The organism is Streptomyces sp. NPDC058864 (genome assembly GCF_042742985.1).
GTDB lineage: Bacteria > Actinomycetota > Actinomycetes > Streptomycetales > Streptomycetaceae > Actinacidiphila.
On the sequence record NZ_JBHYMQ010000005.1, the window covers coordinates 1 to 42,887 of the forward strand.

Below are 42,887 nucleotides of genomic sequence, written 5' to 3' on the forward strand. Positions count from 1 at the left end.
GCGGCCGGACCGCGGGCAACGGCCGTGCGGCGGGCGGCGGAAGAGCCGCGGGTGGCGGCCGGGCGGCCGGCGGCACCAGGGCCGAGGGCGGCGGCCGGGCGGCCGCACGCACCAGCCGGCGTCGCCCCAAGGCCCGCAAGTCGGCCAAGAAGCGGGCCCTGATCTGGACCGCGGGCACACTCGGCGTGGTCGTCATCGCGGCGTGCGTGGGCGTCTACGCGCTGTACCAGCAGCTCAACGGCAACATCAACGCGATCGACCCGGGCATCGGCTCCAAGAACGCCACCTCCACCGGGCCGGTCAACATCCTCGTCATCGGCACCGACAGCCGGCAGGGCCTCAAGGGCAAGTACGGCGACGGGGCCAACATCGGCCACGCCGACACCACGATCCTCTTCCACGTCTCCAAGGACCGCTCCAACGCGACGGCGCTGAGCATCCCGCGCGACATCATCACCGACATCCCGGACTGCCCGACGAAGCAGGCCGACGGCTCCACGAAGATCATCCCGGGTGAGAGCGACGTCCGCTTCAACACCAGCCTCGGCCAGTACGGCCGCGATCCGGGCTGCACGATGCGCACCGTCAAGGCGCTGACCGGCATCACCCCCGACCACTTCATGATGGCCAACTTCGACGCGGTGAAGGACCTGTCGACGGCGGTCGGCGGCGTCGAGGTGTGCCTGGCCAAGGACATCGACGACCCGGACTCGCACCTGAAGCTGGACAAGGGACGGCACACCGTCGCGGGCGAGCAGGCGCTGGCCTTCGTCCGCACCCGGCACAGCGTCGGCTTCGGCGGCGACCTGAGCCGCATCGAGCTGCAGCAGCAGTTCCTCAGCTCGATGGTGCGGAAGATGAAGTCGGGCGACACGCTGACCAGTCCGACGAAACTGCTCAAGCTGGCGAACACGGCGACGAAGGCGCTCACCGTCGACACCGGCATCGGCAGCGTGACCAAGCTCAGCGAGCTCGCGAAGGACCTGAGCCGGGTCAACACCAAGAACATCACCTTCGCGACGGTGCCGGTGATAGACAACCCGGCCGAGAAGGTGCACACCACGGTGGTGCTGGACAAGACCAGGGCACCGCAGCTGTTCACCATGGTGAAGGACGACATCTCGCTCACCGAGGTGAAGAAGAAGCAGAAGGCGACCGAGGCGGCCAAGCTCAAGGGCCCCAAGGCCGACCCGATCGACGTCCGGGTCGAGGTGCTGAACGGCAGCGGGGTCTTCGGCGCCGCCCAGGACACCGTCAACTGGCTGCAGAACGACGAGGGCGTCAGCCGCTCCACCAACGGCGGCAACGCGCCCGCCGAGGTGACGAAGACGACGCTGGAGTACGCGCCCAACCAGGCCGACCAGGCACGGCGGCTGGCCGAGATGATGGGGCTGCCGGCCTCCGCGCTCAAGCAGGGCACCGAGGACGCCGCGCCGCGCGCCAACATGACGCTCACCCTCGGCAAGGACTTCACGCAGGCCGGCACGCCGATCGCCGCACCGACGAAGGCGCCCGAGGGCATCCAGAAGGTCGGGGCGGACGACCAGAGCGTCTGCGCCAAGTAGCCGCCCGGTACGGGCACCAAGGTCGACAGGGGTATCAGGGGTGGGAACCGGACGATGACGGACAGTCGTGTGCGCGATCTCGGCTGGGACGACAGCCTCTACGACGACCACCCGCGGGACGGGGCGGCGCAGCGGGGCACCGGTCCGGCCCGGGCCCCGCACACGGACCCCGCGGGTGACGACGGCGACGGACGGCACGACGGACCGCGGCCGGCGCGGCGCGGACGCCGGGTCGTCCGGTGGACCGCGGTCACCCTGGCACTGCTCATCCTCGGGACGGCGGGGGCCGGCTACGCGTACTACGAGCACCTGAGCCACAACATCCGCAAGGGGAAGCGGAACAGCGGCGCCAGCGACGTGGCGAAGGCGCCGACGAACGCGCTGAATGTCCTGCTGCTGGGCGCCGACGGCCGCAACTCCGAGGAGAACCTCAAGCTGGGCGGCGCCAGGTACACCAAGGGCGAGGCCCCCCGCGCCGACGTGATCATGCTGCTGCACGTCTCCGCCGACCGCAGCAACATGTCCGTGGTGAGCATCCCGCGCGACACCCGGGTGCCGATCCCGGAGTGCACCGACCCGAAGACGGGCAAGAAGTTCGCCCCCACCACGCACGCGATCATCAACGAGAGCCTGGCGCGCGGCGGCCCCGGCTGCACGCTGGCCACCGTGCAGAACCTCACCAAGGTCTACATCGACCACTGGATGATGATCGACTTCGCCGGCGTGGTGAAGATGGCCGACGCGGTGGGCGGTGTCGAGGTCTGCGTGAAACAGCCCGTGTGGGACCACCCGACCCCGCAGCAGCCGGGCGGCTCCGGGCTGAAGCTGGAAGCGGGCCGGCAGAAGATCACCGGCAAGAAGGCGCTGCAGTGGCTGCGCACCCGGCACGCCTTCGAGAGCGACCTCGGGCGCGCCAAGGCGCAGCACATGTACATGAACTCGATGGTGCGCGAGCTGCGCTCGCAGAACGTCTTCACCGACGGCGGGCGGTTGCGGAACCTGGCCGAGGCCGCCACCAACGCGCTGCAGGTGTCGGAGGAGATAGGCACCCCGAAGAAGCTCTTCGAACTCGGCATGCAGCTCAAGAGCGTCCCGTCGGACCGGATCACGATGCTGACCATGCCGCCGGTCACCGACACCGAGAACGACCAGCACTACATGCCGGACCCGGTGGCCGCACCCAAGGTGTGGTCGCGGCTGGTCCGCGACGTCCCCTTCGACGACAAGGGGAAGAAGGAGGCGGAGAAGAAGCCCGACGGGTCCGCGCCGGCCGCCCGGCCCGCCGCGGACATCCCGGTGACGGTCGTCAACGGCACCGCGGGCGACGCCGCGGGCACTCCGGTGAACGGCCGGGCGCGCGCCCTGGCCGGAGCGCTGACCCGGGCCGGCTTCGGGCAGGCGTCGGCGGACACCACGGCGCAGCCTTCGGCGGCCACCGTCATCGACTACCCGGCCGCCGAGGGCGCGCAGGGCCGCTCGGACGCGCTCGCCGTGGCGAAGGTGTTCAAGCTCCCCGGCAGCGTTGTGAAGGAATCCTCACATGTCGCCTCCGTCACACTCGTCGTGGGCGCCGACTGGCGCGACGGGACGGTCTTCGAGGGTGCCGCCGACGACGACGGAACGCTGCCCAGGAGCGCCGGGGCCCTTAACGGAGCGAATGATTCAGCTTGCATGGACGTGTACAGGCCATATCGCTGGGATCCCGGTTTGGGGTAATGCGCACGATCGCTTTACACAGGCGATAAGTGACCAAAGCCTTGACCCCGTCGCGGTTTATGTATCGTGACCTCCAACCATCCGCGAGCAGGGCTGTTCCGGTTCCACAGGACTTTGACAGTCGCACAGCTGAGAATCACCCACGATCTGCGCGCTGCGGCGCAGCCGGTGACCGTAGTGACCAGCGCGTCATGGGAGGGCCCACATGCGCCACGGCAGCATCCCCGGGGGGCCGAACGCCCCCTTCGATCCTCACGAACCCGGATGGGGCGACTCTCCGTACGGGAACGGTCACGGGCAGGCGTACATCCCGCAGCAGCCCACCTACCCGCACCCGACGGTCCCGCAGCAGCCGCAACGCGGCGGCTACCGCCCCGAGGAGCCGCAGCACGGCGGCTACCCGCCGCAAGAGCCGTACGCGCCCTACCAGCAGCCCGGCCGGGACGCCCCGGGCCACGACACCGGGGGCTACGGCGACGACGGCCACGGGGCCGATTACGGGGCCTACGAGGACTGGGCGGACGACGGGTCCGACGAGGCGTCCACCGGCACCCTGACGGCGACGCAGGGCGACGGCGCGGACGACGACGGCCACGACGAGGGCGGCCGCCGCGGCAACCGCCGCCGCAAGAAGGGCAAGAGGCGCGCCCTGCGCTGGGTGGCGATCGTCACGTCGGTGGCGATACTCGGGACGGCCGGCGCCGCGTACGCGTACTACCAGCACCTCAACGCGAACATCAAGAAGGACGCGCTGAACCTCGGCGACAGCCAGGCCGCCAAGAGCAAGGCGAACGCGGCGGGCCAGACCCCGCTGAACATCCTCCTCCTCGGCTCCGACAGCCGGGCCTCCAAGGCGAACCAGAAGCTCGGCGGGGCCAAGGGCGACGCGGACCGCAAGCCGCTCGCCGACGTCCAGATGCTGCTGCACGTCTCCGCCGACCGCAGCAACATGACCGTGGTCAGCATCCCGCGCGACACCCGGGTCACCATCCCCAAGTGCACGGACCCGGACGACGGGCACGTCTACCCCGAGACCACGACGGACACGATCAACACGAGCCTCCAGCACGGCGGTCCCGGCTGCACCGTGGCCACCTGGGAGAAGCTCACCGACATATCCATCGACCACTTCATGATGATCGACTTCGCCGGCGTGGTCTCCATGGCCGACGCGGTCGGCGGCGTCCCGGTCTGCGTGAAGGGGAACGTCTGGGACCGCAAGTCCGGTCTCAAGCTCACCAAGGGCGACCACACCATCAAGGGCCAGCAGGCCCTCCAGTGGCTCCGTACCCGGCACGGCTTCGAGGACGGCAGCGACATCGGCCGTACCCACGCCCAGCACATGTACATGAACGCGATGGTGCGCCAGCTGAAGTCCGGTGCGAAGCTCAACGACCCGGGCAAGCTGACGGGCCTGGCGGAGGCCGCCACCAAGGCGCTGACCGTCGACACCGGCCTCGGCACGGTCAAGAAGCTCTACAGCCTGGGCAACGACCTCAAGGGCGTCCCCACCGACCGCATCACCATGACGACGATGCCGTGGGGCGCCGACCCGCAGAACCCGGCGGCGCACGTCGTGCCGATCCCCGCGGCGACCAAGCTCTTCACGCTGCTCCGCAACGACCAGCCCGTGGACGGCAAGGCGTCCAAGAAGAAGACCGGCAAGTCCGCCGCCCCCACCGCGAAGGCCTCGCCCAAGGAGGAGATCGCGGTGACGGTCCAGAACGGCACCGGCAGCGCCTCGACGCCCGCGGTCTCCGGCCGGGCGAGCGCCGTCACGGAGAAGCTGAAGACGCTGGGCTTCACCGAGGCCGAGTCCGACTCCACTCCGCAGTCGCAGTCCGGCAGCACGATCACCTACCCGAGCGACGACGACAAGGCGAACGCCCTGGCCGTGGCGAAGGCGCTGAAGCTGCCCACCGGTGTGGTGAAGAAGTCCTCCTCCGCCGAGGGCATCACGCTGGTGATCGGCGCCGACTGGACGGCCGGGTCGACCTACCCGGCGGCCAGCAGCACCGACACCAAGCAGGTGCTGGAGGACGCGAGCGCGCTCAACGCCTCCGACGAGTCGGCGTGCATGAAGGTGAACTCCTTCTACAGCTGGTAGGAGCTCACCCTCGGCATCACGCGTCGGCCGCCGCCCGCACCGCGGGGCGGCGGCTGGCGATGACCCGCCGGGCGAGCGAGCGCGGGCTGGTCAGGAAGCCGAAGCCCCAGGACATGTGCATGGTGGCGAGCGCCACCGGGATCTGCAGCCGCGCGGCGGCGGACAGGCCCTTGCCGGCCGGGAGCGAGCCCAGCGCGATCGCCGCGAGGTACCCGCCGGGCACGACGAAGCCGAGCGGGCTGACCACGGCGCCCGCCACCAGGCCCGCGGCGATGGCCACGACGGCGGCCGGGGCCGCCAGGTAGCGCAGGTTGACCGAGCCCTGGTGGTACCGGGTGACGACGCGGCGCCAGCGCCCGTAGTCCTTGTACTGCTTGGCCAGCGCGCGCACGCTGGGCCGCGGGCGGTACGAGACGCGCAGCTCGGGCGAGAACCAGATCAGGCCGCCGGCCTCGCGGATGCGGTAGTTCAGCTCCCAGTCCTGGGCGCGGATGAACTCCTCGTTGTAGCCGCCCTGCTGCTCCAGCACCTCGCGGCGGAAGACCCCGAGGTAGACGGTGTCGGCGGGGGCGGCGGCGCCTCCGGTGTGGAAGGCCGCGTTGCCGACGCCGATCTTCGAGGTCATGGCGGCGGCGACGGCGCGCTCCCAGTCGTTCTCGCCCTCGGCGTGCATGATGCCGCCGACGTTGGCGGCGCCGGTCTCCTCCAGCAGCCGCACCGCGGTCTTGATGTAGTCGGGCGAGAGCATCCCGTGGCCGTCGACCCGCACCACGACCGGGTGCCGGGAGGCCTTGATGGCGGCGTTCAGGGCGGCGGGGGTGCGGCCGGTGGGGTTGGGCACCGTGTGGACGCGGGGGTCCTCCCGTACCAGCTCCGCCGCGATCTCGTCCGTACGGTCCGAGGAGGGGCCGAGGGCGATCACGACCTCGAGCTCGCCCGCGTAGTCCTGCTCCAGGATGTGGCGGACGGAGTTTCGCAGATGCCGCTCCTCGTCGAGCACCGGCATGATCACGGAGACGGCGGGCAGCACGTGGGGGGTCGCAGCGTTCACAGCCGCACACGTTACCGCGAACGGATGATACGAGCGCGTGCGGCCGGGCGGGGCTCATTCCGTACGACGGTATGACTCCTTAGCGTGACTGCATGACCGTCGCTCGTCGCCGTCAGCAACCCGCCGCAGCCGCCCGCCGGACCCGGAAGCGGGCGCCGGTGCGCCGCGGGCTGCGTGTCCTCGGTGCCGTCTCGCTCGGCATCCTGACCGCCAGTGGGATCGGGCACGCCGTCCTGGGGCACATGGACGACCGCCTGGCGCGGGTGGACGCCTTCGCCGGGATGAAGAACCGGCCCAGCCCCACCAAGGGCACCAACTTCCTCCTCGTCGGCACCGACGTGCGCCGCGGGCTGACCCAGGCGCAGCGCACCGGGCTGCGCCTGGGCGGTGAGCCCTGCGACTGCACCGACACGATGATGCTGGCGCACCTGTCGCGGGACGGCAGGCGGGTCAGCGTGGTCGCGCTGCCGCGCGACTCGTACGCGGAGCTCCCCCGGGCGGGCAAGCTGAAGTGGGCCTGGGGGGTGGGCGGGCCCGCGCTCGCCGTGGGGACGGTCGAGAAGATGACCGGGATCAAGGTCGACCACTACGCCGAGTTCGACTTCGGTTCGTTCATGAGGACCGTCGACCGGATCGGCGGCGTCGACCTCTGCTTCGCCCGTCCGCTGCGCGACCCCGTGACCGGGCTCGACCTGCCCGCCGGCACGGTGCGGGCGGACGGCGGCACGTCACTGCGCTACGTGCGTTCCGGCCACCTCCCCGGCAGCCCCGACCTGCAGCGGATGCAGAACCAGCAGCGGTTCCTGGCCGCCCTGGTCCGCCGGGTCACCGACATCGGCCTGCTGCAGAACCCCGTCAAGCTCGACCAGGTGGCCAAGGCCGCGCTGGGCTCGGTGCGCGCGGACCGGCAGACCAAGCCGGACGACCTGATCGCGCTCGCCACGGGGCTGCGCGGCGGTTTCGGGGCCCGCTCGGTGGAGTTCGCGACGGTGCCGGTGGACGCCACGCCGTTCCGGGTGCAGGGGGTGGGGACGACCCTGCGCTGGGACGTCAAGGGCGCCAAGCGGATCTTCGACGCGCTGCGCGAGGACCGCCCGCTCACCGGCCCGGACGGCGGCCCCCTGGCGACGCCCAGCCCGTCGGCGCCCGAGCCCGAGCAGGTCGACGTGCCGCCCAAGTCGATCCGCGTCCAGGTCAACAACGGGACGACGGTCAACGGGCTGGGGGCCCGAGTGGACAAGGAGCTGCGCCGGCTGGGCTTCCGCACCACCGGTACGCCGGGCAACACCGTCCGGCACGACGCCGAGTACACGGTCATCCACTACGACCCGGGCTGGGACCGCTCCGCGAAGGCCCTGGGAACGGCCCTGCCGTACGCGGAGCTGCGCCGGGTGTCCGGGCTGGGCTCGATGCTGCGGATCACCGTGGGCGCGGACTACGACGGCGTCACGCCGGTACGGGCCGGCGAGCCGGACCCGCCCGCGGCGCCGCCGGTGGAGCTCCCGCCGATGCGCGGCGACCGCATCCTGTGCGGCTGAGGTCCCGGGGCCGGGCGCGTCGGGTCGTCGAGCGCCGGCCGTCGCCGAGCCGTCAGTCGTCGAAGCCCTCGGCGGCGCGCTTCTCGCGCAGCTCCATGATCGCCCGGCGGCGGGCCAGCCGGTGCGTGCGGCGGATCTGCGCCTCCTGCAGCCTGCGCCGGTCCCGCTCGGTCTCGGGCTCGATCTGGGGCACCGCGCGCGGGGTGCCCTCGGCGTCCACGGCCACGAAGACCAGGTAGGCGCTGGCCACCTGGGTCGCGGGGCCGGACTCGTTCCAGCGCTCGGCGAGCACGCGCACGCCGACCTCCATGGAGCTGCGCCCGGTCCAGTTGACCTGGGCCTGCACCTTGAGCAGGTCGCCGACCCGCACCGGTTCGAGGAAGGCCATCTCGTCCATGGCGCCGGTCACCGCGGGGCCCTCGGAGTGGCGGCCCGCGACGGCGCCCGCCGCGTCGTCCACGAGCTTCATCACCACGCCGCCGTGGACGGTGCCCAGCAGGTTGGTGTCGTGGTGGGTCATGATGTGCGCCAGCGTGATCCGCGAGGCGGACGTCGGCTTGAACGGCACGGGGTGCGGGGGTGGCTCCTCGAACATGGCTCCACCCTAAGCACTGCCGTGCCGTGCTCCCCGCCGGGCACACCTTGCCCGTCGGCGGGGCGGGGCGGATGCTGAGAAAGGGGCCGACGTCCCGAGGTCCAAGAGGTGATCCGCCATGGAGAAGACGTGGACGATCAAGCTGTCCCTGGAGGAGGACGGCAACCGCACCGCATGCACCGCCTCGCTCACCGGGGACGGCGCCCCGGGCGTGGTGGGCCACGGCTATTCGCGGCGCAATCCGAGCGACGAGCCCGATATGCGCATAGGGGAGGACGTGGCCGCCTCCAGGGCCTGCTCCAACCTGGCGCACGAACTGCTGGAACAAGCCGCCGGAATGATCGAGACCCACACCAACGCGCCGACGCATCTCACCGGCTGAGAACGCGCGGACACAATCGGTCACCGCATCGCGTCGGTCCTGTGACCTTTGCATCAGCTCTGCTTCAGAAGCGCCACGGAGGCCCTGCCGGGCAGGGCGGCAGGGCACACTGCGGTACATGAACGCATGGTCCGACGGTTGGTCCGACAACAGGAACCAGCGGCCGCAGCAGATCTCCGAGCCGCCGCTGCCCCCCGAGCTGTCCCCGCGCCGTGCGGCGGCTCCCGGCAGTGTGCCGCGCCAGCAGGCGTACGGCAGCGGCGTCCCCGGTCACGGAGGGCCGGGCGGCGGCCACGACGGCTACGGCGGCGGCTCGTACGGCCCGCCGTCCACCGGAGGCCGCACCACCCCTCCCGGCAGCCGCAGGCGGCGGGTCAAGGGCGTCCTGATCGGTCTGGTCGTCGTGGTCGCCGCCTGGTCGATCGGCACCTACTTCTGGGCGGACGGCAAGGTGCGCCGCGAGGTGGACCTGGGCACGGTCATAGACCGCCCGGAGACCGGCGAGGGCACCAACTACCTCATCGTCGGCTCGGACAGCCGCGAGGGCCTGTCCGGCGAGCAGAAGAAGCAGCTGCACACCGGCTCCGCCGAGGGCAAGCGCACCGACTCGATGATGATCCTGCACGTCGGTGACAACGGGAACTCGCTGATCTCGCTGCCGCGTGACTCCTATGTCACGATCCCCGAGTTCAAGGGCTCGGAGTCGGGCAAGACCTTCGCGTCGCGCGGCCAGAACAAGCTCAACGCGGCCTACTCGATAGACGGGCCGACGCTGCTGGTGCGGACGGTCGAGTACAACACGGGCCTGCACATCGACCACTACGCGGAGATCGGCTTCGCCGGCTTCGCGGGCCTCGTCGACGCGGTCGGCGGTGTCGAGCTCGACATCCCCCGCGACATCAATGACAAAAACTCGGGCCTGCACATCAAGAAGGGCAAGCAGACCCTCAACGGCGACGAGGCCCTGGCCTTCGTCCGCCAGCGCTACCAGGAGGCCGAGGGCGACCTGGGCCGCACCAAGAACCAGCAGAAGTTCCTCGCCGCCCTCGCGAGCCAGACGGCCACGCCGGGCACGGTCCTCAACCCGTTCAAGCTCTACCCGACCATGGGCGCGGGCCTGGACACGCTGATCGTCGACAAGGACATGAGCCTGTGGAACCTGGTGTCCATGTTCTGGGCGATGAAGAGCGTCTCCGGCGGTGACGGCCTCTCGATGAACATGCCGACCTCGGGCTCCATCAGCACCAACGTGGGCAGCGCGCTCAAGTGGGACATGCCGAAGGTCAAGCAGCTCGTCTCGGAGCTGAAGAACGACGAGAAGGTCACGGTCACGCCGGACTCCTGACCTCCCCCGCGACGGCCGAGGGGCCGGCGGGGCGCGCACACCGCGCCCCGCCGGCCCCTCCGGCTTTCCCGCCGGCGCCCGGACTCACGGAGTCGAGGAGCCCAGGCGGTCGAGGGAGTGGCTCGCCACGTAGTCGGCCATGGTGTCGTTGCGCATGGCCTCCCACAGCTGCTCGCTGCCGTTGTCGTCGAGCAGCACCACCGACTGGCCCTTGATCATGTCGAGCCCGCCGACCGGGGCGTTCATGAAGACCATGTCGCCCGCGCGCACCCCGCGCATGCCCCACATCAGGTCGCGCAGGTCCCCGTCGGAGAGCCGGTCGTCGACGCTGACCACCCCGGTGACGCGGTCCAGCAGCTCCTTGGCCTTCAGCGGGTTGCTCATCGAGTCCTTGGTCAGCGTCTTGGCGATCACCGCGCGCAGGAAGGCCTGCTGGCGGTGGGTGCGGTCCAGGTCGCCGCGCGGCAGGTTGTAGCGCTCACGGACGTACTTCAGGGCCTCCTCGCCGTTCATGTGCTTCCCCGCCAGGTCGACGCCGCCGATGTCGTCGGTGAGCGTCCTGAAGCCGCTCCAGTCGATGACCGCGAGGTGGTCGACCTTCACGTCGGTGAGCCGCTGGACGGTGTCGATCAGCAGCGGCGGGCCGCCCCAGGAGAACGCGGCGTTCAGCTTGGCCTTGCCGTTGCCCGGGATCGAGACCCAGCTGTCACGGGGCAGCGAGACCACGTAGGCGTGCTTGCGGTCGGCCGGCAGGTGCACCAGCATCATCGTGTCGCTGCGCTGGGCGCCGCGCTTCCACTCCGGGGCCCTGGCGTCCCGGCCCGTGGTCGGCAGGTCGGAGCGGGCGTCCACGCCGACCAGGAGGAACGTTTCACCGCCCTTGGCGGCCTGCGGCTGCTCGCTCTCGGGCACGTTCGTCGGGAAGACGTTGGGGATGCGGTTCACCTTGCCGGTGTAGTGGTCCACCGCCCACCACAGGGTTCCGGCCACCCCCAGCACCCCGACGGCCAGCAGGACCAGCGCGCCCAGCAGCACCCGCCGGGTGCGGCTGCGCCTCCTGCGCGCCGGCTCCGCCGCCTTCGCGGGTGCCGCTTCCCGTTCCGTTTCCGTGACCGCCGTCTGCTCGTGGCCGACCGGATCCGTCGTCGTCATCATCCACCCCCACCATGTGCACCCGCTCCCCACGCGTGCGTCGGGGGCATTGTGGCGCGTGGGACCGTGCCATGGCCATTCCCGGGGCCTTCTTCCGTGCCCGCACCGGGGAACGAGGACGCCGCCCGGGGCTATGCTCAACATCGCAATCAGGCCACGACCTGGGAGGGACCCTCCGCATGGCGCTCAAGCTCACCGTGATCGGCACCGGCTACCTGGGTGCCACGCACGCCGCGGCGATGGCCGAGCTGGGCTTCGAGGTGCTGGGCCTGGACATCGACCCCGCCAAGATCGAGACCCTCTCCGCCGGCCGCGTGCCGATGTACGAGCCGGGCCTCGAGGACCTGCTGCGCCGCCACGTCGCGGGCCTGCCGGACTCCAGCGGGCGGCTGCGCTTCACCACCTCCTGGGAGGAGGTGGCGGCCTTCGGCGACATCCACTTCGTCTGCGTGAACACCCCCCAGAAGCACGGCGAGTACGCCTGCGACATGAGCTACGTCGACAGCGCCTTCGAACTGCTCGCCCCGCACCTGGAGCGGCCCGCGCTGGTCGTCGGCAAGTCGACCGTGCCGGTCGGCAGCGCGGCCCGGCTGGCGGCCCGCCTGACCGAGCTCGCCCCCGCCGGGGACGGCGCGGAGCTGGCGTGGAACCCCGAGTTCCTGCGCGAGGGCTTCGCGGTCGAGGACACCCTGCACCCGGACCGCATCGTCGTCGGCGTCGCCTCCGAGCACGCCGAGAAGCTGCTGCGCGAGGTCTACGCGACCCCCGTCGGCGAGGGCACGCCCTTCGTCGTCGCGGACTACCCGACCGCCGAACTGGTCAAGACGGCGGCCAACGCCTTCCTCGCCACGAAGATCTCCTTCATCAACGCCATGGCCGAGGTCAGCGAGGCGGCCGGCGGGGACGTGGTGAAGCTCGCCGAGGCCATCGGCCACGACGAGCGGATCGGCAAGAAGTTCCTGCGCGCCGGCATCGGCTTCGGCGGCGGCTGCCTCCCCAAGGACATCCGCGCCTTCATGGCCCGCGCGGGGGAGCTCGGCGCGGACCAGGCGCTCACGTTCCTGCGCGAGGTCGACTCCATCAACATGCGCCGCCGCGCCCACATGGTCGAGCTCGCCCGCGAGGCCTGCGGCGGCAGCGGCTTCCTCGGCAAGCGGATCGCGGTGCTCGGCGCGGCCTTCAAGCCCGACTCCGACGACGTGCGGGACTCCCCCGCGCTCAACGTCGCCGGGCAGATCCACCTCCAGGGCGGCCAGGTCACCGTGTACGACCCCAAGGCGATGGACAACGCCCGGCGGCTCTTCCCGACGCTCGGGTACGCCCCGAGCGCGCTGGAGGCGGTCCGGGGGGCGGACGTCGTGCTGCACCTCACGGAGTGGCGGGAGTTCCGGGAGCTCGATCCGGCGGAGCTCGGGGCGGTGGCGCGGGGGCGGCACGTCATCGACGGGCGGAACGCGCTGGAGCCGGCGGTGTGGCGTGAGGCGGGCTGGACGTTCCGGGCCATGGGCCGCCCCCACGCCTAGCCCTCCGGGCCTGCCCGGGGTGTCCCTTGCGGCCGGTGGTTCTCTGCGGGTCGTTTGTGGTTGCGGTTGGGGGTTTTTCCCCGCCGCCCGCCCGTGGCCCCGGTCGGTCAGTGCAGGTCTCGCATCGTGTGCCTGGGTCGGTGGCGCGCCGGCGCACGTCCTCAGCGCTCGCGGATTCGCCGGGTCATTGCGTCACCGGCATCACCGCTCGTCGCTTCCGGGCGCACCCCGCCACACCCCCTCTCGTCGTTGGGGCGACTGACGGCCGGAGGGGGGTGAGGAGGCAATCCGGGGTCACCCCGGACCGCTTCATCACCCCCACCGGGCGTTGGTCGCTCGCGATACGGAGGGGGTGGGGGAGTTGGGGGTACCCCCGGCCGAAGGCTGGGGGAGGGTGGGCGATGAGCCGGTCCGGGATCGCCGCAGGTGCCTTACTCACCCCCCACCGGCGTCAGTCGCCCATACGACAGGAGGGGGTGTGCAGGGGTGCGCCCGGAAGCGACGAGCGGCGGACCCGGGACGGAATGATCCGGCAAATCCGCGAGCGCTGAGGACGTGCGCCGGCGCGCCACCGACCCCCAACGCACACAGCGAGGCGGTCACTGACCCCACCGGGGCAACGGGAGGGCGGCGGGGAAAAGAACCCCAACCGCAACCACAACGCACCCGCACACGGACAACCGGCAGCCGTCGGCAGACGTCAGTGCACGTCGCCCATGAGCCCGATGACCCGCTTGCGGTACAGCACGAACGCCGCACCCGCGGCCAGCGCCACGCCGCCCTGGATCGCGAAGGACGTCTCCGACAGGAAGGCGTCCCCGATGGCCAGCTGCAGGATCGCGGCCACGCAGTCACCCGCCGTGACAGCGAGGAACCACAGGCCCATCATCTGGCTGGCGTACTTGACCGGGGCCAGCTTCGTGGTGACCGACAGGCCCACCGGGGACAGGCACAGCTCGGCGGTGGTCTGGATCAGGTAGACCACGGCCAGCCACAGCGGGGTGACCTTGACGTCGCCGGAGGCGGCGGCCTGGGCGAGCATCATGACCACGAAGGAGACGCCGATGCCGGCGACGCCGAGGGCGAACTTCACGGTCGTGCTGGGGTTCCTGCGGCCCAGCGTCGTCCACAGCGCGGCGAAGACCGGGGCGAGCGCCATCACGAAGAGCGGGTTCAGCGACTGGAACCAGCTCTCGGGGAAGTTGAAGCCCCACAGCGTGGACGCGGTGTGCTCGGAGGCGAAGACCGTCAGGGTCGAACCGGACTGGTCGTAGATCATCCAGAAGACGGCGGCCACGACGAAGAACCAGATGTAGCCGCTGACCTTGGTCTTCTCGTCCGGGGTGAGCTCCTGGTCCTGGCGGATGCGGGTGAAGTAGTACGCCGGCAAGGCCAGCCCCAGCAGGGAGATCGGCCAGAGCACCCAGTTGATCGTGAAGTGGCCGGTGAAGGTGACCACGCCGTAGAAGACCACCGCGGCGGCCAGCCAGATCAGCGCCTTCTTCATCATGCCGGCGCGCTCGGCGGCGTCCAGCGGCGTGGGGACCACGCTGGAGACCGGCGCGAGGTGCTTGGTGCCGATGAGGAACTGGGCCAGGCCCAGCCCCATGCCGACACCGGCCATGGCGAAGCCCAGGTGCCAGTTGACCTGCTGGCCCACGGTGCCGATGGCGAGCGGCGCGAGGAAGGCACCGAGGTTGATGCCGATGTAGAAGATCGTGAAGCCGCCGTCCCGGCGCGGATCGTTGCGGTCCGGGTAGAGCTGGCCGACCATCGTCGAGATGTTCGACTTGAGCAGGCCGGAGCCCACGGCGATGAAGACCAGGCCGACGAAGAACGACGCCTTCACCGGCACGGCCAGCAGGAAGTGGCCGATCATGATGATCGTGCCGCCGATGGCGACCGTACGGCGCGGGCCCCACAGGCGGTCGGCGAACCAGCCGCCCGGCATCGCCAGGAGGTACACCGTGGCGGTGTAGACGCTGTAGATCGCGCCGGCGGTGGCGGCCTTCATGCCGAGGCCGCCGTCCGCGACCGAGGCCGTCAGGTAGAGGACGAGCAGGGCCCTCATGCCGTAGTAGCTGAAACGCTCCCACGTCTCGGTCATGAAGAGGGTGGCCAGGCCGCGGGGGTGGCCGAGGAAGGTGTTGCCGCCGTTCGCAGGGGTGCCCTGCGGTGCGGCGTCCTTCGTCAGGCTGGACGCCATGGAGCTTCCTTGCTGCTCGGGACGCGCTGCGAGAGCGGTGCGCGCCCGGGTGGGGGGTGACCGGCACCGGGGCGCGCGAGGGCGCACCGGGATCCACGACCGGCGCCTTCACAGGCGCGGTCCCGGTCCACAGGTCGTTGACTGGAAATGCTGGTGGGGACCAGCCCCGTCGCAGAAGGGCCCTTCGACGCGTGGCGCGCGGCAAAGGCCACCTGGGCTGTTTCGGGCTTTTGGTTACCTTATGGCAGCGCGAGATGTGCTATATGGGACGACTTGAGATGGACCTCACAACGGTGACGGCCCGCCCGGCGTGCGGTTTCTCCAGGCGGACTACCATCAGCGCATGACCCGCGTACTGCTCGCCGAGGACGACGCATCCATCTCGGAACCGCTCGCACGCGCGCTGCGCCGCGAAGGGTACGAGGTCGAGGTGCGCGAGGACGGACCCGCGGCGCTCGAAGCCGCCCTGCTCGGCTCCTTCGATCTTCTGGTGCTCGACCTGGGGCTGCCCGGAATGGACGGGCTCGAGGTGTGCAGAAGGCTGCGCACCGAAGGCCATGGCTTCCCGGTGCTGGTGCTCACCGCCCGCGCCGACGAAGTGGACACGGTGGTCGGCCTGGACGCCGGCGCCGACGACTACGTGACCAAGCCCTTCCGGCTGGCCGAGCTGCTGGCCCGGGTGCGGGCGCTGCTGCGGCGCGGCACCGCCGAGGCCCAGCAGCCCTCCACCCAGGGCGTGCGGATCGACGTCGAGTCGCACCGCGCGTGGATGGGCGACGAGGAACTGCAGCTCACCGCGAAGGAGTTCGACCTCCTGCGGGTGCTGGTGCGGGACGCCGGCCGGGTGGTCACCCGAGAGCAGCTGATGCGCGAGGTGTGGGACACCACCTGGTGGTCCTCCACGAAGACCCTGGACATGCACATCTCGTGGCTGCGCAAGAAGCTCGGCGACGACGCGGCGGCCCCCCGCTACATCTCCACGGTGCGCGGGGTCGGCTTCCGGTTCGAGAAGAACTAGGAAGAGCGGGCACGCCGGGGGCCCGCGCGGTCTGAGACGCTTCACTCATGCGCCGCCGCCTCATCCAGTCCACGCTCGCCGTGGTGCTCGTCGTCATCGCCGTCTTCGGCGTCTCCCTCGTCCTGGTGGAGGCCCGGACGATCGAGAACAGCGCCAGGGAGAGCGTGGACTCCGAGGCGGTGCGGCTGGTCGGCATCGTCGAGAGCAGGATGATCGGCGAGGAGCGGATCAGCCGTGAGGTGCTGGCCCAGCAGATCGCCCCCGGGCGGTACGCGCTGGTGCAGATCCCCGGGGCGGCGCCGATCAGCATCGGGACCAAGCCCACGGGCCAGGTGATCTCCTCCCGGCAGACCGGCGAGCAGGGCGAGACCGTCACCGTCGAGGAGTCGCGCAGCAGGGTCAGCCGGGAGATCGGCCGGACCCTGCTGATCATCCTCGCGGTGGCGCTGCTGGCGGTGCTGGCCGCCGTCGTCCTCGCGGTGCGCCAGGCGCGCCGGCTCGGCAGCCCGCTGACCGACCTCGCGGAGACGGCCGAGCGGCTGGGCTCCGGCGACCCCAGGCCGCGGCACCGGCGCTACGGGGTGCCGGAGCTGGACCGGGTCGCGGACGTGCTGGACCGCAGCGCCGAGCGGATCGCCCGGATGCTGACCGCCGAGCGGCGCCTGGCGGCGGACGCCTCGCACCAGCTGCGGACCCCGCTGACGGCGCTGTCGATGCGGCTGGAGGAGATCATCGCCACGGCCGAGGACGGGGAGGCCGTCAAGGAGGAGGCGGCCATCGCACTCGGTCAGGTGGAACGGCTCACGGACGTCGTGCAGCGGCTGCTCACCAACGCGCGGGACCCGCGGACCGGCTCGGCGGTCGTCTTCGACATCGACGACGTGATCAAGCAGCAGGTGGAGGAGTGGCGCCCGGCGTACCGCAGCGCGGGCCGGGCCATCACCTCCGCGGGCAAGAACCGGCTCCGCGCGGTCGGCACCCCCGGGGCGGTGGCCCAGGTGCTGGCGACGCTGATCGAGAACGGCCTGATGCACGGCTCCGGCACGGTCGCGATCTCCACCCGGGTCACCGGGACGCAGGTCGTGGTCGAGGTCACGGACGAGGGCCAGGGCGTGCCGCCGGAGCTGGGGGCACGGGTCTTCGAGCGCACGGTCAGCGGACGCAACTCCACCGGCATCGGCCTCGCGGTCGCCCGCGATCTGGCGGAGGCCGACGGCGGCCGCCTGGAGCTGCTGCAGCAGCGGCCACCGGTCTTCGCGCTCTTCCTGGCACGGGAGGACCAGGTCACCCGCGGGAAGGGCGCCCTGAGGCGCTAGAAGGCCCGCTCAGCGGGCGGAGGACTGCGGGGTGCCGGTCCGGGCGCCGGGGGGCTCGTTCCCCTTGGCGACCAGGAACGATTCTGCTTGCTGCACGGTCTCGCGGACGGGCAGCGCCTTGAACACCCAGCTGCGGTAGGACCAGAAGCGGAACAGGGTCGCCACGCCGATGCCGATGAACTTGAAGACGTTGCTCTGCAGCGGGCTGTCCCAGCCGAAGCCGTAGGTCGCCGTGAAGAGCACCCCGTTCTCGATCACCAGGCCCACCGCGCTGAACACCAGGAAGAGGGTCAGCTCGCGGGTACGGCCCGACTTGTCGCGGTCACGGTAGGTGAAGTAGCGGAACCCCACGTAGTTGAAGGCGATCGCGACGACGGTCGCGATGATGCTCGCCCGCACGACCTGGAGGTCCGTGACGTGCCGGACGAGGTTGAAGACCCCGATGTTGACCAGGACCCCGGCCCCGCCGACCGCGCCGAACTTCGCGATCTCGCGGGTCATCGCCGTCAGCCGGTTCCGCAGCCCTGCCCCGGTGGTGGACCCGGTCGCACCGTCCATGTGATCGTTCGGCCCCGTCTGTGTCTGGTCAGTGACCTTCATGCTATCCGGGGCCCCTCCGGGACGGCGGTCGGTGCGTCATTCGTGCCCCGATATCCTGGTGACTGTGACATTCCCCGTAGTCGGCATGATCGGCGGCGGCCAGCTCGCCCGTATGACCCACGAGGCGGGCATTCCGCTCGGCATCAGGTTCAAGCTCCTCAGCGACACGCCCGTGGACTCCGCGGCCTTGGTCGCCGGTGAGGTCGTGGTGGGCGACTACCGCGACCTCGACACGTTGCGCGCGTTCGCCGCGGGCTGCGACGTGATCACCTTCGACCACGAGCACGTGCCCACCGAGCACCTGCGGGCGCTGGAGGCCGACGGCATCGCCGTCCGCCCCGGGCCCGACGCGCTGGTGCACGCCCAGGACAAGGGCGTGATGCGGGCGAGGCTCGACTCCATCGGCGTGCCCTGCCCGCGGCACCGGATCGTCTCCGACCCGGCGGACGTGACGCGCTTCGCCCAGGAGGGCGAGGGGTATCCGGTCGTGCTGAAGACGGTGCGCGGCGGCTACGACGGCAAGGGCGTGTGGGTCGTGCGCGACGAGGCCGGCGCCGCCGAGCCGTTCCGGGCGGGCGTGCCGGTGCTGGCCGAGGAGAAGGTCGACTTCGTACGGGAGCTGGCGGCGAACGTCGTGCGCTCGCCGCACGGGCAGGCGGTCGCCTACCCGGTGGTGGAGTCCATCCAGGTCGACGGCGTGTGCGACACGGTCATCGCCCCCGCGCCGGAGCTGTCGGAGGCCCGTTCGGCGGAGGCCCAGCAGCTCGCGCTGACCGTCGCCAAGGAGCTGGGCGTGGTGGGTCACCTCGCGGTGGAGCTCTTCGAGACCCGGGACGGCCGGATCCTCGTCAACGAGCTGGCCATGCGCCCGCACAACAGCGGCCACTGGACCCAGGACGGCGCCATAACCTCGCAGTTCGCCAACCACCTGCGCGCGGTGCTGGACCTGCCGCTGGGCGATCCCCGCCCGCGCCAGCCGTGGACGGTGATGGCGAACGTGCTCGGCGGTGACTACCCCGACATGTACGCGGCCTACCTGCACTGCATGGCGCGGGACCCGCAGTTGAAGATCCACATGTACGGCAAGGACGTGAAGCCCGGCCGCAAGGTGGGCCATGTCAACACCTACGGCGACGACCTGGCCGAGGTGCGCGAGCGCGCCCGGCACGCCGCCGACTACCTGCGAGGGACGATCCAAGAGTGAGCAATCCCGCTGGGCCGCTGGTCGGCATCGTGATGGGTTCCGACTCCGACTGGCCGGTCATGGAGGCCGCCGCCCAGGCGCTGGACGAGTTCGAGGTGCCGTACGAGGTCGACGTCGTCTCCGCGCACCGCATGCCGCGCGAGATGGTCGCGTACGGCGAGCAGGCCGCCGAGCGCGGCCTCAAGGCGATCATCGCGGGCGCCGGCGGCGCCGCGCACCTGCCCGGGATGCTGGCGTCGGTGACGCCGCTGCCGGTGATCGGGGTGCCCGTGCCGCTGAAGTACCTGGACGGCATGGACTCGCTGCTGTCCATCGTGCAGATGCCCGCCGGTGTCCCGGTCGCCACGGTCTCGGTGGCGGGCGCGCGCAACGCGGGCCTGCTGGCGGTGCGCATGCTCGCCGCGCACGACACCGAACTGCTGGAGCGCATGCGGCACTTCCAGGACGAGCTGAACCAGCAGGCCACCGAGAAGGGCAAGCGTCTGCGTGCCAAGGTGGAGGGGTCGGCCGGCTTCGGTTTCGGAGGGAAGAAGTAGTCCATGGACCTGCTCGCACGCGCACAGGAGCTGCTCACCGCCCACCCCGTGGTGGACGGCCACAACGACCTCCCGTGGCGGTTGCGCGAGCAGGTCCGCTACGACCTCGAACGGCGTGACATCGCCGCCGACCAGTCCGCCCACCTGCACACCGACATCCCCCGGCTGCGGGCGGGCGGCGTCGGGGCGCAGTTCTGGTCGGTGTACGTCCGCAGCGACCTGACCGGGGGCGACGCGGTCGTCGCCGTCCTGGAGCAGATCGACTGCGTGCTGCGCCTGGTCGACCGTCACCCCGACGCCCTGCGCCTCGCGGTGACGGCGGACGACATGGAGGCCGCCCGCGCCGAGGGCCGGATCGCCTCCCTGATGGGCGCGGAGGGCGGCCACAGCATCGCCAACTCCCTGGGAGTGCTGCGGATGCTGTACACGCTGGGCGTGCGCTACATGACGCTCACCCACAACGACACCATCGACTGGGCGGACTCGGCCACGGACGAGGCGCGGCACGGCGGTCTGACCGCCTTCGGCGAGGAGGTCGTCCGCGAGATGAACCGCCTCGGCATGCTGGTCGACCTCTCCCACGTCTCCCCCGGCACGATGCGGGCGGCGCTGCGGGTCAGCGAGGCCCCGGTGCTCTTCTCGCACTCCTCCTCGCGCGCCGTCTGCGACCACGTCCGCAACATCCCGGACGACGTCCTGGAGCAGCTGCCCCGCAACGGGGGCGTCGCGATGGCCACCTTCGTGCCGCAGTTCATCCTGCCGGCGGCCGCCGACTGGATCGTCGGCGCGAACGAGAACATGAAGGCCCACGGCCTGCACCCGCTCGACCAGTCCCCGGAGGCACAGGCCGTCCAGGAGGCCTACGCGGCCGGGCACCCGCGGCCGGTCGCGGACATCGGCACCGTCGCCGACCACCTCGACCACATGCGCGAGGTCGCCGGCGTGGACCACCTCGGCCTCGGCGGCGACTACGACGGCGTCGCCCACCTCCCCGAGGGCCTGGGCGACGTCTCGGGCTACCCTCGGCTGTTCGCCGAACTCCTGCGCCGCGGCTGGTCCGAGGACGACCTCGGGAAGCTGGCCTGGCGCAACGCCGTCCGGGTGCTGCGCGACGCCGGGTCGGTGGCGGCGGGACTCGCGGGCAAGCGCGGCCCCTCCACCGTCTCGATCGAGGACCTGGACGGGTAGGGACCCTCCGGTGGCCGCCCCCGGCCCGGCGTGCGCGAGGTGTCGCCGGGTCAGCGCCGCAGGCGGCTCCACGGGGTGAAGGTGAAGACCGCACCGCCGAGGAGCAGGATCGTGCCGGCGACGAGGGCGAGGGCGTGCAGGGAGGCGCGGTCGGACGCACCGGTGTCGGCGAGTCCGCCGGAGGTGGTGCTCGTGCCGCCGGACGTGCCGGACGACCCGCCCGAGCCGCCGGTGATGCCGCCCTCCTGCCCGGTGACGTCGAGGGTCAGGGAGACCCCGGGGTCCTCGGTGGGGGTGCAGGTCGTGGTGGTGCCGAGGGCCTCGACGGTCAGCACGCCCGGGGTGAGGGTGGCCTGCCCGTCGTGGGCGGGTGTGTAGGTGCCGGTGAGGTCGGGGATCTCGATGGGGTCGCCGGCCTTGATGGGGTCCTTGTTGGTGGGGCCCTCGACGGCGACCTCGCCCTGGTCCGCGCCGCCGACCTTCACCTTCATCGACGGTTTGACGGAGTCGGCCGGTATGTCCGCCGGGCTGTCCATCACGGACTTGCCGAAGTGGACGACGAGGTCGTAGGCGCCGCCCTTCTCCTCGGCGTTGATCTGCACCGGCGAGACCGCGCTCTTGTCGCCGATCGGGGTCTTGCAGGCGTAGGAGACGTCGACCTCCTTGCCGGTGTGGGAGGTTCCGCCGGTGGAGGTGCCGCTGGGCGTGGTGGTCGGAGTCGTGGTGGGCGTGGTGCTGGGGGTCGTGCTCGGGGTGGTCGTGGGGGTGGTCGTCGGGGTGCCGGAGCCGCCGCCGTCCGCGGTCACCTTGATCGTCACGGCGACCGGGACGTCCTCGGTGGGCACGCAGGTGGTGTCCGTGGAGAAGGCGTTGATCGCGTAACCGCCGGGGGCGAGCGTGACGTCGCCGGGTGCCGTGAGCTTCAGGGTTCCCTTCATGTCGGAGAGCTTCATCTCGCTGTTCTTGGGGATCGCCGGGTTCTCGCGCGGTCCCTCGACGGCCAGGGTGCCGCTCTGGGCCCCGGCCACGGTGATCTCGCCGGAGGGCTTGACGCTGTTCTCGGGGAGGTCGATGAGGTCCGGGTTCTTGGAGGCCGCCTGGGTGAACTTCCAGACCACCTCGATCTCGTCGCCCACCGCGGCCGTGGCGGGCGCGGTGACGTCGGCCTTGGTGGTGCCGTTGACCTTGGGCAGGCCGGACGCCGCGGGCGGGGTGCACTCGGTGGCGTACGCGACCTCGGCGGCCGCCGCGGGGAGGGCCGCGGCGAGGACGCCCGCACCGCTGAGCATCAGGGCGAGGCCGACGGCGGTGGCGGCCCGGGATCGTCGGTTGGTCACGTGCGGTTCCTTTCGTGGCGGTGGGCGGTGCCGTCCGCCCGGGAGGGGCCCTCAGCGGTGCGGTGCTGCGGCTGGTGGTCGTGGCTGAACCACGGCAGTACGGGCTCCGGGCCGGGCGGCGGACCGGGGGGCGGCCCGGCAGGTCCCGGGGCGCGCGGGCGGACCCGGTTGACGACAGCCATGCCGAGCCGGAAGAGCGCGACGGGCACGACGACGCAGAGCAGGAGCCAGAAGAGGGTCACGCCCCAGGGGCGGGGAACGTCCCAGGGCTCGGTGACCAGGACCTTGCCCCCGTGCTCCAGGGTGACCGTGTAGTCGCCGTGGGCGCCGGCCGCCAGCTCGACGGGCAGCTCCACCCGGGCCTTCCTGCCCGGCTGGACGGAGCCGCGCCAGGTGCGCTCCTCCCACTGGGGGCCGAAGAGCCCGTGCGAGGTGCCGACCCGGAAGACGGGGTCCTCCACCGGGCCCGGGCCCAGGTTGCCGACGGTGAGCACCAAGCGCCTGCCGGGCGGGGCGCCGAACCAGGTGAGCAGGCCGCCCGAACCGTCGAGCCGGGCGCCGAGCACGGCGAGCCGGCCGTCGCCGGTCCGCTCGGGCAGCGGGGCGGTCGGGTGGCCCGCGACGACGAAGGGCGCGTCCACCACGGCGTGCTCGCCGGTGACGGTGGCGACGTGGACCACGCAGGGGCAGGGCCTCGGCGGCTCCGCGACCGGCATCGTACGGCGGAAGGCGCCGCGGGCGTCAGTGGTGACGGCCCGGCCGTACGCGTTGGCGCAGGAGTTGGTGCCGCCGATCGCGTTCTGGCCGCAGATCAGCAGCGTGAGCAGGGTGTCCGGCCGCCAGCCGGTGCCCCGTACGGTGATGTCGCCGCCGACGCCCGCCTCCCCGGGGCCGACGGTCACGGCCGGGCCCGCGGCCGCCGCGGCGGGGACGGGGGCGCTCGGGAGGAGCAGCGCGAGGAGGCAGAGGGCCGCCGCGGGGATCCGGTGGGTGCGCCGTCGCATGGGCCTCACGCCGTCCTGCCGCCGACGGTCGCCCCGGTGGCGCCGGGGTCGTCGGGGTCGTCGGTTCCGCCGCCCGCGCGGGCCGCGAGGTCGGTGCCGCCGGGCCCGTACGGATCCTCCTGCGCCGCCGGGTCCGTCTCCGCCGCCCGGCGCCGCGCGCGGATCCGCACCAGCAGCGCGACCAGGCCCCCGAGCAGCGCCAGCGCGAGGCCCACGGCCGCCCAGGGCACGGCGAGAAACGAGGCGCCGCCGGTCTCGTCGACGTCGCCGCGCACCGCGGTGACGCGCAGCCGCACCGTGACCCGGTCGAACTGGGGAGCGCCCGCCCAGGGCTCGCTGAGCTCGACGCGCTGGCCGGGCAGCAGTTCCAGGGGCAGGGTGCGTGCCGGGCGGTCCAGCAGGGTGCGGCCGAACAGGCCCCGCGCGGTGACGGCGAGCCGGGGGGTGAGCGAGACGTTCCCCCGGTTCACGAGGGTGTAGCGGATCGTGGCGTGGCTGTCGCCGGTGCCGGGGAACAGCGGGCCGCCGTGGGCGGCGCTGACGTTCTCCACGGTCAGGGCGGCGAGGCCGGGGCCGGCGACGCGCAGGTAGACGCGCGCCCCGACGGCCCTGCGGATGCCGACCCGTACGTCGCCCGGGGCGGTGCCGACGCGGGTGTCGAGGGCGACGATCGCGCCGGGGTGGTCGCCGGGCGAGGCGTCGACGGGGACGGTGACGGTGAAGGGGATGTCGGCGCGGGTGCGGGCGGGGATGGTGATGCTGCTGCGGGCCAGCCGCACCCAGGAGCCGACGTCGGTGTTCTTCTCGTCGGCGCCGCGCACGGCGAAGCCGCCGTCGCGCGGGGTGTTGTAGGCGTCGGCGCCGTAGAGCCGGAAGGTCATCGGCTCGGCGGAGAGGTTGGAGACGGAGACCTTGTCCCGGAGCGTGGTGCCGGGGTCGGCCTCCAGGGTGAAGAAGGGCCGCTCCTGGGCGGTGGGGCTGCGGTCCTTCGCCCCGGCGGCCGGGGCCGGGAAGACCGACCAGCGGCCGTTGTCCGCGGCCAGGGCGGCGGGGGCGGCCGCCGTGCCGAGGCCGAGCAGGGCGAACAGGACGCCGAGCACGGACAGGACGGCCGGGAGCGCGCCGGACGCCTTGGCTCCGGCCCTGACTCCGGCCCTGGCTCTGGTCATGGCGGCGCTCCCTCGCGGTCCGTGGGTGGGCCGGTCGCGGCCGGCCCACCCGAGCTATCTGACTGTGCGTCAGGTAAGCGTGAGGGTCAAGACTCCGGAGTAGCTTCCCGTGGCGGAGAACGCGGGCACGTCCAGCGACAGCCCCGCGTCCACGGCGAACTCACCGCCGGTGAGGGTCGCGTCGGGCGCCGAGGCCAGCGTCGCTCCCGCGCTGCCCACGACGCCGGCGGAGCCCGCCGCACAGGTGCTGGGGCTGCCGGACGCCGCGACGCACACGGGCTGCCAGCTGAGCCGGTCGGCACCGATGAGCGCGCCGCCGGGCCCCTTGAAGTCGGTGACCTTGCCGGTGAGCGACCAGCCCGTGTTCCCGCCGCGGAAGTCCTTGACGGTCACGGTGCGCAGCGCGCCCGTGGAGGGTCCGCCCTCGCCGAAGTCGACGGGGGTCATCTCGACGGTGTCCCCGGCCTGGGTCATCGACAGAGTGCCCGCCTTCACCGAGGTGGTGAGCTTCTGGCTGCCGGGCGGCGGCGGGGTGGTGTCGATGACGGTGTACGGCACCGGCCCGGCGGCGGTCGCCGGGTCGTACCCGCCGCCCTCGAACGCGACGATGCCGGTGGTGTCGAGGTCGCCGACGGTCAGCGTCGCACTGAAGGCACCGGAGCCGTCGGCGGTGACGGAGGTGAACTCACCGGTGGCGGCGGCGCCCTGGACGCCCGCGACGGTCACGGCGGCGCCGGCGGTGAAGCCGGTGCCGGTGACCGTGACGTCCGCCCCTATCGGCCCGGAGGTGGAACCGAGCGCGATGTGGCGGCCGTTGGGCGCGGCGACGGTGATGGTCTCGGCGACGGGGGCGGGCGGGTTGAGCACGGTGCAGGGGGTGTCGGCCGAGATGCCGTAGTCGGAGTGGACGTTGTAGTCGCCCGGGGTCAGGGTGATCTGCCCGGGTGCGGTGACCGTGAAGGTGCCGGTGATGGTGAAGTTCGGGAACTGGGCACCGGCCGGGATGACCGGGTTCTCCTTGGGGCCGACGAGGGTGAGCTCCTGCGTCTGCGCGCCGCCGAGCTTCACCTTGACGGTCGGGGTGATCTGGTCCTCCGGGATGGGGAGGTTGAAGGAACTGGTGTTGGCCATGGGGCCGTCCAGCACATAGGTGACGGTGACCGTGTCGCCGACCTGCGGGGTCGTGTCGCTGACCGAGATGTCGGCGACGGTCGGCCCGTCGAACGGCGGGATGCCGGAGATTCCCGGCGGTATGCAGTGCACCTGGAAGGTGGAGGTCGCCGCGGCGGCGGGCCCGGAAAGGAGGGTCCCGCCGCCCAGCACGAGGCCGAGCGCCCCGAGGACGGCGGCGGACCTCCGTCTCCATAAGGTGCCTTTTCGAGGAATCGCGATCATTTTGCACCTCTTGATCACTTTTCTGGCACAGAGTCCCTTTCTGTACCGACGACGGTCATTGACGTCCGGCGATCAAGAGAAGTCAATGCGAAAGCCTGACCGAATTTGACGGATCGTCAGATTCGGGTATCCGGACGACGGGTCAGCCACAGCACACCGGCCGCACCCAGGAGCAGGACGGTTCCCCCGAGGGTGCCGAGGGCGACGGCACCGTCCTCGGGCCCGGTCTGCGGCAGGGACTGGCCGCCGGAACCACCGGAACCACCCGAACCGCTCGACGCGGAACCGCCCTTGGAGCCGGCCGCCGCGGTGACGTCGAGGGTCAGCGAGGGCCCCGGGCCGTTCCCCGGGGTGCAGGTCGTCGTCGTGCCGAGGGCCTTGATGGTGAGCACCCCCGCGGTGAAGGTGACCTTGCCGCTGCCGCGCGGGACGTAGCTGCCCGACAGGTCGTTGATCTTGATCGGGGTGTTGGCGGGCACGGTCTCGGCGTTCGCGGGGCCCGAGGCCTTGAGCGACCCGCGGTCGGCCCCGCCGAGGGTGATGAGGGCGCTCGGGTTCATGGCGCCCTTCCCCAGGTCGACCGGGCTGGAGGAGACGCCCTTCCGGAACGACATCACGATCCGGTAGCCCGACCCCGACTTGGTGGCGGTGATGTCGATGGGCGAGACGGCGCTCTTGTCGCCGATCGGGGTCTTGCAGTCGTACTTGACGTCCACGACCTTCGCGTACGCGGCCGGGGCGCTGCCGAGGACGGCCGCTGCCGCCGTGACGGCGACGGCGGTCGACACCGCGGCCGCCTTGCGCTTGGGGAGTGACACCAGATGTCTCCCTTCCCCCAGAAGTTACTGACGATCCATCAGATGTGGCGCGACAGTACGCCCGTGAGGGAAAGAGGGGAAGGGATCCGGCTCAGGCGGGGGCTGCGACCTCGGCCCAGACCGTCTTGCCCGGCCGGCCGTCGGCATGGCGCACGACCCCCCAGTCCAGGCAGAGCCTCTGCACTATGAACATCCCGTGCCCGCCCGGCCGTCCGGCCCGGTGCGGGGTGCGCGGGGCGGGGCTGCCGACGCCGCCGTCGGCGACCTCCAGCCGCAGCGCCTTGGCGTTCCGGAACAGCCGCAGCTCCTCGGGGCCGCCCGCGTGCAGGCAGGCGTTGGTCACCAGCTCCGACACCACCAGCAGGACGTCCTCGGCCGCCGCACGGCGGTCCGCGGTGTCGGCCGGCAGCCAGCCCCAGTCGTGGAGGGCCTGGCGGGTGAAGTCACGGGCGCTGGGCACCACACCGGCCACGTCGGCGAGCGACAGCCGGCGCGTCTCGCCGTCCTGGCCGGCCCGACCGCGCGGCGGCACTGCCGCATCGCCCGGGTCCGGGCCGCGGTCGTCGGCCGCAGGGGGCCGGGTGGTGCTCATCAGCGCCTCCACTCACCGATGTCCGCCGGTGTCCGAAGTGATCCCGAGGTCTCTCCTGCCCGGGCCGCTCCGGTGAACACCTCCGGACGCGGACGAAACAGGGCGCGCCACGGCGCCCCGGGTGGGGAGCCGCCGCGGAGGGTCACTCCTTGAGTGCGTCGTCCAGGGTGTCGTGGACGGTGAACACGGCCTCGGCGCCGGTGATGGCGAAGACCTTGGCCACGGCCGGCTTCATCCCGGCCAGATGGACCGCACCGCCCGCGGCCTCGGCCTTCAGCCGGGTGCCGAGCAGGACGTTCAGTCCGGTGGAGTCGCAGAACTCCAGATGCGTGCAGTCGACCACGAGGGTGCCGAAGCCGTCCTCGATCAGGGTGTCGAGCGGCTCGCGCAGCAGGTCGGCGGTGTGGTGGTCGAGCTCGCCCGCGGGCGCCACGACCGCCTTCGTGCCGTACCGCTGCACGGAAACGTGCAGCCGGTCACGCCCGGCCGTGTCGACCATCTCGCGGTCCATGCACACTCCTCCCGGACGAATCGGCGATCCGCACCTCGCACCCTACGCGCTTCCTGACCTGGGTGGTAGTCGCTCCGGGCAGCGGTCCGGAGATCGACGGCCGCCGGGTTGCAATATCCGCGCCGAACGGGGTAGGCGTTGAGTGTGGGCTGAATTTCACGCTCCGCTTGCCCTGCCGCCGCACCGAGGAGGAGAGCATGGGATCCCGGCTCGACGCGCTTGACGCGTCGGCGACCACCGAGGCCAGCGTCCACGAGGAACACGGAACACCGGAGGGCCTGGAGGACCTCCCGGAGATCCCGCCCTTCGACGAAGTGGGTCCGGTCGACGCACGGGCCCTGTCCAAGACGCTCTTCCAGCGGCTGGAGACGCTGGAGGAGGGCACCCATGAGTACAGCTACGTGCGCAACACCCTGGTCGAGCTCAATCTCGCCCTGGTGAAGTTCGCGGCCTCCCGGTTCCGCTCCCGCAGCGAGCCGGTCGAGGACATCATCCAGGTCGGCACGATCGGGCTGATCAAGGCCATCGACCGTTTCGAACTGAGCCGCGGGGTCGAGTTCCCGACCTTCGCGATGCCGACCATCATCGGCGAGATCAAGCGCTTTTTCCGCGACACCTCCTGGTCCGTGCGGGTCCCGCGGCGGCTGCAGGAGCTGCGGCTGGACCTCGCCAAGGCGGGTGACGAGCTCGCGCAGCAACTGGACCGCGCGCCGACCGTCGCCGAGCTGGCCGACCGGCTGCAGATCACCGAGGCCGAGGTCGTCGAGGGCATGAGCGCGAGCAACGCGTACACCGCGAGCTCGCTGGACGCCCAGCCCGAGGAGGACGACTCCGAGGGCGCGCTCGCCGACCGCATCGGCTACGAGGACCACGGTCTGGAGGGGATCGAGTACGTGGAGTCCCTCAAGCCGCTGATCGCCGAGCTCCCGGCGCGCGACCGGGAGATCCTCTCGTTGCGCTTCGTGGGCAACATGACACAGTCCGAGATCGGCGCCGAGCTGGGCATCTCCCAGATGCACGTGTCACGGCTGCTCAGCCGCACCCTCGGGCGTCTGCGGCGCGGGCTGCTCGTGGAGGAGTGACCCCGCTCCCCTTCGGCACGGCGCGGCGCGGCGGGCCCGGTGAGAGTTCTCTCACCGGGCCCGCCGTGTGATCGGGACTGGCCGGGGACGTGGATCCCGGTGGAGTCGCCCAGGGGCCGGTACGGCCGCGCCCGCACGCGTCCGGCGCGGCTCAGATCGCTTCGCGCACCCCGCGCCGCCATACGGCGGACACCAGCGGCACACCGGGCCGGTAGGCGAGGTGGACGTGCGACGGGGCGTCCAGCAGGACCACGTCGGCCCGCGCGCCGGGCGCGAGCCGGCCGACGTCGTCCCGGCGCAGCGCCAGCGCCCCGCCCAGGGTCGCGGCCCGCACCGCCTCGTCGGGGGTCATCCGCATGTCCCGTACGGCGACGGCCACGCAGAAGGGCATGGAACTGGTGAAGGAGGAACCGGGGTTGCAGTCCGTGGACAGCGCGACCGTCGCGCCCGCGTCGATCAGCCGCCGCGCGTCGGGGTAGACCGCGCGGGTGGAGAACTCGGCACCGGGCAGCAGTGTCGCGACCGTGCGGCTGTTCGCGAGCGCGTCGACGTCGGCGTCGGTGAGGTGGGTGCAGTGGTCGGCGGAGGCCGCCTCCAGCTCCACGGCGAGCTGCACGCCCGGGCCGTGGCCGAGCTGGTTGGCGTGCACCCGCGGGACCAGGCCGCGGGCGGCGCCGGCGGTGAGGATCGCGCGCGCCTGGTCGCCGTCGAAGGCGCCGCGCTCGCAGAAGACGTCCACCCAGCGGGCGTACGGGGCGCAGGCGTCGAGCATGGGGCCGGTCACCAGGTCGACGTAGCCGGCCGGGTCGTCCGCGTACTCGGGGGCGACGATGTGCGCGCCGAGGAAGGTGACCTCGTCGGCGTGGTCGCCCGCGATGCGCAGGGCGCGGGCCTCGTCGTGCGGGGTGAGGCCGTAGCCGGACTTGGTCTCGATGGTGGTGGTGCCCTGGCGCAGGGCCTCGGCCACGTAGCGGGCGACGTTGGCGTGCAGCTCCTCGTCGCTCGCCGCGCGGGTGGCGGCGACGGTGGTGCGGATGCCGCCCGCCGTGTACGCCTGCCCGGACATGCGGGCGTTGAACTCGCGGGTGCGGTCGCCGGCGAAGACCAGGTGCGAGTGGGAGTCGACGAAGCCGGGGAGGACGGCCCGTCCGGCCGCGTCGTACGACTCGTCCGCGGCGGGCGCCGCCGCGGACGGGCCGACCCAGGCCACGTGCTCGCCGTCGATGACGACGGCCGCGTCCTCCAGCAGCCCGAGCGGGCCCTCCCCGAGCGCCGGGTCGTTGGTGACCAGGCTGCCGATGTTGGTGATGACGCTGCTGCTCATGACGGGTTTCCTTCGGCGGCGGGGACGGCGGAGATCGCGGCGGTCAGGGCCGCGCCCACGTCGTGGACGAGCTGGTGCGCGCCGTCGCGGACGACGTGGCGGCCGCCGACCACCGTGTGGCGGACGTCGGCGCCGGTGGCCGCGAAGACGGCGGTCTCGGCGCCGAGCCGGGCCGGGGGTCCCGCGGTGCGCGCGCTGTCCAGCGCGATGGTGGTGAAGTCGGCGAGCGCGCCCGCCTCCAGCCGCCCGGCGTCGGCCCAGCCGAGGCAGGCGTGGCCGTCGGTGGTGGCGGCGCGCAGCAGCTGGGCGGCGGCCCAGTGGCCGCGGGTGCGGGTGCGCAGCCGCTCGTCCAGCTCCATGGCCCGCGCCTCCTCGAACAGGTCGATCACGGCGTGGCTGTCGCTGCCGAGGCTGAGCGGGCTGCCCGCCTCCTGCAGCCGCTTCGCCGGGCCGATCCCGTCGGCGAGGTCCCGTTCGGTGGTGGGGCACATGCACACCGTGGTGCCGGAGCCGCCGAGCAGCGCGACGTCCTCGTCGGTGAGGTGCGTGGCGTGCACGGCCGAGGTGCGGGGGCCGAGCACCCCGTGGTCGGCGAGGAGCCGGGTGGGGGTGACGCCGTACGCCGCCTGGCAGGCCTCGTTCTCGGCGGGCTGCTCCGACAGGTGGACGTGCAGCGGCGCCTGGCGGTCCTCGGCCCAGCGCGCCACGGTCGCCAGCTGGGCTGCGGGCACCGCGCGCACCGAGTGGACCGCCGCGCCGATCCGCGCGTGCGGCCGGTCGGCGAGGGCGGACGCTCTCTCGGCCCACGCCTCGGCGTCGCCGTCGCTGAAGCGCAGCTGGTGCGGTTCGGGGGCGGCCCCGAAGCCGGAGGAGAGGTAGACGGTGTCGAGGAGGGTGATGCGGATGCCCGCCTCGGCCGCGGCGGCGATCAGCGCTTCGCCCATGGCGTTGGGCTCGTCGTAGGGGGCGCCGCCGGGCCGGTGGTGGACGTAGTGGAACTCGCCGACGCAGGTGATGCCGGCCAGCGCCATCTCCGCGTACACGGCGCGGGCCAGGTCGAAGTAGGTGTCGGGGGTGAGCGCGGCCGCGACCCGGTACATCACCTCGCGCCAGGTCCAGAAGGTGCCGCTGCCCTGCTGCACCGTGCCGCGCAGGGCCCGGTGGAAGGCGTGGCTGTGGGCGTTGGCCAGGCCAGGCAGGGTGAGCCCGCGCAGCGTGACCGCGCCGACGGGCGGCGCGGCGGCCCCGGTGCGGACGGCGGCGATCCGGCCGTCGGCGGCGGTGTCGAGGACCACGCCGCGCTCGACACGGCCGCCGGTCCACGCGTACTCGGCCCAATAGCTCTGCGGCGTCAGCGACACGCCAGGCCCTCCAGTACGTCGGCGAGTGCGGTCACCCCGGCCAGGCAGTCGTCCTCGGTGGCCGACTCGGCCGGGGAGTGCGAGACCCCGGTGGGGTTCCGTACGAACAGCATGGCGGTCGGGACGGCCTCCGAGAGGATCCCGGCGTCGTGTCCCGCCCCGGTCGGCAGCACGGGCACTTCACCCAGCAGCTTGACGAGTTCGTCGCGCAGGCCGTGCGCGAACTCCACCACCGGGGTGAACGACTCCCGGGTGACCTCCACCCGGACCCCGTCGCGCTCGCCCCGCTCGACCGCCGCGCGCTCGATCTCGCCGACGACCTCGGCCAGGGTGGCCTCGTCGGCGGCCCGCGAGTCCAGCCAGCCACGGACGAGGGACGCGATGGCGTTGACCCCGTTGGGCTCCACGCCGACCTTGCCGAAGGTGGCCAGCGCCCCGGCCAGCCGCGCCTTCTTGCGGGCGGCGAGCACCGTGTTGGCGTAGGTCAGCATCGGGTCGCGGCGGTCCTCCAGGCGGGTGGTGCCCGCGTGGTTGGCCTCGCCGTGGAAGTCGAACCGCCAGCGGCCGTGCGGCCAGATGGCGGAGGCGACACCGACCGCGTGCGGGGTGTCGGCCAGGAAGCGGCCCTGCTCGACGTGGAGCTCGACGAACGCGCCGATGCGGGCGAGGCGTTCGGGGTCCGCGCCGATGGCCTCCGGGTCGTGCCCGGCACGCTCCATGGCCTGCGCCAGGGAGACGCCGTCGCCGTCGCGCAGCGCGTGGGCCTTCTCGGCGGTCAGCTGTCCGGCGGACAGCCGGGAGCCGACGCAGGCCAGCCCGAAGCGCGCGCCCTCCTCGTCGCCGAAGTTGACGATCGCCAGCGGCTTGGCGGGGGCGGCGCCGCGGGCCCGCAGCTCGTCCAGCGCGGCGAAGGACGACACGACGCCCAGCGGCCCGTCGAAGGCTCCGCCGTCGGGCACCGAGTCCAGGTGCGAGCCGGTGACGACGGCGTCCCCGGCCGAGGGATCGCCGAGCCACGCCCACTGGTTGCCGTTGCGGTCCAGCTCGTACGTCAGTCCCCGGCCCTCGGCCTGCGCCCGGAACCAGGCGCGGCAGTCGGCGTCCGCGCCGGTCCAGGCGTAGCGGCGGTAGCCGCCGGAGCCGGAGTCGCGGCCGACGGGCCGCAACTCCGCCCACATCTCCTGGAACGAGGAGGTCACGCCTCCCCGCCTTCCGCGCCCTCGCCGCCCTCGCGCATGGGCACCCGCACACCGCGCTCGGCGGCGACCTCCTCGGCGCGCTCGTACCCGGCGTCGACGTGCCGGATGACACCCATGCCCGGGTCGTTGGTGAGCACGCGGCGGATCTTCTCCCCCGCGAGCTTGGTGCCGTCGGCGACGGTGACCTGGCCGGCGTGGATCGAGCGGCCGATGCCGACGCCGCCGCCGTGGTGGATGGAGACCCATGAGGCGCCGGAGGCGACGTTGACCATCGCGTTGAGCAGCGGCCAGTCGGCGATCGCGTCCGAGCCGTCGAGCATGGCCTCGGTCTCGCGGTACGGGGAGGCGACGGAGCCCGCGTCCAGGTGGTCGCGGCCGATGACGACCGGGGCGGCCAGGGTGCCGTCGGCGACCATCTCGTTGAAGCGCTCGCCGGCCTTGTCGCGCTCGCCGTAGCCGAGCCAGCAGATGCGCGCCGGCAGGCCCTGGAAGTGGACGCGCTCACCGGCCATCTTGATCCAGCGGGCCAGCGACTCGTTCTCCGGGAAGAGCTCCAGGATCGCCTTGTCGGTCTTGGCGATGTCGGCCGGGTCGCCGGACAGCGCCGCCCAGCGGAAGGGGCCCTTGCCCTCGCAGAACAGCGGGCGGATGTAGGCCGGGACGAAGCCGGGGAAGGCGAACGCCCGCTCGTAGCCCGCGAGCTGGGCCTCGCCGCGGATGGAGTTGCCGTAGTCGAAGACCTCGGCGCCGGCGTCCATGAAGCCGACCATCGCCTCGACGTGCTTCGCCATCGCCTCGCGGGCGCGCTGGGTGAACTCGGCGGGCTTCTCGGCGGCGTAGGAGGCCATGTCCTCGAAGTCGACGCCGATCGGCAGGTACGCCAGCGGGTCGTGGGCGGAGGTCTGGTCGGTGACGATGTCGACGGGCGCGCCCATGGCCAGCAGCTGCGGCACCAGCTCGGCGGCGTTGCCGAGGACGCCGATGCTCAGCGGCTTACGCTGGTCGCGGGCCTCGGTGGCGAGGGCGAGGGCGTGCTCCAGGGAGTCGGCGCGCACGTCCAGGTAGCGGTGCTCGATGCGGCGCTCGATGGCACGCGGGTCGACGTCGATGCAGATGACGACGCCGCCGTTCATGGTGACGGCGAGCGGCTGGGCGCCGCCCATGCCGCCGAGACCGGCGGTGAGGGTGATCGTGCCGGCCAGGCTGCCGCCGAACTTCTTCTCCGCGACGGCGGCGAAGGTCTCGTAGGTGCCCTGGAGGATGCCCTGGGTACCGATGTAGATCCACGAACCGGCCGTCATCTGGCCGTACATGGTCAGGCCCAGCGCCTCCAGGCGGCGGAACTCCTCCCACGTGGCCCAGTCGCCGACGAGGTTGGAGTTGGCGATGAGCACCCGCGGCGCCCACTCGTGGGTCTGCATCACGCCGACCGGGCGGCCGGACTGGACGAGCATCGTCTCGTCCTGCTTGAGGCCCTGGAGGGTGCGCACCATGGCGTCGAAGGACCGCCAGTCGCGGGCGGCCTTGCCGGTGCCGCCGTACACGACGAGCTTCTCGGGGTGCTCGGCGACCTCGGGGTCGAGGTTGTTCTGCAGCATGCGCAGTGCGGCTTCCTGCTGCCAGCCCTGCGCGGTGAGCGCGCTGCCGCGCGGTGCGCGTACGGTCCTCGGTCCGGCACCGGTTCCGGTCATGCCCCTGCCTCCTCGCGACTGGATTGAGTCATTCACATCCTGGTCTGCTGAATAGCACTAGTCAACCGGGTCGCCGTGCCTCGCCGCCCCTGTCACGGGGACGTGCCCCGGACACGTTCCCCTCCCGGCCGGCTCGTACCCACCGGGCGGCTCTCCGGATCGGACCCGGGCGGCAGCCCACCCGCGGCCCGCCATCCGGCCCTCCCGGCCCTCCCGGCCCTCCCGGCAGAGCGTCCGCCCCGGCCGGACCGGATACGACGGCGACGGTCCCAAAGACGAACAGAGCGGCGAGGGCAGAGCCCCACCGGAAGTAGCGCGCCCTGAACGGCGTGCGACCGGCCCGCCGGGCCTTGCCACACGGGCCGTTGCCGAACCGGCCGTGGCGGACCGCGGCCCAGGACCGGGATCGGGCCCGGGCGGCAGCCCACCCGCAGGCAGCCTCCGGCACCCCGGTGCGGACGTCACGCGCAACCGGCGGAAGCCCACCCCCCACCGGTCCGGCCTGACACGATGGCCGTATGACCGAGGAAGCTGCGGCACGACGGGAACGGGCACTGCGCGCGGCGGTCGGGCGGGGACTGGTCGGCCCGGACAGGCCCGTGGTGGGGCTGCTCGACCTGGACGGGGTCCGGGCGGCCGCCGCCGACCTGCGGGCGGCCTTCGCGACACCCGGGGTGGAGGTCACGCACACCTTCGCGGTCAAGGCGGCCTCGCTGGTGCCGGTGCTGCGGCTGCTGTCCGAGGAGGGCATCGGCGCGGAGGTCGCCAGCCCCGGCGAGCTCGCCCTGGCCCGGGCCGCGGGCGTGCCCGCCGAAAGGATCGTGCTGGACTCCCCCGCCAAGACCCCGGACGAACTGCGCGAGGCGCTGGCCCTCGGCATCGCCCTCAACGCCGACAACCCGCAGGAACTGGCGCGCCTGGACCGGCTGGTGCCGCCCGGCACCACCGCAGCCCCGCTGGGTCTGCGGGTCAACCCCCAGGTCGGCGCGGGCAGCATCGGGGCGATGAGCACGGCCACCGCCACGTCGAAGTTCGGCGTCGCCCTGCGCGACGAGGGCGCGGTGGACTGGGTGGTCCGCGCCTACCTCGACCGGCCCTGGCTGACCCGGCTGCACACCCACACCGGGTCGCAGGGCGTGCCCCTGGAGCTGATGGCGGCCGGTGTCCGCGCGGCGTACGAGCTCGCCGAGCGGATCAACACGGCGGCCGGGCGCCGGCAGGTCACCACCCTCGACATCGGCGGCGGTCTGCCGGTGAACTTCGCCTCCGACGAGGTCCGGCCGGGCTTCCGCGCCTACGCCGACGCGCTCCGCGCCGCCGTACCCGGGCTCTTCGACGGCCGGTACGCGATGGTCACGGAGTTCGGGCGGTCACTGGTGGCCAAGCAGGGCACGATCCTGGCGCGCGTGGAGTACGCCAAGACCGCCGGGGGCCGCGCGATCGCCGTGACGCACGCCGGCGCCCAGGTCGCCACGCGGACCGTCTTCGCGCCCGGCGCCTGGCCGCTGCGGGTGCTGGCCCTCGACCCGAAGGGGCGCCCCAAGAACGGCCGCCCGGTCGTCCAGGACGTCGCCGGGCCGTGCTGCTTCGCGGGCGACCTCGTCGCGACGGCGCGCGAGCTGCCGCTGCTCGAGGAGGGCGACCTGGTGGCCCTGCCCGACACGGGCGCGTACTACTTCTCGACGCACTTCGCGTACAACTCGCTGCCCCGCCCCGCCGTCCACGGCTACTCCGGGCCCGGCCCGTCCTTCCGCACCCTGCGTCCCGCCCAGACGCTGGAGGACCTCGTCCGGGAGAGCGGCGGCTGACCCGGGCGGCGCCGCCCGGCGGCGGAGGTCACCCGGACGTCACCCGGACGTCACCCGGACGGCTCAGCGGGCCGCCGCTGCACGGCGGCGGGAGGAGCCGCCGGGACCGGCGTCGCCGGCCACCGGCCCGGTGGCCTCGTAGCCGGGGACGGACGGGGCGGCGGGACCGCGTCCGGCGTGCTCGGGCCGGACCCACAGCAGCGTCTCGTGCGCCCGCTCCCAGCGCCCGAGCCACACCGCCTTGGCCCACAGCCCCGCCCCGGCACCGGCGAGCAGCATCCCCGCCGCCGCGGGCGCGGCGGCAGCGGACGCGAGGGCCACCACGAACGCCCCCAGCAGCCACCAGCGCCGGGCCCGGGCCCAGGCGCGCGCGGTGACCCGGCGGTCCTGCAGGAAGACCCCCCGGGGCGCGCGCTCGGCCGCATCCGCGAGTGCCGTGTAGCGCCGCCGGCGCACCAGGAAGGCCACCACCGCGGCGACCACGAAGAGCGCCGCCCCGCCCAGCACCCCGATCCGGCGACCGGTCAGTCCGGGCACGAAGGCGCCGACGCCCGCCGCCACGACCCCGAGCCACCACGTCCACCGCGCCGGCACCCGCACCAGGACCGCCACCCGTGCCAGCACATACGCTCCGCGCACCACCGCTGCCTCCTCCTTCACGGCTCGTTCCGAGAGTGCTGGGGAGGGAGGTTACTCACGGAACATCAAAATTCCGTGAGAACGACAGCGCATGCGGGGTCCCGGAGGCGGTGCTACCACTGAGAGCGGGGGCCTCTGGGGCTGGAGTGGTGCGAATGAACATCGTGGTCGACCTCAACCGTTGCCAGGCCTACGCGCAGTGCGCGTTCCTCGCGCCCGAGGTCTTCGAGCTGCACGGCGAGGAAGCGCTGCTGTACGTCCCGGCCGTCCCGGAGGACCAGCAGGAGCGCGTCCACCGGGCCGCGGTGGCGTGCCCGGTGCAGGCCATCCTCGTGGGCGGGGCGGCGGGTGCCGATGTCCGGTGAGCTGCGCGACGGGCGCATCGTCGTCGTCGGCGCGTCCCTGGCCGGTCTGCGGGCCGCCGAGACGCTGCGCGACGAGGGGTTCGAGGGCTCGCTGACCCTGGTGGGCGACGAGCCCCACCCGCCGTACGACCGGCCGCCGTTGTCCAAGCAGGTGCTGCTGGGCCGGGTGCCCGCGACGGGCACCGGGCTCCCCGCGCGCCGGCCGGTGGACGCGCAGTGGAAGCTGGGCGTCGCCGCCTCGGGGGTCGACGGGATCGGCAAGCGGGTCTTCCTCGCGAACGGCGAGGAACTGCCGTACGACCGCCTGCTGATCGCCACCGGCACCCGCGCCCGCCCCTGGCCGAACCCCGCCGAGGCCGCCCTGGACGGGGTGTTCGCGCTGCGGACCAGCGACGACGCGGCCGGACTCGCCGAACGGCTGGACGCCGGGCCCCGGCGCGTGCTGGTGATCGGCGCCGGGTTCACCGGTTCGGAGATCGCCTCCGCCTGCCGGGAGCGGGACATCCCCGTGACCGTGGTGGAGCGCGGCCCCGCACCGCTGGTGGGCGCGCTCGGCGGCACGCTCGGCGCGGTCGCCGCGGAGATGCACCGCAGGCACGGGGTGGACCTCCGCTGCGGGGTGCAGGTCTCCTCGCTGGAGGGTGACGGCCGGCTGACCGGCGCCCGGCTCTCCGACGGGAGCACCGTCGAGGCCGACGTGGCGGTGGTCGCCCTCGGCGCCGTCCGCAACACCGAGTGGCTGGCCGAGTCGGGCCTGGCCGCGGGCCCGCGCGGCGTGACCTGCGACGCCGGCTGCCGCGCCTTCAACATGTACGGCATCGTCACCGACGACGTGTTCGTCGCCGGTGACGTGGCCCGCTTCCCGCACCCGCTCTTCGGCTACCAGCTGATCGCCCTGGAGCACTGGGGCAACGCGGTCGCGCAGGCCGAGGTGGCGGCGCACAACATGGTCAGCGCGGGGCCGTTCCGGCGGCCGCACCTGGCGGTGCCGACCTTCTGGTCCAGCCAGTTCGGCCACAACATCAAGTCGGTGGGCGTGCCCACCTACTCCGACCAGGTCGTCGTCGCCCAGGGCTCGCTGCGCGAGGCCCGGCTGGTCGTCGTCTACGGCTACAAGGGCCGCATCACGGCGGCGGTGTCGGTGAACCGCGCCAAGTGGCTGGACTACTACCAGAACCTGATCGAGACGGCCGCGCCGTTCCCGCCCGAGCCCGGGGCCGCCGACCGGACCGCCCCGATGATCCCCCTGCCGTCCGACGTGCCCGACCCCGCGGTGCTCTCGCACGGCCCGACGGTCGCCCTCACCGGTCATCTGCCGGACCGGCGCCTGACCCTGGTGCGGTACGGCGGCTGACGCCGCCCACCGCCCCGCGGACGGGGCGCGGGCCGGCCCCCCCGCCCCCCCCCCCCCGGGGCCCCCCCCCCCGCGTCCGTGCCGCTCCCCCCATCGGAGAATCTTTCACGAAGAAAACATCTGCTAAGCTTTTTGATATGTCCGCTTTCCCCCTGCCCGTCCGCGGGGTCTTCCGGCTCCGCTCCGTGAAGGACCTCTGGCGCCACCGGGCCGTCAGCGTCGTCGTCGCCGTGGGCCTGGTCGAGGTGACACTGCTGGCCCTCGGGCGGCTGGACCTGGTGCTGTACGCCGCGGGCGGCGGACTGTGCGCCCTCTACGCGCACGGGCTGCCCTTCGCGGCCCGGGCCCGGACGCTCGCCCTGGTCGTCCTGGGCATGTCGGCCGGTACGGGGCTGGCGCTGACCACCGCCGCGCTGACGGAGTCGGCGCCGGTGCGGGTGGCGGTGGCGGCCCTGCTCGCGGCGGTGCACAAGGTGGTCTGCGACGCGACACGGATCGGGCCGCCCGGGAACGTGATCCTCACCTTCGTGGCGGCGAGCGCCGCCTTCGTCCCGCAGACCCTCGGCCAGGTGCCGGCCCACACCGGGCTGACGCTGCTCGGCGGGGCCGTCGCCTGGCTGGTGTGCATGGCCCCGGCGCTTCTGCGGCCGTACGCCCCGGAGCGCACCGCCGTCGCACGGGCCCTGGAGGCCCGGGCCCGCACGCTGACCGACGGGCACACGGCCGGCAGCCGGCACGAGGCCACCGTGGCCGCGCACACCGCCCGGCACGCGCTGCTCGTGGCCGGGGACACCGCCCACCGGGCAGGCCTGGAGCGGCTGCTGGCGCGGTCCGACGCCGCCGATCCGGCCGACGCGGCCCGGCTCACCGCGTGGGCCCGCGCCCTGCGCCGGACCCGAAGCACCCTGCCCGACCCGGGCCCCGCCGCACGCGCCTTCGGCCCCTCGCCCGTCACCCGGGCCGACCGGGCGGGGCGGCCGCACCGGCCGGCCCTGCGGCACCTCCTCCCGATCGGGCTGCGCGTCCTGCTGGGCGGCGTTCTGGCGGGGTGGGGATCGATGGCACTGGGTGTGGACCGGCCGTACTGGGCCGTGGTGACCGCCGCGGCGGTCTTTGCGGCCAACACCACCCTGTCATGGCACCGTGCGCTGCAGCGGGTGCTCGGCAACCTCCTGGGCGTGCTGCTGTTCACCGTGCTGGTGCCGGTCACGGCCACCGGGGCCGTGGCGCTGATCGTGACCGCGCTGGCCTGCAACTTCGCGGCCGAGGCGACCATCGCGCGCAATTACTGGATCGCCAGCGCCTTCGTGACGCCGATGGCGATGGTCATGACCGAGTTCACGGGCGCGCAGCCCGCCGGCCAACTGGTCGCCGACCGCTGGCTCGACACCCTCGTCGGCGCCGCGGCCGGCCTGCTGGCCTGCTTCGCCGTGCCGAACCGGCGGGTGGGCCACCGGGTGGCCGCCGCGCTGCGGGGCCTGGAGGACGAACTCGCCGCGCCCGCCGCCCGCGGGGCCCGGTTGTCGGCCGCCCTCCTGGAACTGCGCGAGGCCGCCGACACCGCCGCCGGCGAGTGGTGGAGCCGGTCCCTGCCGGAGCGGCGGATCGCCGCCGCGGAGGAACGCGCGCACCTGACGCTGGCAGGTCGGCGCGGCGACGGCCGGTCCGTCACCGTGGCGTGACGACGCGTACGATCATGCGGACGCCGCCGGAGCCGCCGGCGTACGGAGGAAGGACGACTCGCGTGGAGGACGCCGTCGCGACGGTGCTGCGCCAGTGGCAGGACGTCTACCCCGACCTGGACTTCGGGCCTGTCGCGGTGATCGGCAGGCTGAACCGCTGCGCCGCCCTGCTGCAGCAGGTCACCGAGACGCCCCTGGGTCGCGAGGGCCTCACCCGCCCGGAGTACGACATCCTCATCGCGCTGCGTCGCGTCGGCGGCGAGCTGACCCCGGGCCGGCTGGCCCGGGAGACCTTCGCCTCGGGAGCCGCGGTCACCAAGCGGATCAAGCTGCTGGAGGAGCGCGGCCTGGTCGCCCGCCGCCCGGACGGCCGTGACCGCCGGGTCTCCCACCTGCGGCTGACCGAGGAGGGACTGGCGCTCGTCGACCGGGTGCTGCCCGAGCAGCTCGCCTACGAGACGGGGCTGCTGTCCGGGCTCCCGGAGGGCCGCCGCGAGGAACTGGCGGGCATCCTGGGCGAGCTCCTGCTGCTGCTCGAAGGCCGCTTGGGCGCGCTTTCCGGGTGAAGCGGGCGGCCCCCGGACCCATGGCACCGGCACTTCAGCGAGCGCACATCTGCGCGCTCCGTCAAGGACACGCCGAAGCAAGGCCGCGACGGGACAGATAAGGGTGTCCCCGTCCCCCTGACCAGGGAATCGCGCCATGACCGCTTCGTACGAACTCGCCCCCGTCGTCGACACCCCGACCGACCGGCCCCGCTATTCGGTGAGCCTCGCCCAGGACGAGGCGGAGGTGCGGGCCGCGCAGCGTCTGCGGCACCAGGTGTTCGCCGGGGAGATGGGGGCCGTGCTGGACACCCCCGAGCCGGGCCTGGACGTCGACGCCCTCGACGCCTACTGCGACCACCTGCTGGTGAAGGAGGACGCGACCGGCGAGGTCGTCGGCACCTACCGGCTGCTCACGCCCGCCAACGCCCGCCGCGCCGGACGCACCTACTCCGAGTCCGAGTTCGACCTGTCCCGGCTCGCGCCGATCCAGCACGACACGGTCGAGGTGGGCCGCTCGTGCGTGCACGCCGCCCACCGTGACGGGGCCGTCGTCGCGCTGATGTGGGGCGGCATCACCCGCTACATGGCCACCACCGGTCACAACTGGCTCGCCGGCTGCTGCTCGGTGGAGCTGGCCGACGGCGGCTCGACGGCGGCCGGCGTGTGGGACCGGGTCTCCGCCAAGAACCTGGCCCCCGAGGAGTACCGGGTCTCCCCGCACCGCCCCTGGGACCCGACGGGCGTCGCCCGACCGGCCCGTACGGCGCTGCCCGCACTGCTCCGCGGCTACCTGCGACTGGGCGCCTGGGTGTGCGGCGAGCCCGCCCACGACCCGGACTTCAACGTCGCCGACCTGTTCATCCTGCTCTCGCTGGAACGCACGGACGAGCGCTACCTGCGCCACTTCGGCGCCCTCGGCTCGATCGGGTCGGTCTGAGATGGCCGCGGCGTGGTGGTCGCCGGTCTCGCCCTGCACCCCGCAGGAGTGCGTGACCGGCGACGGTCCCGAGGTGGGACGGGTCCGGCGGCTGCTGCGGTACACCGCCGCGCTGGTGGTGCTGCTGGTGGGTGTCGTGCTGTCGGTGCCGCTCGGCGCGCTGTGCGGTCCGGCGGGGCGCGAGCGGCTGATCCGGCGGTGGACCCGCTCCGTGGTGACGGCCTTCGGGCTCCGGGTGCGGTTGCCCGAGCCGGCGCCGCGCGAGCCGGGCCGCGGCCTGCTGGTGGTCTCCAACCACGTGTCGTGGCTGGACATCGTGCTGATCGCTGCGGTCCACCCGGGCCGCAACGTCGCCAAGCGGGAGATCCGCGACTGGCCGGTGATCGGACGGCTGTGCGTGCGCGGCCGCACGATCTTCATCGACCGCGAGCGGATCCGCTCGCTGCCGGACACGGTGGCCGAGGTCGCGGAGGCACTGCGCTCGGGCGCGACGGTGGTGGCCTTCCCCGAGGGCAGCACCTGGTGCGGCAGTGAGGAAGGCCTGTACCGCCGGGCGCTGTTCCAGGCCGCGCTGGACGCCGGCGCAGACGTGCAGCCGCTGCTCGTCCGCTACCGGTACACCGACGGGCGGCCCAGCACCGCCGCGGCGTTCCTCGGCGAGGACACCCTGATGGACTCGGTGCGCCGGGTGGTCGCGGCCCGCGGCCTGACCGCGGAGGTGGCGGCGTTCCCCCGCATCGCGGCGCATTCGCTGCCGGACCGGCGTTCGCTGGCGGCCGCCGCCCGGCACACCTCCGTCGCCCCCGCGCCGCGCCCGGTCCTACCGGTCCAGGCCGGTCCCCACGAGCGCGGCACGGGTGTACGGATCGGCGCTCCCGCCCTCCGGCCCGGCGACCGGGTCGTGGGGCTTCCCGGCTGACGTACCGTCATCGGATCGGGGCCCGGCCGGCGCCCCCCCCGCGGGCCCCGGGGGGGGGGCGCCGGGGGGGCGGGGGTCCCGGGGGCGCAAGTGTGCACCCACACGAGGCA

36 protein-coding genes and 1 pseudogene are annotated in these 42,887 nt (G+C 73.0%); 20 read left to right on the plus strand and 17 right to left on the minus strand.

The window, feature by feature from the left end:
* The 3 genes from ACFW3D_RS05680 to ACFW3D_RS05690 all read left to right on the plus strand — a co-directional run.
* The coding region (locus ACFW3D_RS05680; protein ID WP_500501711.1) for an LCP family protein at window positions 1-1,565 on the plus strand (1,565 nt) is incomplete at its 5' end.
* Window positions 1,566-1,619: 54 nt separating this feature from the next.
* Entirely contained in the window at window positions 1,620-3,281 is a 1,662-nt protein-coding gene (locus tag ACFW3D_RS05685) for an LCP family protein (RefSeq protein ID WP_500501713.1), read from the plus strand.
* A gap of 205 nt (window positions 3,282-3,486) precedes the next feature.
* Window positions 3,487-5,388 (plus strand): LCP family glycopolymer transferase, encoded by a 1,902-nt coding sequence (locus ACFW3D_RS05690; protein WP_500501716.1) that lies wholly within the window; start codon window positions 3,487-3,489, stop codon window positions 5,386-5,388.
* A 16-nt stretch (window positions 5,389-5,404) separates the two neighbouring features.
* On the opposite strand, the pseudogene ACFW3D_RS05695 reads toward ACFW3D_RS05690, so the two are convergent.
* A pseudogene (locus ACFW3D_RS05695) lies at window positions 5,405-6,445 on the minus strand (glycosyltransferase family 2 protein); the annotation flags it as partial.
* 86 nt (window positions 6,446-6,531) lie between these two features.
* Between ACFW3D_RS05695 and ACFW3D_RS05700 the strand changes: the two are divergent.
* Entirely contained in the window at window positions 6,532-7,977 is a 1,446-nt protein-coding gene (locus tag ACFW3D_RS05700) for an LCP family protein (protein WP_500501719.1), read from the plus strand.
* Between the two features lie 52 nt (window positions 7,978-8,029).
* On the opposite strand, the gene ACFW3D_RS05705 is transcribed toward ACFW3D_RS05700, so the two are convergent.
* On the minus strand, window positions 8,030-8,572 hold the full coding sequence (locus ACFW3D_RS05705) for an acyl-CoA thioesterase (protein WP_500501723.1): 543 nt from the start codon (window positions 8,570-8,572) through the stop codon (window positions 8,030-8,032).
* A 118-nt stretch (window positions 8,573-8,690) separates the two neighbouring features.
* On the opposite strand from ACFW3D_RS05705, the gene ACFW3D_RS05710 reads away from it, so the two are divergent.
* Both ACFW3D_RS05710 and ACFW3D_RS05715 read left to right on the plus strand, forming a co-directional pair.
* The gene (locus tag ACFW3D_RS05710; protein ID WP_500501726.1) at window positions 8,691-8,954 is read left to right on the plus strand and encodes a DUF1876 domain-containing protein; all 264 of its coding nucleotides are present in this window, start codon (window positions 8,691-8,693) and stop codon (window positions 8,952-8,954) included.
* A gap of 118 nt (window positions 8,955-9,072) precedes the next feature.
* Complete coding sequence (locus tag ACFW3D_RS05715) at window positions 9,073-10,299, plus strand: LCP family protein (protein WP_500501729.1); 1,227 nt, start codon at window positions 9,073-9,075, stop codon at window positions 10,297-10,299.
* Between the two features lie 84 nt (window positions 10,300-10,383).
* Here ACFW3D_RS05715 and ACFW3D_RS05720 read toward each other — a convergent pair whose 3' ends face one another.
* Window positions 10,384-11,454, minus strand: coding sequence for an LCP family protein (locus ACFW3D_RS05720; RefSeq protein WP_500501732.1), 1,071 nt, complete (start codon window positions 11,452-11,454; stop codon window positions 10,384-10,386).
* A 176-nt stretch (window positions 11,455-11,630) separates the two neighbouring features.
* On the opposite strand from ACFW3D_RS05720, the gene ACFW3D_RS05725 reads away from it, so the two are divergent.
* Complete coding sequence (locus ACFW3D_RS05725; RefSeq protein WP_500501735.1) at window positions 11,631-12,974, plus strand: UDP-glucose dehydrogenase family protein; 1,344 nt, start codon at window positions 11,631-11,633, stop codon at window positions 12,972-12,974.
* Window positions 12,975-13,674: 700 nt separating this feature from the next.
* Here the strand turns inward: ACFW3D_RS05725 and ACFW3D_RS05730 are convergent.
* Window positions 13,675-15,180 (minus strand): peptide MFS transporter, encoded by a 1,506-nt coding sequence (locus tag ACFW3D_RS05730; protein ID WP_500501738.1) that lies wholly within the window; start codon window positions 15,178-15,180, stop codon window positions 13,675-13,677.
* 343 nt (window positions 15,181-15,523) lie between these two features.
* Here ACFW3D_RS05730 and ACFW3D_RS05735 point away from each other — a divergent pair, with 343 nt between their 5' ends.
* Both ACFW3D_RS05735 and ACFW3D_RS05740 read left to right on the plus strand, forming a co-directional pair.
* The gene (locus tag ACFW3D_RS05735; protein WP_500501741.1) at window positions 15,524-16,198 is read left to right on the plus strand and encodes a response regulator transcription factor; all 675 of its coding nucleotides are present in this window, start codon (window positions 15,524-15,526) and stop codon (window positions 16,196-16,198) included.
* A 47-nt stretch (window positions 16,199-16,245) separates the two neighbouring features.
* Entirely contained in the window at window positions 16,246-17,514 is a 1,269-nt protein-coding gene (locus tag ACFW3D_RS05740) for a sensor histidine kinase (RefSeq protein WP_500501743.1), read from the plus strand.
* 9 nt (window positions 17,515-17,523) lie between these two features.
* On the opposite strand, the gene ACFW3D_RS05745 is transcribed toward ACFW3D_RS05740, so the two are convergent.
* A complete protein-coding gene (locus ACFW3D_RS05745; RefSeq protein ID WP_500501745.1) occupies window positions 17,524-18,072 on the minus strand; it encodes a GtrA family protein in 549 nt (182 codons plus the stop codon).
* 106 nt (window positions 18,073-18,178) lie between these two features.
* Here ACFW3D_RS05745 and ACFW3D_RS05750 point away from each other — a divergent pair, with 106 nt between their 5' ends.
* Genes ACFW3D_RS05750 through ACFW3D_RS05760 form a run of 3 tightly spaced genes read left to right on the plus strand, consistent with a single transcriptional unit; the run spans window position 18,179 to window position 21,042 of the window.
* Complete coding sequence (locus ACFW3D_RS05750; protein WP_500501748.1) at window positions 18,179-19,318, plus strand: 5-(carboxyamino)imidazole ribonucleotide synthase; 1,140 nt, start codon at window positions 18,179-18,181, stop codon at window positions 19,316-19,318.
* A gap of 32 nt (window positions 19,319-19,350) precedes the next feature.
* Window positions 19,351-19,854, plus strand: a complete 504-nt coding sequence (gene purE, locus ACFW3D_RS05755; RefSeq protein ID WP_051102095.1) for a 5-(carboxyamino)imidazole ribonucleotide mutase — start codon at window positions 19,351-19,353, stop codon at window positions 19,852-19,854.
* 3 nt (window positions 19,855-19,857) lie between these two features.
* Window positions 19,858-21,042: a dipeptidase gene (locus ACFW3D_RS05760; protein ID WP_500501750.1), complete on the plus strand. Its 1,185-nt coding sequence runs from the start codon at window positions 19,858-19,860 to the stop codon at window positions 21,040-21,042.
* Between the two features lie 50 nt (window positions 21,043-21,092).
* On the opposite strand, the gene ACFW3D_RS05765 is transcribed toward ACFW3D_RS05760, so the two are convergent.
* From ACFW3D_RS05765 to ACFW3D_RS05795, 7 genes are all read right to left on the minus strand, one after another.
* Complete coding sequence (locus ACFW3D_RS05765; protein ID WP_500502152.1) at window positions 21,093-22,331, minus strand: hypothetical protein; 1,239 nt, start codon at window positions 22,329-22,331, stop codon at window positions 21,093-21,095.
* A gap of 44 nt (window positions 22,332-22,375) precedes the next feature.
* Window positions 22,376-23,383 carry a hypothetical protein gene (locus ACFW3D_RS05770; RefSeq protein WP_500501752.1) on the minus strand — a complete coding sequence of 336 codons (1,008 nt, stop codon included), beginning with the start codon at window positions 23,381-23,383 and terminating at the stop codon, window positions 22,376-22,378.
* A gap of 5 nt (window positions 23,384-23,388) precedes the next feature.
* Window positions 23,389-24,552: a DUF916 domain-containing protein gene (locus ACFW3D_RS05775; RefSeq protein WP_500501755.1), complete on the minus strand. Its 1,164-nt coding sequence runs from the start codon at window positions 24,550-24,552 to the stop codon at window positions 23,389-23,391.
* 69 nt (window positions 24,553-24,621) lie between these two features.
* Window positions 24,622-25,947: a beta-xylosidase gene (locus ACFW3D_RS05780; protein WP_500501757.1), complete on the minus strand. Its 1,326-nt coding sequence runs from the start codon at window positions 25,945-25,947 to the stop codon at window positions 24,622-24,624.
* Between the two features lie 116 nt (window positions 25,948-26,063).
* Window positions 26,064-26,765 carry an LPXTG cell wall anchor domain-containing protein gene (locus ACFW3D_RS05785; RefSeq protein ID WP_500501760.1) on the minus strand — a complete coding sequence of 234 codons (702 nt, stop codon included), beginning with the start codon at window positions 26,763-26,765 and terminating at the stop codon, window positions 26,064-26,066.
* Between the two features lie 91 nt (window positions 26,766-26,856).
* Window positions 26,857-27,357, minus strand: coding sequence for an ATP-binding protein (locus ACFW3D_RS05790; protein ID WP_500501762.1), 501 nt, complete (start codon window positions 27,355-27,357; stop codon window positions 26,857-26,859).
* 142 nt (window positions 27,358-27,499) lie between these two features.
* Window positions 27,500-27,868, minus strand: coding sequence for an STAS domain-containing protein (locus ACFW3D_RS05795; RefSeq protein WP_499512192.1), 369 nt, complete (start codon window positions 27,866-27,868; stop codon window positions 27,500-27,502).
* 197 nt (window positions 27,869-28,065) lie between these two features.
* Here ACFW3D_RS05795 and ACFW3D_RS05800 point away from each other — a divergent pair, with 197 nt between their 5' ends.
* Complete coding sequence (locus ACFW3D_RS05800) at window positions 28,066-28,950, plus strand: RNA polymerase sigma factor SigF (RefSeq protein WP_500501764.1); 885 nt, start codon at window positions 28,066-28,068, stop codon at window positions 28,948-28,950.
* A gap of 151 nt (window positions 28,951-29,101) precedes the next feature.
* Here the strand turns inward: ACFW3D_RS05800 and hutI are convergent, their stop codons facing one another.
* From hutI to hutU, 4 genes are read right to left on the minus strand one after another with little or no spacing between them, the layout of a single operon-like run.
* Window positions 29,102-30,274 carry an imidazolonepropionase gene (gene hutI, locus ACFW3D_RS05805; protein ID WP_500501767.1) on the minus strand — a complete coding sequence of 391 codons (1,173 nt, stop codon included), beginning with the start codon at window positions 30,272-30,274 and terminating at the stop codon, window positions 29,102-29,104.
* Window positions 30,271-31,629: a formimidoylglutamate deiminase gene (locus ACFW3D_RS05810; RefSeq protein WP_500502153.1), complete on the minus strand. Its 1,359-nt coding sequence runs from the start codon at window positions 31,627-31,629 to the stop codon at window positions 30,271-30,273. The genes hutI and ACFW3D_RS05810 overlap by 4 nt, the downstream gene beginning before the upstream one ends.
* On the minus strand, window positions 31,626-32,834 hold the full coding sequence (locus ACFW3D_RS05815) for an allantoate amidohydrolase (RefSeq protein WP_500501770.1): 1,209 nt from the start codon (window positions 32,832-32,834) through the stop codon (window positions 31,626-31,628). The genes ACFW3D_RS05810 and ACFW3D_RS05815 overlap by 4 nt, the downstream gene beginning before the upstream one ends.
* A complete protein-coding gene (hutU, locus tag ACFW3D_RS05820; RefSeq protein ID WP_500501773.1) occupies window positions 32,831-34,525 on the minus strand; it encodes a urocanate hydratase in 1,695 nt (564 codons plus the stop codon). Before hutU ends, ACFW3D_RS05815 begins: the two co-directional genes overlap by 4 nt.
* Window positions 34,526-35,043: 518 nt before the next feature.
* Between hutU and ACFW3D_RS05825 the strand changes: the two genes are divergently transcribed.
* Entirely contained in the window at window positions 35,044-36,333 is a 1,290-nt protein-coding gene (locus tag ACFW3D_RS05825; protein WP_500501775.1) for a type III PLP-dependent enzyme domain-containing protein, read from the plus strand.
* A gap of 63 nt (window positions 36,334-36,396) precedes the next feature.
* Here ACFW3D_RS05825 and ACFW3D_RS05830 read toward each other — a convergent pair whose 3' ends face one another.
* The gene (locus ACFW3D_RS05830; RefSeq protein WP_500501777.1) at window positions 36,397-36,975 is read right to left on the minus strand and encodes a hypothetical protein; all 579 of its coding nucleotides are present in this window, start codon (window positions 36,973-36,975) and stop codon (window positions 36,397-36,399) included.
* A gap of 152 nt (window positions 36,976-37,127) precedes the next feature.
* Here ACFW3D_RS05830 and ACFW3D_RS05835 point away from each other — a divergent pair, with 152 nt between their 5' ends.
* The 6 genes from ACFW3D_RS05835 to ACFW3D_RS05860 all read left to right on the plus strand — a co-directional run bounded on the left by ACFW3D_RS05835 (window position 37,128) and on the right by ACFW3D_RS05860 (window position 42,777).
* Window positions 37,128-37,337, plus strand: a complete 210-nt coding sequence (locus tag ACFW3D_RS05835) for a ferredoxin (RefSeq protein ID WP_089222253.1) — start codon at window positions 37,128-37,130, stop codon at window positions 37,335-37,337.
* On the plus strand, window positions 37,327-38,691 hold the full coding sequence (locus ACFW3D_RS05840) for an NAD(P)/FAD-dependent oxidoreductase (protein WP_500501779.1): 1,365 nt from the start codon (window positions 37,327-37,329) through the stop codon (window positions 38,689-38,691). Before ACFW3D_RS05835 ends, ACFW3D_RS05840 begins: the two co-directional genes overlap by 11 nt.
* 137 nt (window positions 38,692-38,828) lie before the next feature.
* On the plus strand, window positions 38,829-40,373 hold the full coding sequence (locus ACFW3D_RS05845; protein WP_500501782.1) for an FUSC family protein: 1,545 nt from the start codon (window positions 38,829-38,831) through the stop codon (window positions 40,371-40,373).
* 14 nt (window positions 40,374-40,387) lie between these two features.
* On the plus strand, window positions 40,388-40,939 hold the full coding sequence (locus ACFW3D_RS05850) for a MarR family winged helix-turn-helix transcriptional regulator (RefSeq protein ID WP_500502155.1): 552 nt from the start codon (window positions 40,388-40,390) through the stop codon (window positions 40,937-40,939).
* A gap of 136 nt (window positions 40,940-41,075) precedes the next feature.
* Entirely contained in the window at window positions 41,076-41,858 is a 783-nt protein-coding gene (locus tag ACFW3D_RS05855; RefSeq protein WP_500501785.1) for a GNAT family N-acetyltransferase, read from the plus strand.
* Window positions 41,859-41,910: 52 nt separating this feature from the next.
* On the plus strand, window positions 41,911-42,777 hold the full coding sequence (locus ACFW3D_RS05860; protein ID WP_500501788.1) for a lysophospholipid acyltransferase family protein: 867 nt from the start codon (window positions 41,911-41,913) through the stop codon (window positions 42,775-42,777).
* Window positions 42,778-42,887: the final 110 nt, after the last annotated feature.

Bases quoted from the DNA above. Each gene is read 5' to 3' on its own strand.
- ACFW3D_RS05685 (WP_500501713.1), top strand. From the start codon at position 1,620: ATGACGGACAGTCGTGTGCGCGATCTCGGCTGGGACGACAGCCTCTAC.
- ACFW3D_RS05690 (WP_500501716.1), top strand. From the start codon at position 3,487: ATGCGCCACGGCAGCATCCCCGGGGGGCCGAACGCCCCCTTCGATCCT.
- ACFW3D_RS05700 (WP_500501719.1), top strand. From the start codon at position 6,532: ATGACCGTCGCTCGTCGCCGTCAGCAACCCGCCGCAGCCGCCCGCCGG.
- ACFW3D_RS05705 (WP_500501723.1), bottom strand. From the start codon at position 8,572: ATGTTCGAGGAGCCACCCCCGCACCCCGTGCCGTTCAAGCCGACGTCC.
- ACFW3D_RS05710 (WP_500501726.1), top strand. From the start codon at position 8,691: ATGGAGAAGACGTGGACGATCAAGCTGTCCCTGGAGGAGGACGGCAAC.
- ACFW3D_RS05715 (WP_500501729.1), top strand. From the start codon at position 9,073: ATGAACGCATGGTCCGACGGTTGGTCCGACAACAGGAACCAGCGGCCG.
- ACFW3D_RS05720 (WP_500501732.1), bottom strand. From the start codon at position 11,454: ATGATGACGACGACGGATCCGGTCGGCCACGAGCAGACGGCGGTCACG.
- ACFW3D_RS05725 (WP_500501735.1), top strand. From the start codon at position 11,631: ATGGCGCTCAAGCTCACCGTGATCGGCACCGGCTACCTGGGTGCCACG.
- ACFW3D_RS05730 (WP_500501738.1), bottom strand. From the start codon at position 15,180: ATGGCGTCCAGCCTGACGAAGGACGCCGCACCGCAGGGCACCCCTGCG.
- ACFW3D_RS05735 (WP_500501741.1), top strand. From the start codon at position 15,524: ATGACCCGCGTACTGCTCGCCGAGGACGACGCATCCATCTCGGAACCG.
- ACFW3D_RS05740 (WP_500501743.1), top strand. From the start codon at position 16,246: ATGCGCCGCCGCCTCATCCAGTCCACGCTCGCCGTGGTGCTCGTCGTC.
- ACFW3D_RS05745 (WP_500501745.1), bottom strand. From the start codon at position 18,072: ATGGACGGTGCGACCGGGTCCACCACCGGGGCAGGGCTGCGGAACCGG.
- purE (WP_051102095.1), top strand. From the start codon at position 19,351: ATGGGTTCCGACTCCGACTGGCCGGTCATGGAGGCCGCCGCCCAGGCG.
- ACFW3D_RS05760 (WP_500501750.1), top strand. From the start codon at position 19,858: ATGGACCTGCTCGCACGCGCACAGGAGCTGCTCACCGCCCACCCCGTG.
- ACFW3D_RS05765 (WP_500502152.1), bottom strand. From the start codon at position 22,331: ATGCTCAGCGGTGCGGGCGTCCTCGCCGCGGCCCTCCCCGCGGCGGCC.
- ACFW3D_RS05770 (WP_500501752.1), bottom strand. From the start codon at position 23,383: ATGCGACGGCGCACCCACCGGATCCCCGCGGCGGCCCTCTGCCTCCTC.
- ACFW3D_RS05775 (WP_500501755.1), bottom strand. From the start codon at position 24,552: ATGACCAGAGCCAGGGCCGGAGTCAGGGCCGGAGCCAAGGCGTCCGGC.
- ACFW3D_RS05780 (WP_500501757.1), bottom strand. From the start codon at position 25,947: ATGATCGCGATTCCTCGAAAAGGCACCTTATGGAGACGGAGGTCCGCC.
- ACFW3D_RS05790 (WP_500501762.1), bottom strand. From the start codon at position 27,357: ATGAGCACCACCCGGCCCCCTGCGGCCGACGACCGCGGCCCGGACCCG.
- ACFW3D_RS05795 (WP_499512192.1), bottom strand. From the start codon at position 27,868: ATGGACCGCGAGATGGTCGACACGGCCGGGCGTGACCGGCTGCACGTT.
- ACFW3D_RS05800 (WP_500501764.1), top strand. From the start codon at position 28,066: ATGGGATCCCGGCTCGACGCGCTTGACGCGTCGGCGACCACCGAGGCC.
- hutI (WP_500501767.1), bottom strand. From the start codon at position 30,274: ATGAGCAGCAGCGTCATCACCAACATCGGCAGCCTGGTCACCAACGAC.
- hutU (WP_500501773.1), bottom strand. From the start codon at position 34,525: ATGACCGGAACCGGTGCCGGACCGAGGACCGTACGCGCACCGCGCGGC.
- ACFW3D_RS05825 (WP_500501775.1), top strand. From the start codon at position 35,044: ATGACCGAGGAAGCTGCGGCACGACGGGAACGGGCACTGCGCGCGGCG.
- ACFW3D_RS05835 (WP_089222253.1), top strand. From the start codon at position 37,128: ATGAACATCGTGGTCGACCTCAACCGTTGCCAGGCCTACGCGCAGTGC.
- ACFW3D_RS05840 (WP_500501779.1), top strand. From the start codon at position 37,327: ATGTCCGGTGAGCTGCGCGACGGGCGCATCGTCGTCGTCGGCGCGTCC.
- ACFW3D_RS05845 (WP_500501782.1), top strand. From the start codon at position 38,829: ATGTCCGCTTTCCCCCTGCCCGTCCGCGGGGTCTTCCGGCTCCGCTCC.
- ACFW3D_RS05850 (WP_500502155.1), top strand. From the start codon at position 40,388: ATGCGGACGCCGCCGGAGCCGCCGGCGTACGGAGGAAGGACGACTCGC.
- ACFW3D_RS05855 (WP_500501785.1), top strand. From the start codon at position 41,076: ATGACCGCTTCGTACGAACTCGCCCCCGTCGTCGACACCCCGACCGAC.